Origin of the sequence: Bradyrhizobium canariense, from assembly GCF_019402665.1 — a bacterium.
In the GTDB taxonomy this organism is placed as follows: domain Bacteria; phylum Pseudomonadota; class Alphaproteobacteria; order Rhizobiales; family Xanthobacteraceae; genus Bradyrhizobium; species Bradyrhizobium canariense.
The window spans coordinates 57,672-113,940 of the sequence record NZ_VSST01000042.1 but is presented as its reverse complement, the minus strand read 5'-3'; the positions used below and the strand labels follow the sequence as shown (position 1 = coordinate 113,940).

At 63.7% G+C, this 56,269-nt stretch carries 54 protein-coding genes and 2 pseudogenes (1 of these 56 running past the window's edge); 32 read left to right on the top strand and 24 right to left on the bottom strand.

The features are described 5' to 3' along the window. Positions 1 to 290: 290 nt before the first annotated feature. From FXB41_RS22315 to FXB41_RS22285, 7 genes are all read left to right on the top strand, one after another. Entirely contained in the window at positions 291 to 1,046 is a 756-nt protein-coding gene (locus FXB41_RS22315) for an ABC transporter ATP-binding protein (RefSeq protein ID WP_219683219.1), read from the top strand. Continuing rightward, positions 1,039 to 1,785, top strand: coding sequence for an ABC transporter ATP-binding protein (locus FXB41_RS22310; protein ID WP_007592091.1), 747 nt, complete (start codon positions 1,039 to 1,041; stop codon positions 1,783 to 1,785). The genes FXB41_RS22315 and FXB41_RS22310 overlap by 8 nt, the downstream gene beginning before the upstream one ends. 33 nt (positions 1,786 to 1,818) lie before the next feature. Further along, entirely contained in the window at positions 1,819 to 3,042 is a 1,224-nt protein-coding gene (locus FXB41_RS22305; RefSeq protein WP_219683218.1) for an ABC transporter substrate-binding protein, read from the top strand. A gap of 72 nt (positions 3,043 to 3,114) precedes the next feature. Then, positions 3,115 to 3,978: a branched-chain amino acid ABC transporter permease gene (locus FXB41_RS22300; RefSeq protein ID WP_007592087.1), complete on the top strand. Its 864-nt coding sequence runs from the start codon at positions 3,115 to 3,117 to the stop codon at positions 3,976 to 3,978. Position 3,979: 1 nt separating this feature from the next. Further along, the gene (locus FXB41_RS22295; protein ID WP_219683217.1) at positions 3,980 to 4,948 is read left to right on the top strand and encodes a branched-chain amino acid ABC transporter permease; all 969 of its coding nucleotides are present in this window, start codon (positions 3,980 to 3,982) and stop codon (positions 4,946 to 4,948) included. A gap of 158 nt (positions 4,949 to 5,106) precedes the next feature. Next, complete coding sequence (locus FXB41_RS22290; protein WP_007592082.1) at positions 5,107 to 5,751, top strand: DUF47 domain-containing protein; 645 nt, start codon at positions 5,107 to 5,109, stop codon at positions 5,749 to 5,751. 15 nt (positions 5,752 to 5,766) lie between these two features. Next, the gene (locus FXB41_RS22285; protein WP_007592081.1) at positions 5,767 to 6,774 is read left to right on the top strand and encodes an inorganic phosphate transporter; all 1,008 of its coding nucleotides are present in this window, start codon (positions 5,767 to 5,769) and stop codon (positions 6,772 to 6,774) included. On the opposite strand, the gene sugE is transcribed toward FXB41_RS22285, so the two are convergent. Further along, the gene (gene sugE / locus FXB41_RS22280; RefSeq protein ID WP_007592079.1) at positions 6,767 to 7,081 is read right to left on the bottom strand and encodes a quaternary ammonium compound efflux SMR transporter SugE; all 315 of its coding nucleotides are present in this window, start codon (positions 7,079 to 7,081) and stop codon (positions 6,767 to 6,769) included. The genes FXB41_RS22285 and sugE overlap by 8 nt on opposite strands. A gap of 161 nt (positions 7,082 to 7,242) precedes the next feature. On the opposite strand from sugE, the gene FXB41_RS22275 reads away from it, so the two are divergent. The 8 genes from FXB41_RS22275 (at position 7,243) to FXB41_RS22240 (ending at position 16,121) form a co-directional block, all read left to right on the top strand. Next, positions 7,243 to 8,862, top strand: coding sequence for a peptide chain release factor 3 (locus FXB41_RS22275; RefSeq protein WP_219683216.1), 1,620 nt, complete (start codon positions 7,243 to 7,245; stop codon positions 8,860 to 8,862). 224 nt (positions 8,863 to 9,086) lie between these two features. Further along, positions 9,087 to 9,665 carry a UCP034077 family protein gene (locus FXB41_RS22270; RefSeq protein WP_219683337.1) on the top strand — a complete coding sequence of 193 codons (579 nt, stop codon included), beginning with the start codon at positions 9,087 to 9,089 and terminating at the stop codon, positions 9,663 to 9,665. Positions 9,666 to 9,736: 71 nt separating this feature from the next. After that, positions 9,737 to 10,321, top strand: a complete 585-nt coding sequence (locus FXB41_RS22265; RefSeq protein WP_219683215.1) for an NnrU family protein — start codon at positions 9,737 to 9,739, stop codon at positions 10,319 to 10,321. A 79-nt stretch (positions 10,322 to 10,400) separates the two neighbouring features. Then, positions 10,401 to 11,993: a class I adenylate-forming enzyme family protein gene (locus FXB41_RS22260; RefSeq protein WP_219683214.1), complete on the top strand. Its 1,593-nt coding sequence runs from the start codon at positions 10,401 to 10,403 to the stop codon at positions 11,991 to 11,993. A 168-nt stretch (positions 11,994 to 12,161) separates the two neighbouring features. After that, on the top strand, positions 12,162 to 12,815 hold the full coding sequence (locus FXB41_RS22255; protein ID WP_219683213.1) for a tetratricopeptide repeat protein: 654 nt from the start codon (positions 12,162 to 12,164) through the stop codon (positions 12,813 to 12,815). Between the two features lie 14 nt (positions 12,816 to 12,829). Then, complete coding sequence (locus tag FXB41_RS22250; protein WP_219683212.1) at positions 12,830 to 13,381, top strand: hypothetical protein; 552 nt, start codon at positions 12,830 to 12,832, stop codon at positions 13,379 to 13,381. A 104-nt stretch (positions 13,382 to 13,485) separates the two neighbouring features. Beyond that, positions 13,486 to 14,868: a ribosome biogenesis GTPase Der gene (der, locus tag FXB41_RS22245; RefSeq protein WP_007592067.1), complete on the top strand. Its 1,383-nt coding sequence runs from the start codon at positions 13,486 to 13,488 to the stop codon at positions 14,866 to 14,868. Further along, complete coding sequence (locus tag FXB41_RS22240) at positions 14,865 to 16,121, top strand: TCR/Tet family MFS transporter (protein ID WP_219683211.1); 1,257 nt, start codon at positions 14,865 to 14,867, stop codon at positions 16,119 to 16,121. Before der ends, FXB41_RS22240 begins: the two co-directional genes overlap by 4 nt. A 99-nt stretch (positions 16,122 to 16,220) precedes the next feature. Here FXB41_RS22240 and FXB41_RS22235 read toward each other — a convergent pair whose 3' ends face one another. From FXB41_RS22235 to FXB41_RS22205, 7 genes are all read right to left on the bottom strand, one after another. Then, on the bottom strand, positions 16,221 to 17,447 hold the full coding sequence (locus tag FXB41_RS22235; protein ID WP_219683210.1) for an ABC transporter substrate-binding protein: 1,227 nt from the start codon (positions 17,445 to 17,447) through the stop codon (positions 16,221 to 16,223). A gap of 170 nt (positions 17,448 to 17,617) precedes the next feature. Further along, positions 17,618 to 18,766: an NHL repeat-containing protein gene (locus FXB41_RS22230; protein WP_219683209.1), complete on the bottom strand. Its 1,149-nt coding sequence runs from the start codon at positions 18,764 to 18,766 to the stop codon at positions 17,618 to 17,620. A gap of 78 nt (positions 18,767 to 18,844) precedes the next feature. Beyond that, positions 18,845 to 19,585, bottom strand: a complete 741-nt coding sequence (locus FXB41_RS22225) for an SDR family NAD(P)-dependent oxidoreductase (protein WP_219683208.1) — start codon at positions 19,583 to 19,585, stop codon at positions 18,845 to 18,847. Positions 19,586 to 19,730: 145 nt separating this feature from the next. After that, positions 19,731 to 21,236, bottom strand: coding sequence for an amidophosphoribosyltransferase (gene purF, locus FXB41_RS22220; protein WP_219683207.1), 1,506 nt, complete (start codon positions 21,234 to 21,236; stop codon positions 19,731 to 19,733). 28 nt (positions 21,237 to 21,264) lie between these two features. Beyond that, complete coding sequence (locus tag FXB41_RS22215) at positions 21,265 to 21,894, bottom strand: CvpA family protein (protein ID WP_007592055.1); 630 nt, start codon at positions 21,892 to 21,894, stop codon at positions 21,265 to 21,267. 166 nt (positions 21,895 to 22,060) lie between these two features. Beyond that, positions 22,061 to 23,506, bottom strand: coding sequence for a DNA repair protein RadA (gene radA / locus FXB41_RS22210; RefSeq protein ID WP_219683206.1), 1,446 nt, complete (start codon positions 23,504 to 23,506; stop codon positions 22,061 to 22,063). Between the two features lie 195 nt (positions 23,507 to 23,701). Further along, a complete protein-coding gene (locus FXB41_RS22205; RefSeq protein ID WP_219683205.1) occupies positions 23,702 to 24,427 on the bottom strand; it encodes a sulfite exporter TauE/SafE family protein in 726 nt (241 codons plus the stop codon). Positions 24,428 to 24,620: 193 nt separating this feature from the next. Between FXB41_RS22205 and FXB41_RS22200 the strand changes: the two genes are divergently transcribed. From FXB41_RS22200 to FXB41_RS22185, 4 genes and pseudogenes are all read left to right on the top strand, one after another. Beyond that, positions 24,621 to 25,493 carry a L,D-transpeptidase gene (locus FXB41_RS22200; protein WP_219683204.1) on the top strand — a complete coding sequence of 291 codons (873 nt, stop codon included), beginning with the start codon at positions 24,621 to 24,623 and terminating at the stop codon, positions 25,491 to 25,493. 431 nt (positions 25,494 to 25,924) lie between these two features. Then, entirely contained in the window at positions 25,925 to 26,620 is a 696-nt protein-coding gene (locus tag FXB41_RS22195) for an alpha/beta fold hydrolase (RefSeq protein WP_007592043.1), read from the top strand. A 301-nt stretch (positions 26,621 to 26,921) separates the two neighbouring features. Continuing rightward, a pseudogene (locus FXB41_RS22190) lies at positions 26,922 to 27,289 on the top strand (GFA family protein). Between the two features lie 97 nt (positions 27,290 to 27,386). Further along, positions 27,387 to 28,202: an SGNH/GDSL hydrolase family protein gene (locus FXB41_RS22185; protein WP_219683203.1), complete on the top strand. Its 816-nt coding sequence runs from the start codon at positions 27,387 to 27,389 to the stop codon at positions 28,200 to 28,202. A 1-nt stretch (position 28,203) separates the two neighbouring features. Here the strand turns inward: FXB41_RS22185 and FXB41_RS22180 are convergent, their stop codons facing one another. Then, positions 28,204 to 28,974: an exodeoxyribonuclease III gene (locus tag FXB41_RS22180; protein ID WP_219683202.1), complete on the bottom strand. Its 771-nt coding sequence runs from the start codon at positions 28,972 to 28,974 to the stop codon at positions 28,204 to 28,206. A 40-nt stretch (positions 28,975 to 29,014) separates the two neighbouring features. Here FXB41_RS22180 and FXB41_RS22175 point away from each other — a divergent pair, with 40 nt between their 5' ends. After that, positions 29,015 to 29,233, top strand: a complete 219-nt coding sequence (locus FXB41_RS22175) for a hypothetical protein (RefSeq protein ID WP_007592035.1) — start codon at positions 29,015 to 29,017, stop codon at positions 29,231 to 29,233. A 12-nt stretch (positions 29,234 to 29,245) separates the two neighbouring features. Here the strand turns inward: FXB41_RS22175 and alr are convergent, their stop codons facing one another. The 3 genes from alr to FXB41_RS22160 all read right to left on the bottom strand — a co-directional run bounded on the left by alr (position 29,246) and on the right by FXB41_RS22160 (position 34,093). Beyond that, positions 29,246 to 30,526 carry an alanine racemase gene (gene alr, locus FXB41_RS22170; protein ID WP_219683336.1) on the bottom strand — a complete coding sequence of 427 codons (1,281 nt, stop codon included), beginning with the start codon at positions 30,524 to 30,526 and terminating at the stop codon, positions 29,246 to 29,248. Between the two features lie 51 nt (positions 30,527 to 30,577). Further along, positions 30,578 to 32,086, bottom strand: coding sequence for a replicative DNA helicase (locus FXB41_RS22165; protein ID WP_219683201.1), 1,509 nt, complete (start codon positions 32,084 to 32,086; stop codon positions 30,578 to 30,580). 756 nt (positions 32,087 to 32,842) lie between these two features. Beyond that, positions 32,843 to 34,093 carry a cyclopropane fatty acid synthase gene (locus FXB41_RS22160; RefSeq protein ID WP_007592027.1) on the bottom strand — a complete coding sequence of 417 codons (1,251 nt, stop codon included), beginning with the start codon at positions 34,091 to 34,093 and terminating at the stop codon, positions 32,843 to 32,845. 280 nt (positions 34,094 to 34,373) lie between these two features. Between FXB41_RS22160 and FXB41_RS22155 the strand changes: the two genes are divergently transcribed. Together FXB41_RS22155 and FXB41_RS22150 are read left to right on the top strand one after the other, a co-directional pair. Continuing rightward, positions 34,374 to 35,267, top strand: coding sequence for a hypothetical protein (locus tag FXB41_RS22155; RefSeq protein WP_219683200.1), 894 nt, complete (start codon positions 34,374 to 34,376; stop codon positions 35,265 to 35,267). Positions 35,268 to 35,309: 42 nt separating this feature from the next. Beyond that, positions 35,310 to 35,591 (top strand): annotated as a pseudogene (locus FXB41_RS22150) (hotdog family protein); the annotation flags it as partial. A gap of 41 nt (positions 35,592 to 35,632) precedes the next feature. On the opposite strand, the gene rplI reads toward FXB41_RS22150, so the two are convergent. From rplI to rpsF, 7 genes are all read right to left on the bottom strand, one after another. Next, a complete protein-coding gene (gene rplI / locus FXB41_RS22145; protein ID WP_007592024.1) occupies positions 35,633 to 36,238 on the bottom strand; it encodes a 50S ribosomal protein L9 in 606 nt (201 codons plus the stop codon). A gap of 63 nt (positions 36,239 to 36,301) precedes the next feature. Next, positions 36,302 to 37,267, bottom strand: coding sequence for a DUF2232 domain-containing protein (locus FXB41_RS22140; protein WP_007592022.1), 966 nt, complete (start codon positions 37,265 to 37,267; stop codon positions 36,302 to 36,304). Between the two features lie 408 nt (positions 37,268 to 37,675). Next, on the bottom strand, positions 37,676 to 38,635 hold the full coding sequence (locus tag FXB41_RS22135) for a hypothetical protein (protein ID WP_219683199.1): 960 nt from the start codon (positions 38,633 to 38,635) through the stop codon (positions 37,676 to 37,678). Further along, positions 38,610 to 39,113 carry a DUF6932 family protein gene (locus tag FXB41_RS22130; protein WP_219683198.1) on the bottom strand — a complete coding sequence of 168 codons (504 nt, stop codon included), beginning with the start codon at positions 39,111 to 39,113 and terminating at the stop codon, positions 38,610 to 38,612. The genes FXB41_RS22135 and FXB41_RS22130 overlap by 26 nt, the downstream gene beginning before the upstream one ends. Before the next feature lie 181 nt (positions 39,114 to 39,294). Then, entirely contained in the window at positions 39,295 to 39,957 is a 663-nt protein-coding gene (locus tag FXB41_RS22125) for a hypothetical protein (RefSeq protein WP_219683197.1), read from the bottom strand. 131 nt (positions 39,958 to 40,088) lie between these two features. Beyond that, complete coding sequence (gene rpsR / locus FXB41_RS22120; protein WP_007592020.1) at positions 40,089 to 40,328, bottom strand: 30S ribosomal protein S18; 240 nt, start codon at positions 40,326 to 40,328, stop codon at positions 40,089 to 40,091. A gap of 5 nt (positions 40,329 to 40,333) precedes the next feature. Continuing rightward, entirely contained in the window at positions 40,334 to 40,849 is a 516-nt protein-coding gene (rpsF, locus tag FXB41_RS22115) for a 30S ribosomal protein S6 (RefSeq protein WP_007592015.1), read from the bottom strand. A gap of 346 nt (positions 40,850 to 41,195) precedes the next feature. Between rpsF and FXB41_RS22110 the strand changes: the two genes are divergently transcribed. From FXB41_RS22110 to gmk, 9 genes are all read left to right on the top strand, one after another. After that, on the top strand, positions 41,196 to 41,900 hold the full coding sequence (locus FXB41_RS22110; protein WP_219683196.1) for a TetR/AcrR family transcriptional regulator C-terminal domain-containing protein: 705 nt from the start codon (positions 41,196 to 41,198) through the stop codon (positions 41,898 to 41,900). A 3-nt stretch (positions 41,901 to 41,903) separates the two neighbouring features. Continuing rightward, entirely contained in the window at positions 41,904 to 42,929 is a 1,026-nt protein-coding gene (locus FXB41_RS22105) for a fatty acid desaturase family protein (RefSeq protein WP_219683195.1), read from the top strand. 187 nt (positions 42,930 to 43,116) lie between these two features. Further along, on the top strand, positions 43,117 to 44,076 hold the full coding sequence (gene fabD / locus FXB41_RS22100; RefSeq protein ID WP_219683194.1) for an ACP S-malonyltransferase: 960 nt from the start codon (positions 43,117 to 43,119) through the stop codon (positions 44,074 to 44,076). Between the two features lie 102 nt (positions 44,077 to 44,178). Beyond that, a complete protein-coding gene (fabG, locus tag FXB41_RS22095; protein WP_007592006.1) occupies positions 44,179 to 44,916 on the top strand; it encodes a 3-oxoacyl-[acyl-carrier-protein] reductase in 738 nt (245 codons plus the stop codon). A 308-nt stretch (positions 44,917 to 45,224) separates the two neighbouring features. Next, positions 45,225 to 45,464, top strand: a complete 240-nt coding sequence (locus FXB41_RS22090) for an acyl carrier protein (protein WP_006020277.1) — start codon at positions 45,225 to 45,227, stop codon at positions 45,462 to 45,464. Positions 45,465 to 45,572: 108 nt separating this feature from the next. After that, the gene (gene fabF, locus FXB41_RS22085) at positions 45,573 to 46,838 is read left to right on the top strand and encodes a beta-ketoacyl-ACP synthase II (protein WP_219683193.1); all 1,266 of its coding nucleotides are present in this window, start codon (positions 45,573 to 45,575) and stop codon (positions 46,836 to 46,838) included. Between the two features lie 124 nt (positions 46,839 to 46,962). Beyond that, positions 46,963 to 48,237, top strand: a complete 1,275-nt coding sequence (gene mltG, locus FXB41_RS22080) for an endolytic transglycosylase MltG (RefSeq protein ID WP_007592003.1) — start codon at positions 46,963 to 46,965, stop codon at positions 48,235 to 48,237. Between the two features lie 117 nt (positions 48,238 to 48,354). Next, the gene (locus FXB41_RS22075) at positions 48,355 to 49,242 is read left to right on the top strand and encodes a YicC/YloC family endoribonuclease (RefSeq protein WP_007592002.1); all 888 of its coding nucleotides are present in this window, start codon (positions 48,355 to 48,357) and stop codon (positions 49,240 to 49,242) included. Between the two features lie 3 nt (positions 49,243 to 49,245). After that, entirely contained in the window at positions 49,246 to 49,905 is a 660-nt protein-coding gene (gmk, locus tag FXB41_RS22070) for a guanylate kinase (RefSeq protein WP_007592001.1), read from the top strand. Here gmk and FXB41_RS22065 read toward each other — a convergent pair. From FXB41_RS22065 to FXB41_RS22045, 5 genes are all read right to left on the bottom strand, one after another. Further along, positions 49,838 to 51,037 carry a hypothetical protein gene (locus FXB41_RS22065; protein WP_219683192.1) on the bottom strand — a complete coding sequence of 400 codons (1,200 nt, stop codon included), beginning with the start codon at positions 51,035 to 51,037 and terminating at the stop codon, positions 49,838 to 49,840. The genes gmk and FXB41_RS22065 overlap by 68 nt on opposite strands. A 149-nt stretch (positions 51,038 to 51,186) precedes the next feature. Next, on the bottom strand, positions 51,187 to 51,675 hold the full coding sequence (locus FXB41_RS22060) for a hypothetical protein (RefSeq protein ID WP_219683191.1): 489 nt from the start codon (positions 51,673 to 51,675) through the stop codon (positions 51,187 to 51,189). Between the two features lie 28 nt (positions 51,676 to 51,703). Continuing rightward, positions 51,704 to 53,050 carry a caspase family protein gene (locus tag FXB41_RS22055; RefSeq protein WP_219683190.1) on the bottom strand — a complete coding sequence of 449 codons (1,347 nt, stop codon included), beginning with the start codon at positions 53,048 to 53,050 and terminating at the stop codon, positions 51,704 to 51,706. An 888-nt stretch (positions 53,051 to 53,938) separates the two neighbouring features. After that, positions 53,939 to 54,550, bottom strand: a complete 612-nt coding sequence (locus tag FXB41_RS22050; protein ID WP_219683189.1) for a dioxygenase family protein — start codon at positions 54,548 to 54,550, stop codon at positions 53,939 to 53,941. Next, complete coding sequence (locus tag FXB41_RS22045) at positions 54,550 to 55,530, bottom strand: Bug family tripartite tricarboxylate transporter substrate binding protein (RefSeq protein WP_219683188.1); 981 nt, start codon at positions 55,528 to 55,530, stop codon at positions 54,550 to 54,552. The genes FXB41_RS22050 and FXB41_RS22045 overlap by 1 nt, the downstream gene beginning before the upstream one ends. 113 nt (positions 55,531 to 55,643) lie before the next feature. Here FXB41_RS22045 and FXB41_RS22040 point away from each other — a divergent pair, with 113 nt between their 5' ends. After that, positions 55,644 to 56,269, top strand: the 5' portion of a protein-coding gene (locus FXB41_RS22040; protein ID WP_219683187.1) for a LysR family transcriptional regulator. The gene runs 343 nt beyond the window's last position; only the first 626 of its 969 coding nucleotides appear in the window; its start codon is at positions 55,644 to 55,646; the stop codon falls past the right edge of the window.

The following is a 56,269-nucleotide window of genomic DNA, read 5'->3' as shown; positions in this document are numbered from 1 at the left end:
CTGGCGCATGGAACGAAAGACCGTTAACGACGGCCTGATGACCGGCGCTTTGCGAACCGGGAAGCCGGGCAGGCGCGACATCAAAACACGTCCGACTAAGGGAGCATAAGTCTCCCGGCCGGAGGCCTGACCTGCTCAGCTTTCCGCCTTGCCTAACCCCCGTCACCTCCGGCATATTCCGCGCCCGGAGGCGGCGTTCCGGGTGGGCTCCAGGGAGTGGCTCCAAGGCCTCCGGAAAGCCGAAGCAACAAGGATAGCCACGCGCGTTGTGCGGGCAGGGGGAAAACTGTTTGGCCGATGAGTTCATTCTCGAAACGGAAGGCTTGACCAAGGAGTTCGCGGGCTTCTTCGCCGTCCGCGACGTTGCGCTCAAGGTTCGCCGTGGGAGCATTCACGCGTTGATCGGCCCGAACGGTGCCGGCAAGACGACGTGTTTCAATCTTTTGACCAAGTTCCTCAAACCGTCTGCCGGAAAAATCCTGTACAAGGGGCAGGACATCACCGCGATGGCGCCCGCCGATGTGGCCCGCCTGGGGCTGGTTCGCTCGTTCCAGATCTCGGCGGTATTTCCCCATCTCACCGCGCTGGAAAACGTCCGCGTCGCGCTTCAGCGCCAGCACGGCAGCTCCTTCGATTTCTGGCGCTCAAAGTCCGTGCTCAACCAATTCAACGATCGCGCGCGCGAGCTGTTGAACGATGTCGGCCTCAGCGAGTTTTGCAATACGCCCGCGGTCGAGATGCCCTACGGGCGCAAGCGCGCACTGGAGATCGCAACCACGCTCGCACTCGACCCTGAGATGATGCTGCTGGACGAGCCGATGGCCGGCATGGGCCACGAGGACATCGACAAGATCGCGGCGCTGATCAAGCGCATTTCCGCGAAATACACCATCCTGATGGTCGAGCATAATCTGAGCGTCGTGGCCAATCTCTCCGACATCATCACCGTGTTGACGCGCGGGCAGGTGCTCGCGCAAGGCCATTACAGCGAGCTGACCAAGGACGAACGCGTCAAGGAAGCCTATCTGGGAGCCGGTCATGGCTGAGACGGCAACGGCGGACGCTCCCGCAAAGACTGCGAGCGGCGGCAACCTCCTCCAGGTCCGCAACCTGGAAGCCTGGTACGGCGAGTCCCACATCCTGCACGGGATCAACTTCGACGTGAACGCAGGCGAGGTCGTCACCCTGCTCGGGCGCAACGGCGCCGGCAAGACCACCACGCTGAAGTCGATCATGGGCATCATCGGCAAGCGCACCGGCTCGGTGAAGTTCAACAACCAGGACATCATCCGCACGACCTCGGACAAGATCGCGCGGATGGGAATCGCGTTCTGCCCGGAAGAGCGCGGAATTTTCTCCAGCCTCGATGTCCGGGAGAACCTGCTGTTGCCACCGGTGGTGCGTCCCGGCGGATTGCCGCTCGAGCAGATCTTCGATCTGTTTCCGAACCTGAAGGAACGGCTCAACAGCCAGGGAACCAAACTCTCCGGCGGCGAGCAGCAGATGCTCGCGATCGCGCGCATCCTGCGCACCGGTGCGAACTTCCTGATGCTGGACGAGCCGACCGAGGGTCTCGCGCCCGTCATCATCCAGCAGATCGGCCACACCATTGCGCGGCTCAAGAAAGAGGGTTTTACGATCCTCCTGGTCGAGCAGAACTTCCGGTTCGCATCCACCGTCGCCGACCGCTATTACGTGGTCGAGCACGGCAAGATCATTGACGGATTTTCCAATGCGGAGCTTGCCGCCAACATGGACAAGCTCCACACCTATCTCGGCGTCTAGAACTGCCAACAAAAAGATTCATAGGGAAGTAGCATGATGACAAAGTCGATTGCGTCGTTTCTGCTCGGCACGGCGCTGGCCGTGACCGCCACCGGTGCAGCCTTCGCGCAGGACAAGACCGTCAAGATCGGCGCGCTGTCCGATCAGTCCGGGCTCTATGCCGACCTCGGCGGACCGGGCTCGACGCTCGCCGCGCAGATGGCCATTGAAGATTCCGGCCTGGCTGCGAAGGGCTGGAAGATCGACATCATCTCGGGTGATCACCAGAACAAGCCCGACATCGGCACCGCGATCGCGCGGCAATGGTTTGACGTCGACAAGGTCGACGTCATCGTCGACGTGCCGAATTCCGGCGTGGCGCTTGCGGTCAACAACGTCGTCAAGGAAAAGAACGGCGTCTACATCAACTCGGGCGCGGCGACCTCGGATTTGACCAACGCGCAGTGCTCGCCCAACACGGTGCACTGGACCTACGACACCTACATGCTGGCCCACACCACCGGCCAGGCGCTGGTGAAGGCTGGCGGCGACACCTGGTTCTTTCTGACCGCGGACTACGCCTTTGGCGCGGCGCTGGAGCGCGACACCACCGCTGTCGTTACGGCCAATGGCGGCAAGGTGGTCGGCGGCGTCAAGCACCCGCTGAACACGCCGGACTTCTCGTCCTTCCTGCTCCAGGCGCAGGCCTCCAAGGCCAAGATCATCGGCCTTGCCAATGCGGGCGGCGACACCACCAACACGATCAAGCAGGCGGCCGAGTTCGGCATCGTCAAGGGCGGCCAGAAGCTCGCGGCGCTGCTGCTGTTCCTGACTGACGTCAAGGCGATCGGGCTCGAGACCGCTCAAGGCCTCAACTTCACCGAGACCTTCTACTGGGACATGAACGACCAGACCCGGGCGTTCTCCAAGCGCTTCGCCGAGAAGATGAAGAACAACGCGCCGCCCACCATGGTGCAGGCCGGCGTCTATGCGGGCGTGCGTCACTATTTCAAGGCACTGGAAGCGCTCGGCGGCAACCCGCACGACGGCGCCAAGGTCGTCGAGAAGATGAAGTCGATGCCGACGGAAGACGATCTGTTCGGCAAGGGCGAGATCCAGCCCAACGGCCGCACCATCCACAATGCCTATCTGTTCGAGGTGAAGAAGCCCTCCGAGTCCGAGGGACCGTGGGACTTCTACAAGCTGGTCGGCACGGTGCCGGGCGACCAGGCCTTCACGCCGCTGTCCGAGAGCAAGTGCGCGCTCTTGAAGAAGTAAGATAACCGCCCGCAGGCCATCAGGCCTGCGGGCGACTTTCAGGGAACGCCGAAGGGACCGGGTGCGGGATCGATGCAGGCTCTTTACGCTCAGCTACTGGTGGGACTGATCAACGGCTCGTTCTACGCGCTGCTCAGTCTCGGGCTTGCCGTGATCTTCGGCATGCTCAACATCATCAATTTCGCCCATGGCGCGCTCTACATGATGGGCGCGTTCGTCGCCTACTTCCTGCTGAACATCGGCGGCATCAACTACTGGTGGGCGTTGCTGTTGGCGCCGATCATCGTCGGCATCTTCGGCATGATCCTGGAACGGACCATGCTGCAATGGCTGACGGGGCTCGATCATCTCTACGGCCTGCTCCTGACCTTCGGCATTGCGCTGATCGTGCAGGGCGTGTTCCAGAATTATTTCGGCTCCTCCGGCATGCCTTACGCCATTCCGGACCAGCTCAAGGGCGGCATGAATCTCGGCTTCATGTTCCTGCCCATCTATCGCGGCTGGGTCGTCATCTTCTCGCTGATCGTGTGTGTTGCGACCTGGTTCCTGATCGAGAAGACGCGGCTCGGCGCCTATTTGCGTGCCGCGACTGAGAACCCGACGCTGGTGCGCGCTTTCGGCGTCAACGTGCCGCGCATGATCACGCTGACCTATGGTTTGGGTGTCGGCCTGGCCGCGCTTGCTGGCGTGCTCTCGGCGCCGATCAACCAGGTGCGGCCGCTGATGGGCGCCGACCTGATCATCGTGGTGTTCGCGGTGGTCGTGATCGGCGGCATGGGATCGATCATGGGCTCCATCATCACCGGCTTTGCGCTCGGTGTGATCGAGGGCATGACCAAATATTTCTACCCCGAGGCCTCCAACACCGTCGTGTTCGTGCTGATGGTGCTGGTGCTCTTGGTGAAGCCAACGGGATTGACGGGAAGGGCGGCCTGATATGACAGCCTTGACGGACGACACGCTGCCGGTAACCCCGCGCGCGATCCGCGACGAGATGATCGTGTTCGTGGTGATGGCGCTGCTGCTGGCTTCGGTGCCATTCACGGGAGTCTACCCGTTCTTCGTGATGCAGGCACTGTGCTTCGCGCTGCTCGCCTGCGCCTTCAACCTGCTGATCGGCTATGGCGGTTTGCTGTCCTTCGGTCATGCGATGTTCCTGGGCACGGCCGGCTATTGCAGCGCGCATGCTCTGAAGGTCTGGGCGCTGCCGCCGGAGCTCGGCATCCTCGTCGGCGTCGCCGGTGCCTTCGTGCTCTCGCTCATCACGGGCTATATCTCGATCCGGCGCCAGGGCATCTATTTCTCGATGATCACGCTGGCGCTGTCGCAGCTTCTGTACTTCATCTACCTCCAGGCGCCGTTCACCCATGGCGAAGACGGTATCCAGGGCATCCCGCAAGGACGCATGTTTGGCCTGTTCGATCTGACCAAGCCGACCGTGCTCTATTACGTGGTTCTGGTCGGCTTCCTCGCCGGCTTCTTGCTGATCTTCCGCATCATCAACTCACCGTTCGGCGAAGTCCTCAAGGCGATCCGCGAGAACGAGCCGCGCGCGATCTCGCTGGGTTACCGGACCGATCAGTACAAGTTCCTGGCTTTCGTGCTGTCGGGCACGCTGGCCGGCTTTGCCGGTGCGCTGAAAGTCTTCGTGGCGCAGAATGCCTCGCTCACCGACGTGCACTGGTCGATGTCGGGCGAAGTCGTGCTGATGACGCTGGTCGGTGGTCTAGGAACCGTGTTCGGTCCCGTGGTCGGTGCCTTCGTGATCATCGCCATGCAGCAATATCTGGCGGGGTTCGGGCAGTGGGTGACCGTGATCCAGGGCTCGATCTTCGTGATCTGCGTGCTCACCTTCCGCCGTGGCGTCATCGGCGAAATCGCGCATTACTTCCGGCGGTCGCTGTAAGTCATTGATCTAATGGAAGATGTGTTGACTCGCGAAAGCGGTGGATGATCCGGCTCCACGGGCGTGAGGTGGCACGCGCGTGGATCGAAAATGGTCTATGACAGTTTCATGACGGCCCCCTTTGGCCAAGCCATTATCCAACCGGTAGTTTCTCTCCCATGATGCGATTGTTTCGCTCTTTCCTGCCCAAGGAAGAACGGTTCTTCGACCTGTTCGACCGCCACGCCCAGACCGTGATCCAGGGCTCGATCGCGCTCCAGAGCATGCTCAACGGGGGCGAGGAGACGCCGGTCTATTGCCAGCGCGTCAACCAGTTCGAGAACGATGCGGACAATATCACCCGTGAGGTGCTGACGGCGGTGCGTCGCACCTTCATCACCCCGTTCGACCGCGGCGACATCAAGAACCTGATCACCTCGATGGACGACGCCATCGACCAGATGCAGCAGACCGCCAAGGCCGTGATGCTGTTCGAGGTCCGCAGCTTCGAGCCGCCGATGCGGGAGATCGGCGGGCTCCTGATCGAATGCGCCAATCTGGTCGGCCGTGCGCTGCCGTTGATGCAGAAGATCGGTCAGAACGTGGCTATGCTGACTGCGATCACCGAAGAGCTGGGCAAGCTGGAAGGCCGCGTCGACGATCTCCATGATATCGGGCTGAAGGAACTGTTCCTCAAGCATCGCGACGGCAACGCGATGGATTTCATCGTCGGCGCAGAGATCTACGACCATCTCGAGAAAGTCGCCGACCGCTTCGACGACGTCGCGAACGAGATCAACAGCATCGTCATCGAGCAAGTTTAGGGCAGGGGCCACGCCGTGGATGTTGCGTTGGGTCTTCCCGTCCTGGTCGGATTGATCGCCGTCGCGCTGCTGTTCGACTTCCTGAACGGCCTGCACGACGCCGCCAATTCGATTGCGACCATCGTCTCGACTCGCGTGCTGCGGCCGCAATACGCGGTGTTCTGGGCCGCGTTCTTCAATTTCGTCGCCTTCATGGTGTTCGGGCTCCACGTCGCCCAGACCATCGGCACCGGCATCATCGATCCCGCGATCGTGGATGCTCAGGTGATCTTCGCCGCGCTCGTCGGCGCCATCGTCTGGAACCTGGTGACATGGGCGCTCGGAATTCCATCGTCCTCGTCTCACGCATTGATCGGCGGCCTGTTTGGTGCGGGCGTGGCCAAAGCCGGCCTTTCGGCGGCGGTCTGGAGCGGATTGTCCAAGACGGTGATCGCCATCGTGCTGTCTCCGCTGGTCGGCTTCCTGCTCGCGATGGTGCTGGTTGCGATCGTCTCCTGGGCCTCGGTGCGCTCCACGCCCTTTGCCGTCGATCGCGCCTTCCGCATCCTGCAATTCGCCTCCGCCTCGCTCTATTCGCTCGGCCATGGCGGTAACGACGCCCAGAAGACCATGGGCATCATCGCCGTGCTGCTCTATTCGCAGGGCCAGCTCGGCGGCGAATTCTTCGTGCCCTTCTGGGTGGTGCTCTCGTGCCAGGCCGCGATGGCGATGGGGACGCTGATGGGCGGCTGGCGCATCGTTCGCACCATGGGCCTGCGCATCACCAAGCTGACCCCGATGCAGGGATTTTGCGCCGAGACCGGCGGTGCCGCGACCCTGTTCATGGCGACCTTCCTCGGCGTTCCAGTCTCGACCACCCACACCATCACCGGGGCCATCGTCGGCGTCGGCGCCGCCCGCCGCCTTTCGGCGGTGCGCTGGAACGTCGCCAGCTCGATCGTCTATGCCTGGGTGATCACGATGCCGGCCTCGGCCATCGTCGCCGCGCTCTCCTGGTGGGCGGTCAAGCTCTTCGTCAAGTAACCAGCTTCAGCCCGACAATCCCGGCGACGATCAGCCCGATGCTGGCGAGGCGGAACGCGGTGGCCGGCTCGCCGAACAGGATGATGCCGAGCGTCGCGGTACCGACCGCGCCGATGCCGGTCCAGACGGCATAAGCGGTTCCAATCGGCAGCGATTTGAGGGCGAGCCCGAGCAGGAGGATGCTGCCGGCCATGGCGCCGAGTGTGAGGACTGACGGAACGAGCTTGCTGAACCCCTCGGTATATTTGAGGCCGATCGCCCAGGAGACCTCCAGCAGACCGGCGACGAACAGGATGCTCCAGGCCATGACGACCCTCCATTCAAGGCAGGGTCGTCCCCGCGACTGGCGTGCTGTGGGAAGGGAAGGCCGTCCCTCCCAACCCTGGCCGATATGGGGCTGGCCGGAAGGCTCCGCAATCACCAGATGAGGCTTGATCAGGCTCATTTTCCCTGCCAAACGCTGCCGCAATGTCCGACATCGCCACCACAGCCGAATCGACGGCCCGTTCCTCGCTTGCCGCTGAAGTGTCGCGGCGGCGTACCTTTGCGATCATCTCGCATCCGGACGCCGGCAAGACCACGCTGACCGAAAAGCTGCTGCTGTTCGGTGGCGCCATCAATCTGGCCGGCCAGGTGAAGGCCAAGGGCGAGCGGCGCAACACGCGTTCGGACTGGATGAAGATCGAGCGCGAGCGCGGCATCTCGGTCGTGACCTCGGTCATGACCTTCGAGTTCGAGGGCCTCGTTTTCAACCTGCTGGACACGCCGGGTCACGAGGACTTTTCGGAAGATACCTATCGCACGCTCACGGCGGTCGATTCCGCCGTCATGGTGATCGACGCTGCCAAGGGCATCGAGGCGCGCACCCGAAAGCTGTTCGAGGTATGTCGTCTTCGCGACATCCCGATCATCACCTTCATCAACAAGATGGACCGCGAGAGCCGCGACGTCTTCGAGCTCCTGGACGAGATCGAGAAGACGCTGGCGCTCGATACCACGCCAATGACCTGGCCTGTCGGCCGCGGCCGCGAGTTCCTCGGCACCTATGACGTCGTCAATGGCGGCGTGCGCCTGCTCGAAGGCGGCGGTGCCAAGACCGGCGCGGCGCAGCAGATCGAGATCGCCGAGCTCGCCAAGCTCAACGCCAATCTCGACGTGTCAGCGGTCAAGGACGAGCTCGAGCTCGTCACCGCGGCTTCAAAGCCGTTCGAGCTCGAAGCGTTTCGCGAGGGCCATCTGACGCCGGTCTATTTCGGCAGCGCGCTACGCAATTTCGGCGTCGGCGACCTGCTGCAAGGGCTCGGCAAGTTCGCGCCCGAGCCGCGCGCGCAGGAGAGCGACCAGCGCAAGGTCGAAGCCACCGACCCGCGCATGAGCGCCTTCGTGTTCAAGATCCAGGCCAACATGGATCCCAACCACCGCGACCGCATCGCCTTCGCGCGGCTGTGCTCCGGCAAGCTGAGCCGCGGCATGAAGGCGAAGCTCGTGCGCACCGGCAAGAGCATGCCGCTGTCGAGCCCGCAATTCTTCTTCGCGCAGGACCGTTCGGTTGCGGACGAAGCCTATGCCGGCGATGTCGTCGGCATTCCCAATCACGGCACGCTGCGCATCGGCGATACGCTGACCGACGGTGAGGATTTCAACTTCGTCGGCGTGCCGAGCTTTGCGCCGGAAATCGTCCGCCGCGTGCGTCTCACCGATGCGATGAAAGCCAAGAAGCTGAAGGAAGCGCTTCAGCAGATGTCGGAAGAGGGCGTGGTGCAGGTGTTCCGCCCGCGCGACGGCGCGCCCGCGTTGGTCGGCGTCGTCGGCGCTCTCCAGCTCGACGTGCTCAAGGCGCGGCTGGATGCGGAATATTCCCTCCCGGTCGAATTCGAGGTCAGCGAGTTCCAGCTCGCACGTTGGGTCTCCTCGGAGGACCGCAAGAAGCTCGATACCTTCATCGCCGCCAACACCTCCAGCATCGCCGACGATGTCGACGGCGATCCCGTCTATCTGGCGCGGAACGAGTTCTATCTCGGCTACACCAGGGAACGTGCCGAGGGCATCGCATTCACCAACGTCAAGGACGTCAAGAAGAAGGGCTAGGGGCGTTCCGTCCGCTCCTCACCCTCCGCTGTCATGCCCCGCGAAAGCGGGGCATCCAGTACGCCGCAGCCTCTCGGCTCAATCACAAACGTCTCGGAGTACTGGGTCGCCCGGTCAAGCCGGGCGACGACACCGTCCTTGGACGCGCGCATGTGAACAGCCGCAGGCTTGACGCTGCCGGCGGCAATGCCACGTTCAGCCATGTGGCCTTGCGAGTTTACTTCATGTGGCGCGGCATCCTTGTTTTCCTCCTGCTGACGATCTCGACGATCGCCGCCGACGCGCGGCCCCGGCAGATCAACCCAATTCCGTTTTCGCACGAGCCGTGCAGCGTGCTCGACGGCAGGCCCTGCACGCCGTCTTATTGCAGCCCGCTCGAGCCTGGTCCCTGCATTCCCGAGATCGACTATCCCTACGGCCAGAACCTCCAGCTCACGATCCAAAGCGTACCGTCGGAGGCGGATCGCGGCAAATATCAAAAGCCTGATCACGATCTCGATACGATCGGCGATCTCTTCGCCGAGCTGCGCACTTGCTGGTCGCCGCCAACGGACAATGCCCGAGCAGGCATGCAAATCGCCGTGCGTTTCAGCTTCAACAAATCGGGCGGCCTGATCGGCCCGCCGCGCCTGACCTTTGCGACCGCAGGCGTCCCCGCCGAGACGAGAACCTCCTACCTCAATGCGATCAATTCATCGTTGAACGCCTGCCTGCCGCTGAAATTCACCGGCGGTCTTGGCGGTGCCCTCGCCGGGCGGCCAATCGCGATCCGATATGTCGACAATCGCGAGATCGGCAAGTAGCGCATCAGTTGCGACCCGCGGCCAATCGATGATACGCCATGGGCTGGGGCGCTGGTTGAGGGGAGAATCTCGTGGGTCTGCTGGTTATGATCCTGGGGCTTGCGCTGTTTTTTGCAGCGCATGTGTTCACGACGAAACGCGAGGCGCGCGCGCAGGCCATCGCGAGACTGGGCGAGGGGACCTACAAAATCCTCTATTCGCTTGCCTCGCTCGCGGGACTCGCGTTGATCATCTGGGGCTTCGCCCACTACCGCGCGACGGGCTGGATCGACGTCTGGTATCCGCCGAAGGCGCTGAAGCACATCACGCTCGCGCTGATGCTGCCCGCGGTCATCCTGGTGGTTGCGTCCTATCTGCGCGGCCGCATCTATGCGACGCTGAAGCATCCGATGCTGGCCGGCATCAAGCTGTGGGCGGCGGCGCATCTTCTGGCCAATGGCGATCTCGGCTCCATCATCCTGTTCGGCTCGTTCCTGGGCTGGGCGGTGTATGATCGCATCACGCTGAAGCGTCGCACCGATGGTGGCGGTCCGCCGATTCCGGTGGGCGGCGTCACCAACGATCTGATCGCGATCGCGGTCGGGATCGTCGCTTATCTGGCGCTGGCTTTTGCGTTCCATCCGGTCGTGATCGGCGTTCCCGTGATGGGTGGATAGCCGATCAGCACAAGACAGGACCGCATGCCCTGCGCGGAAAGTGACAAAGTAACAAGAGCAACAAGCCAAGGGCATCCCGATGGACTGGTCGCAATCTCAGATCCCGCCGATGCGGCTCGAGGCGCGCTTCGGCGATCGGGTCGTCCCGGCATTTTGCGATCGGCCATCGAGCCTGTGGGCGATGATAGCGGATGCCTGCGCCCGCAATCCCGACGGCGAAGCACTGATCTCAGGCCATGTCCGGCTGAGCTGGCGGCAGGCCGCGGAGCAGGCTGCGCGGATCGCGGCGGGATTTCGCAAGCTCGGATTGCAGCGCGGCGATCGTGTCGCGATCCTGCTCGGTAACCGCGTCGAATTCCCGCTGCTGCTGTTTGCTGCTGCGCATGAGGGGCTCGTCACGGTGCTGCTCAGCACGCGTCAGCAGAAGCCGGAAATCGCTTATGTGCTCGGCGATTGCGGCGCAAAGATATTGATCCACGAGGCGGCGCTCGCGGAGCGGCTGCCGGATGCGCTGGACGTGCCCGATGTGATCCACCGCATCGCAGTCGATGACGATCCCGCTCGGTCGCATTTCGCGGTGCTCGTCGACAACGCGCCGGCCGCGGCGCCGGTCGAGACGAGCGAGGAGGACACCGCGATGATCCTCTACACCTCGGGCACGACAGGCAAGCCGAAGGGCGCGATGCTGGCCCATTGCAACATCGTCCATTCCTCGATGATCTTCGTGTCCTGCCTGCAATTGACGGCGGCCGACCGTTCGATCGCGGCAGTGCCGCTCGGTCACGTCACCGGCGTCGTCGCCAACATCACGACGATGATCTGCTGCGGTGGCGCGCTGATCATCATGCCGGAGTTCAAAGCCGGCGAATATCTCAAGCTCGCCGCGCGCGAGCGCGTCACCTACACGGTGATGGTGCCAGCGATGTACAATCTCTGCCTGCTCCAGCCCGATTTCGAGAGCTACGATCTGTCGAGCTGGCGCATCGGCGGCTTTGGCGGCGCACCGATGCCGGTTGCTACCATCGAGAAGCTCAAGGCGATCATTCCCGGCCTCGAGCTGGCGAATTGCCACGGCGCGACCGAGACGACATCGCCGTCCACGATCATGCCGGGCGAGTTGACGGCAACCCACATCGACAGCGTTGGCCTGCCGTGTCCCGGTGCGCGCATTCTGGCAATGGGCGCGGACGGGCGTGAGCTGCCGCCTGGGGAAATCGGCGAGCTCTGGATCCAGAGTGCCTCCGTCATCAAGGGCTATTGGAACAACCCAAAGGCCACGACCGAAAGCTTCACCAGCGGGTTCTGGCATTCCGGCGATCTCGGCTCGATCGATGTGGAGGGATTTGTCCGGGTGTTCGACCGGCAGAAGGACATGATCAACCGCGGCGGCCTCAAGATCTATTCGGCCGAGGTCGAATCCGTGCTGGCCGGCCACCCGGCCGTGGTCGAGAGCGCGATCGTCGCCAAGGCGTGCCCGGTGTTGGGCGAACGCGTTCACGCGGTGGTGGTGGCGCGTGCGCCGGTGGACAGCGAGGCCTTGCGCGCCTGGTGCGCGGAGCGGCTGTCCGACTACAAGGTCCCGGAGAGCATGATGATCACAGCGGAGCCGCTGCCGCGCAATGCCAATGGCAAGGTACTGAAGCGGCAGCTGCGGGAGCTGTTGGGATCCTGACCCGGGGAGGCGGTCTCTCCGGGCTGTCCCGGGTGGTTAACGCCTTGATCGGGCTCGCTTTGCCTTGCCACCGCCATATCGTTAGGGTACCTCGCCGCCACGTGGGGACGGGATTCCTGACGCGAACGCCTTGGCGCGCGCACCCGGACGGGCATGGGATTAGCATAAGTGTCTGAATTATTTGACGAAGTCGACGAGGAAGTACGTCGCGAACAGCTCAAGAAGCTGTGGGACAAGTATTCGATCGTCTTCATCGCCCTGATGGTGCTGATCGTCGCCGCCGTGGGTGGCTGGCGCGCTTACCAGTATGTGGAGGCCAAGAAGGCCGCCGAGGCCGGCGCCGCCTTCGAAAAGGCCGCCGAGCTGTCCGAGCAGGACAAGCATGCGGAGGCCGAGGCGGCCTTCACCGAGCTCGCCGCAAAGGCTCCATCGGGCTATCGCACCCTGGCGCGGCTGCGTGCTGCGGCCGAGGCGGCGGCCCGCGACACCAAGGCGGGCGCCAAGCTGTATGACGACATCGCCGCCGACCGCAGCGTGGGCGGCGAGTGGCAGGATCTGGCGAAGATCCGCGCCGCCGGTCTCCTGCTCGACAGCGCCGGTTATGCCGACATGCAGCAGCGGCTGGACGCCTCCACCTCGCCCAAATCGACCTTCCGTCATACTGCCCGCGAGATGTTGGCGCTGTCGGCCTGGCGCAACAACGATATGACTGCCGCCCGCAAATGGCTCGACGCGATTGCCGAGGATGGCGAAACGCCGCCCGGCTTGCGCTCACGCGCCGAGGCGCTACAGGCCTTGCTGCCGCCCGTAGCGAAGAGCTGAGACGAGATACCGATATGCGCCGTACGTCACGCTTGATCGCAGCCTTCGTCCTGATCGCCTTCACGGGCGTGCTGGGCGGTTGCTCCAGCTTCGATCCGAGCGACATGCTCGACTTCCTCGATACCAAGAAGAAGCTGCCGGGCGACCGCAAGCCGGTGTTCCCGGAAGGCGTGCCGGGCCTCGAGCAGGGCGTTCCGAAGGAAATGTACAAGGGCGCGCAGCAACAGCCCGATCCGAACGGCCCCGCCGTCGCGGCTCTGCCCACCGAGCCTCCGCCCGAGCCGGCCAAGCCGGCGAAGGGTGCCAAGGCGAAAAAGACCAGGCAGCCCGCCAGCGCTGCCGTTGCGCCGGCTGAGGCGCCCGCCGGCGAAGTCGATGGCGAGGCCCAGCCCGAGGCCGCGCCGCCCGCGGCCACTCCGGCGCCCAGGCAGAAGATCGTGCGCAAGCGCACCACCGCGCCGCCGCCCGATCAGCCCGTCCAGCAGGCGCAACCGACCCAGACCACCCAGCAGCAAACGCAGGGCGCCTTCCCGGCGCCGATGCCCAGCGGCAGCTTCTCGCGCTAGAGCATGATCCGGAAAAGTGTGAAGCGGTTTTCCGAAAAGATCATGCTCAAACAATTGTCTTCATTTCATTGACAGGCGCGGCTCCGGCAGCGCACGAATGACCCATGTCCTTTAAAATTGCCATTATCGGCCGGCCCAATGTCGGCAAGTCGACGCTGTTCAACCGCCTGGTCGGGCAGAAGCTCGCGCTTGTCGATGACCTGCCCGGCGTCACCCGCGACCGCCGCGAGGGCGAGGCCAGGCTCGGCGATCTCGACTTCACGATCATCGACACCGCCGGCCTCGATGAGGGCGCCAAGGGCTCGCTGACCGCCCGCATGCAGGAGCAGACGGAGGCCGCGATCGCACAGGCCGACGCGCTGTTCTTCGTGATCGATGCCCGCATGGGCCTCACGCCCAACGATCGCGCCTTCGCCGATTTCGCCCGCAAGGCCAACAAGCCGGTGATGCTTGTCGCCAACAAGAGCGAAGGCAAGCATGGCGATGCCGGCGCGATGGAGGCCTTCGCGCTCGGCCTCGGCGATCCCATCCAGATCTCGGCCGAGCACGGCGAGGGCCTCGGTGAGCTCTATGATGCCCTTCGAGAGCTGATGCCGGAGCCCGTCGAGGAGGATGACGTCGAGGACGACGAGCCGCTGACGGAGGAAGAGGCGGCCACGCGTCCGATCCGGGTCGCGATCGTCGGCCGGCCCAACGCCGGCAAGTCGACGATGATCAATCATCTGCTCGGCGAGGAGCGTCTGCTGACGAGCCCGGAAGCCGGCACCACGCGCGATTCCATCGCGGTCGAAATCAACTGGAAGGGCCGCGAGTTTCGCGTGTTCGACACCGCGGGTCTGCGCCGGCGCTCGCGGATCGAGGAGAAGCTCGAGAAGCTCTCGGTCGCCGACGCACTGCGCGCGGTGCGCTTTGCCGAAGTCGTCGTGATGATGATGGATGCGCAGAACCGCTTCGAGGAGCAGGATCTTCGCATCGCCGACCTGATCGAGCGCGAAGGTCGCGCCGTCGTGCTCGCCGTCAACAAATGGGACCTGATGGAGAGCAAGGGTGGCGGCGCGATCTCGAACCTGCGCCGCGATGCCGATCATTTGCTGCCGCAGATCAAGGGCGTGCCGATCGTCGCCGTCTCCGGCTTGATGGGCGAGGGCATCGATCGATTGATGCAGGCGATCCAGGATGCCTATGCGCTTTGGAACAGGCGTGTGTCGACCGCGGCACTGAACCGCTGGTTCGAGGAGGCGGTCCAGGCCAATCCGCCGCCGGCCGTGTCCGGCCGACGCCTCAAGCTGAATTACATCACGCAGACCAAGGCGCGTCCGCCGAGCTTCGTGCTGTTCTGCTCGCGTGCGGACGCGGTGCCGCAGTCCTATCTGCGCTACCTCACCAACTCGCTGCGTGAGGCCTTCGAGCTGCCGGGCACGCCGGTGCGTATCACCTTGCGCGAGAAGGCCAATCCCTTCGCCCACAAGCGCAAGCGGCCGTCGTGAGCAACCAAGCCGGCGAGGCGATGGCGCAGGGCGCAGCGCCAGTCCGGCGCGGTGCGGTCGCCTTCATCTTCGTCACCATCCTGCTCGACATGCTCGCGCTCGGTGTAATCATGCCGATCCTGCCAAAACTGATCGAGAGCTTCGTCGACAACGACACGGCGCACGCGGCCCGCATCTTCGGCCTGTTCGGCACCGCCTGGGCGCTGATGCAGTTCGTGTTCTCTCCGGTGCTCGGCGCGCTGTCGGATCGCTTCGGGCGGCGGCCGGTGGTGCTGCTGTCGAATTTCGGGCTCGCGGCCGATTATGTGCTGATGGCGTTGGCGCCGTCGCTGGTCTGGCTGTTCGTCGGCCGCGTCATCTCAGGCATCACCTCGGCCAGCATCTCGACCGCCTTTGCCTATATTGCCGACATCACGCCGCCGGAGCGGCGTGCAGCGGTATTCGGCAAGATTGGCGCTGCCTTCGGCGCCGGCTTCGTGCTGGGCCCGGCGCTGGGCGGTCTGCTCGGCGATATCGATCCGCGCCTGCCGTTCTGGGCTTCGGCGGCATTAAGCTTCGCCAATGCACTCTATGGGCTCTTCGTGCTGCCGGAATCGCTGGCGCCGGACAAGCGCGCGCCGTTCCGCTGGAGGAGCGCCAATCCGCTCGGTGCGCTCCGCCTGCTGCGTTCCAACGCGGTCCTCGCTGCGTTGTCTGTCGTCAACTTCATCGCGCAGGTCGCGCATGTCGTGCTTCCCTCGACCTTCGTGCTCTACGCCACCTATCGCTACGGCTGGGATTCGAAAACCGTGGGGTTGACGCTGGCGATGGTCGGCGTCTGCGCCATGGTGGTGCAGGGGCTCGCGATCGGTCCGATCGTGCGCGTGCTCGGCGAGCGCAACGCCTTGTTGCTCGGCCTGTGCTGTGGCGCGGTCGGCTTCGTGATCTTCGGCGCAGCGCCGACCGGGCCGCTGTTCTGGATCGGCATTCCCGTGATGTCGCTGTGGGGTATCTCGGGCGCCGCCATGCAATCGCTGATGACGCGGCTTGTCGCGCCCGATCAGCAGGGCCAGTTGCAGGGCGCGACCGCGAGCGTGCAGAGCGTGTCGCAGCTCGTCGGCCCGTTCCTGTTCACGCTGACGTTTTCATACTTCATCGGCGCCAGCGCGCCGTGGCAGCTGCCCGGCGCGCCGTTCCTGCTCGCGGCGGTGTTGATGGTGGCGTGCGTGGCGATCGCGGTGCGGGCGCTGGGAGCGGCGAAGACGGTCGCGTAGGGTGGGCAAAGCGAAGCGTGCCCACCGCCTTGTTCGGTTGTCGAGAGATGGTGGGCACGGCGCTTTCGCGCCTTTGCCCACCCTACGGCACCTATGCTCTTACTTCTTCACCAGCGGGCACTCGCTGTCCTTGAGCGGCTTGGCCGCATCTTCCGCCGGGATGGTCGCGATCAGCTTGTAGTAATCCCACGGTCCCTTGGATTCTTCCGGCTTCTTCACCTCGAACAGGAAGGCGGGAATGATCCGGCGTCCGTCCTCGCGGAGCGGGCCCTTGCCGAACAGCGGATCGTCGGTCGGAAGCTCCTTCATCTTGGCGACGACCTTGGCGCCGTCATGGGGATTGCCGCCGAGCGCGTCCATGGCCTTGAGGTAATGCAGCACGGCGGCGTAGTTGCCGGCCTGGGTCATCGACGGCATCGCCTTGTTGGCCACCTTCTCCTGGAAGCGCTTCGAGAAGGCGCGCGTGCCTTCGTTGAGGTCCCAATAGAAGGATTCGGTGAAGGTCAGGCCGTGCGCGGTCTTCAGGCCGAGCGAGTGGACGTCGTTGATGAACAGCAACAGCGCCGCGAGCTTCTGGCCGCCTTCGACGATGCCGAACTCGGCCGCCTGCTTGATCGAGTTGGTGGTGTCGCCGCCGGCATTGGCGAGACCGATGATCTTCGCCTTCGAATTCTGCGCCTGCAGCAGGAAGGAGGAGAAATCCGACGTGTTGAGCGGATGCTTGACGCCGCCGAGCACCTTGCCGCCGTTCGCGGTGACGACCGCGCTGGTGTCACGCTCGAGCGCGGCACCGAAGGCGTAGTCGGCGGTCAGGAAGAACCAGCTGTCGCCGCCGGCCTTGGTCAGCGCCTTGCCGGTACCGTTGGCGAGCATGTAGGTGTCGTAAGTATAGGAAATGGTGTTGGCGTTGCAGGCCTTGCCGGTGAGGTCGGCACTGGCGCCGCCATTGTTGAGCAGGACCGCGTTCTTTTCCTTGACGACGTTGCTGACGGCCAGCGCCACGCCGGAGTTCGGGGTGTCGGCGATCACATCGACCTTCTGGGTGTCGATCCACTGCCGCGCGATGTTGACGCCGACGTCCGGCTTGTTCTGGTGGTCGCCGCTGATCACCTCGATCTTCCAGCCCTTGGCGCGGAGACCGGAATCTTCCACCGCCATGTTGACCGCCGCCACGGCGCCGGGGCCGCCGATGTCGGCATAGAGGCTGGACATGTCGTTGAGCACGCCGATCGTGACGGATTTTTCCTGGGCGAAAGCGGGTGTGGCAAAACCGAAAGCGGCACAGGCCAGAAGAGCCGCGGAGCGGCGCGCGAACGTCGTCGTCATAAAAGGTTTCCTCCATTGTCAAACATGCGGACGGCTCTCTTGAATGGGAGCCTTGTTCCGGCTGATGGCTCTACCGTGTCCGACGGCCGGCGGCAATGCGCCTAAAGCCGGATGACGCTGCGTCGCAGCGTCATCCCTCCGTTAACTTTTGGGCAAAATGCGTCGAGACGCTATTTCAGCGCGTCCGATGTCAGCTTGAATTTCTGGATGCGCTTTCCGGTGTCGACCTCGGCGGTATAGACGTTACCCTTGGCGTCGATCGCCATGGCATGCACCCAGTGGAATTGTCCGGCATTGCGACCGTTGTGCCCGAAGCTACCGACCACGCTGCCGTCGTCGCGCCTGATCACCCTGATCTCGTTGTTCTCGCCGTCGGCGCTGAGCAGCCAGGTCTGCTTCGGATCGGGCCAGATCGCGATGTCCCACACGGCGCCGTTGCCGAGCGTGTTCTTCTCGAAGAAGAACTCCTTCACGAAGGTGCCGTCCGTCTTGAAGACCTGGATGCGGTTGTTGATGCGGTCGCAGACGTAGACGAGCCCGTCATTGGCGAGCTTCACACAGTGGACGGGATTGCCGAACTGCTGGGACACCGGCGCCTTGGGATCGTACGCCGCCTGCTTGGTGTCATCAGGCTTGTTGCCGTAGGCGCCCCAGTGCCGCTTATAGGCGAGGGTCGTTGCGTCGAACACGATGACGCGGCGGTTGCCGTAGCCGTCGGCGACGTAGATTTCGTTGGCGGCCTTGTCGATCGCGGTCTCGGCGGGTTTGCCGAGCTGTGTCGTGTCGTTGCTGCCGAGGCTCGGCGCGATCTTGCCGATCTGGGCGACGAACTTGCCGTCGAGCGTGAATTTCAGGATCGCGTTGTCGTTGTCGGCATTGCCGCCGACCCAGACGAAGCCGCGCTCGTCGACCTCGATGCCGTGCTCGCGGCCGACCCATTCATAGCCTTCGCCCGCGCCGCCCCACGATCGCAGCAGATTGCCGTCGCTGTCGAATTCGAGCACCGGCGGCGCCGACACGCAGCATTTCGAACGCGGCGGAGTGAGGCTCGCGCCTTTCTCGTCGTCGGTGAGGGAGCGGGGGCGATGGATCACCCAGATGTGGCCCTGCCAGTCGACGGTGATGCCGCCGACCTGGCCGAGGATCCAGTCGTTCGGCAACGGCTTTGGCCAGGAAGCATCGACCGCGAAGGTCGGGACATCGCCGGCGGTTGCCGCGCCCGGAAGCGCAAACGCGACGGCCGCGATCAGGACAGAGAGGACGCGAGAGACATTTGCGAGCGCACGCTTAAAGCTTGCGCGATTCCGCCATGGTGCCATAGCAACCTCCCTTTATTGGCCTGCGGCTTGCTGCCGCTTGAGCGCGGGCAGTCAATCGCGGGGAGGCCGTCAAGTCAATCAGGCCGGCGAGCGGAAGCTCATCAGGCTGCGGGTCTTGTAGTCGTAGAACTTGCCGGTTTCGGTCCAGTCCGGCGCGCACATCGGCACGATGAATTCGGCGACCTGCTCGGCTGTATCGAGCGTCGCCGGATCTTCGCCCGGCATCAGCGTCGCGCGCATGCGGGTGCGGACGGGGCCCGGATTGAACAAATTGACGCGCAGTTTCGTATTCGCGGTCTCCTGTGCCCAGGCGCGCGCCAGCGTTTCCAGCGCCGCCTTGGACGCCGCGTAGGGACTGACATAGGCGGTCGCCTTGTTGGCAGCGCCGGACGTGACGAACACCGCGCGGCCGGCGTCGGACTGCTTGAGCAGCGGCTCCATGCAGCGGATCAGCTGGAAGTTCGCGGAGACGTTGACCGCCATCACGTCGGTGAAGGCCTTCAGCTCGATATGGCCGATCGGCGAGGAGGGGCCGAGCACGCCGGCATTGCCGACGAGGATGTCGAGCTTGCCGTAACGCTCATGCAGGCCGGCGCCGAGCCGCGCGATGCCGTCGGAATCGGTGAGGTTGAGCGGCACCAGCGTTGCGGTGCCGCCGTCCTTGCGGATCTCGTCGTCGAGCTCTTCGAGCCCGCCCTGCGTGCGCGCCACGGCGACGATATGCGCGCCGGCCTTGGCCAGCGCCTTGGCCGTGGCGAAGCCGATGCCGCGCGAGGCGCCGGTGACGAGAGCGATGCGGTTGGCGAGGGGTTTTGTCATCAAGAGGTTCTATCCAGCGTCGTCCTGGCGAAAGCCAGGACCCATACGCCGTGACGTTTATGGCTAGGGAAGATGATTGTCACACCTTCTTCGAACCAGAGAGGTCTGTGGTAATGGGTCCTGGCTTTCGCCAGGACGACGGCCGTCAGCTCGCCTCCGCCAGCAGCGACAATTGCCGCGGCTGCTGCTCGGTCTGGGTCTGGTCGGTGAGGTGGGTCGGATAGGCCCCGGTGAAGCAATGGTCCGAGAATTTCGGATTGGCGGGGTCGCGGCCGGGCTCGCCCATGGCGCGGTACATGCCGTCGATCGAGAGGAAGGCGAGCGAATCGGCGCCGATGATTTCGCGCATCTCCTCCAGCGAATGCGTCGCCGCAAGAAGACCACCGCGGTCCGGCAGGTCGATGCCGTAATAGTCGGGATAGAGGATCGGCGGCGAGGCGAGGCGGAAATGTACTTCCTTGGCGCCGGCATCGCGCATCATGCGAACGATCTTCTTCGAGGTGGTGCCGCGCACCAGCGAATCGTCGATCAGGATGATGCGCTTGCCTTCGATCGCGGCGCGGTTGGCCGAATGCTTCATGCGCACGCCGGACTCGCGGATCGCCTGGGTCGGCTGGATGAAGGTGCGGCCGACATAGTGGTTGCGGATGATGCCGAGCTCGAACGGCACGCCGGAATGCTGGCTGTAGCCGACCGCGGCGGGCACGCCGGAATCCGGCACCGGCACCACGACGTCGACCGGCACGTGGCTCTCCTTGGCGAGCTGCGCGCCGAAAGCCTTGCGCACCTCATAGACGGAGCGGCCGTGGACGATGGAATCCGGACGTGAGAAGTAGATGTACTCGAAGATGCAGGGCCGCGGCGCAATCGGTGGGAACGGCTTGTGAATGTCCTGGCCGCTCTCGTCGAACACGATGACTTCACCGGGTTCGATGTCGCGCACAAAGCGCGCGCCGATGATGTCGAGGGCGCAGGTCTCGGACGTCAGGATCGGGCAGCCGTCGAGATCGCCAAGCACCAGCGGACGGATGCCGCGCGGGTCGCGCGCGCCGACCAGCTTTTTGTTGGTCAGCGAGACCAGCGCATAGGCGCCCTCGATCTCGCGTAGCGCGTCGACATAGCGCTCAATGAAGCGGCTGCGCCTGGAGCGCGCGACCAAATGCAGGATCACTTCGGTGTCGGTGGTCGACTGCATCATCGCGCCGCTCTTCACGAGCTCGCGACGCAACGTCAGGCCGTTGGTGAGATTGCCGTTGTGGGCGACCGCAAGGCCGCCGGCGTTGAGCTCGGCGAACAGCGGCTGCACGTTGCGCAGGATGGTGGCGCCGGTGGTGGAATAGCGGACATGGCCGACCGCCATTGTGCCGGGCAGGCGGTCGATCACCTCGCGGCGGGAGAAGGTGTCACCGACGAGGCCGAGGCGGCGTTCGGAATGAAAGCGGCCACCGTCATAGGAGACGATGCCGGCTGCTTCCTGACCACGGTGCTGAAGGGCGTGGAGGCCGAGCGCCGTGATGGCGGCGGCATTGGGGTGGCCGTAGATGCCGAAGACGCCGCATTCCTCGCGCAGCGTATCCCCCTCCAGATCGTCTTGAAGTTCCAGCGCGGCCGGGCCGAGATCAAGTAGGGCGTCCTGGTCAGGATTTCGCATCTCGTCCGAGCCTCTCGTTAGGGCTTAATCATCGCGCCGCGGGTTTCTCGATCAGCTTTTTAAGGCTGTCACGAGCCGGTTTGCTGTATCCGTCGCCACTGCCCGAAGGCTGCTGTTCGGAATCAGTTTGCTCTTCATCTGGTTTGTTTTTCTTGAATCTCTTCAAGATGGTGTTCTCGGGGTCGTCAGGCAAGAGGGCCATCAGCCAATCCCCGGTTCCCTGGAGCACCACGCGGGATTTGGCCCCCGTGACCCAATCCGGGCGCTGCTTGTCCGGCACCAGCCAGGTGAAGAACAGGAAGGCGACCACGACGATCAAAAGCCCGCGTGCCAGCCCGAACAGGAATCCGAGGGTGCGGTCCAGCGCGCCGATGCGCGAATCCAGGATCATGTCGGAGATCCGGACCGTGATCACGGAGACCACGACCAAAGTGCCCACGAACACGCCGGCGACTACGACCACGCTCGCGACGGTATCGTTGTTGAAATAGGTCTTTGCGGTCGGCAGCAGCTTCGAGAATGAATAAAGGGTGACGATCGCCGCCGTGCCCCAGGCCGCGATCGACAGGATTTCGCGCATGAAGCCGCGAACCATGGCAAGCAGGCCCGAAATCAGCATCACACCGAGCAGGATCAGGTCGAGGATGGTTACTGGCATCGGCTGGTCTGGTCCGCTCGTACTTCAAGGTGCTCAGCGAATCGGTGTTTGGCCGCCCGCCCTAAGTGAGGGCCAGACGACGTTCCCGGCAAGGCCGCAACCACGCAATCCCATGCTGCTTTTGTGACGGCTGTATAGCGGCGAGGGCGGGGCACGTCACCACCGGCTAACCCTCTCCGCGGCGGAATCTTGCCGGTGTGGCATTTTTCTCTGCCGGTGCGCTCGAGTCGCCTCGCCGGGAGCCGCGCGCGGCGATCTCGGCGACCAGCGTCGTCAGGCTGTTGATCGCGTTCAGCGACAGGCCGGCATCGCCGGCGGCTTCACCCCGGGCCGATTCGGGCAGCACGGCACGCTGAAAGCCGAGTTTTGCCGCTTCTTTCAGCCGGGCCGGGGTCTGCGCCACGGGGCGCACCACGCCGGACAGCGAGATCTCGCCGAAATAGACCGCATCGGTGGGTAACTGCGCATTAACCAGGGAAGACACCAGCGCCGCCGCAGCGGCCAGATCAGCCGCGGGCTCGTGGATGCGCAGGCCGCCCGCGACGTTCAGATAGACGTCGTGGCCCGACAGCTTGACCCCGCAATGGGCTTCCAGCACCGCCAGCACCATCGACAAACGGCTCGGATCCCAGCCGACCACGGCCCGTCGCGGGGTGCCGAGCGAGGTTGGCGCCACCAACGCCTGCAATTCGACCAGAACGGGCCTTGTGCCCTCGATGCCCGCGAAGACTGCGGTGCCGGGCGTGCCGAGATCGCGCTCGGACAAAAACAGCTCGGAGGGGTTGGTGACTTCGCGCAGGCCGAGCCCCGTCATCTCGAACACGCCGATCTCGTCGGTCGGACCGAAACGGTTCTTCACGGCACGCAGGATGCGGAATTGCTGCGAGCCTTCGCCCTCGAACGACAGCACCGCATCGACCATGTGCTCGACCACGCGGGGGCCTGCGATCTGTCCGTCCTTGGTGACATGGCCGACCAGGATGATGGCCGCGCCGGTCCTCTTGGCAAATCGAATCAGGGCCTGCGCCGAGGCGCGCACCTGCGTCACCGTGCCGGGTGCCGATTCCACCGTGTCGGTCCACATCGTCTGGATCGAATCGATCACGATCAGCCGGGGCACCGCGCCCTCGGACAGCGTCGAGACGATGTCCTCGACCGACGTCTCGGCTGCGAGCTGAACCGGCGCGTCCGACAGCCCCAGCCGTTCGGCGCGCAGCCGAACCTGCGCGACCGCCTCTTCGCCGGAGATGTAGACGACGCGGTGCCCGGCGCGCGCGAGCAGGCTTGTGGCCTGCGTCAGCAGCGTCGACTTGCCGATGCCGGGATCGCCGCCGACCAGAAGCACCGAGCCGCGGACGAAGCCGCCGCCGGTCACGCGATCGAGCTCCGCCATGCCCGAGGACAGGCGCGGGGCGTCCTGGGTTTTTCCGGACAGGCTCTCCAGCGCGAACGTCCGCCCCTTGCGCTTGGAGCGGATCGACACCGGCACGCTGCCGGTCGTGTCCTCCTCGGCCAGCGTATTCCACTCGCCGCAAGACTCGCACTTGCCCTGCCAGCGGTTGTAGGCCGCGCCGCAGTTCTGGCAGACGAAGGAAAGTGTGTTCTTGGCCATGGGGACAGCGAGTTAGGGGGACAGCGAGTCGGGCGTTTCAGGTTTGCTGATAGCACGGAATGACGGTCGAGAGAGTGAGCCTGGGCGCACCCCGCATATCGCGGCTCGGCACGCCTGACAGCCGGCCCACCACAGCCGTGTCCTCGTGGACAGTCCGTCGATCGCACCCGAATTGGCCGTCTGAGCACAGCGCGGCTACGGCTGCGCCGCGTTCCAGAGCATGGAGAGGCCGGCGGCGATCATGATCGCGTCCATCACCACGCGGAACATCTCCGGCTTCAGGCGCAGCACGAAGCGTTTGGCAATGAAGGCGCCCGCCATCAACGAAGATCCCGCGATCAGGCCTTTGACGAACACATCGGCGGTCAGCGCGCCGAACCGTTCGAAGGTCACGGATTTCGCGGCATAGAGCCCGAGCGAAGAAGCCGCTTCGGTGGCGAGGAAAGCGCCCCGGGACAAGCCGTAGAACAGGAATAGCGGGACGCTGAGCGGGCCGGTGGAGACGACGATGCCGGTGAGATAGCCGATGGCGGCCCCGCCGATCGCCAGATGCCAGAGATTGGCCTTGAGATCGTGCCGCGCCAGCCAGTGTCGCACCGGCACCATCGCGATCAGGAAGACGCCGATGGCGAGATCGACGGCGTGCGAGGGCAGGGCCAGCAGCGTCCGCGCGCCGAGCACGGCGGCCGGAATACCTGTCACCGAATAAGCCGCGCAGGCCCGCCAGTCGACCTCGCGCCACCAAGCCAGGATCCGTGAGAAGTTGGCCATGACGGCGGCCACCGCCATGATCGGCACCGCCTCCTTTGGCCCGTAGGCATAGACCAGCACCGGCATCAGCATGATCGACGAGCCCGTGCCGACGATGCCCGAAATGGTGCCTGCGATGAGGCCGACGATGAGGACGAAGAGGAAAGCCAAAACAATCTCCACGAATCGGGAGAGTTTAGCCGCGGCCAGCAGCGCGGGCGATCCGCGAGGCGAGGGAACCCTATCTTGCCGAACGAGCCCGGCGTTAACCATCGCCGACGGTTCCAGTCTGAGCGAAATCGCTTCGAAGTTTCTTAAATCTTACTGGGTACCTCTCGTGGGCATAGTGACCTGGGGGAAGTGTATGGGTAAGCGGGCCAAACGCGGAAAGGCGCAGACGTTCGCAATCCCGATGGCCGCGAGACTTGCAATCGGCGCCGTGGCCGTTGCCGCGTTGGGGTACGGTTTGCTGTCTCGACCGACGAACGTGCAAGCGACACGAAAGCCGTCCGCGCGCGAAGCCCAAGCGTCGTCAACTCCGGTTTACGTCGCAACGCCGGTTCATGCATCATCGTCACCTCCCACTCCGGCTTCGGCTCCACCTCCGGCCCCGGCGCCTCTGGTCGAACCGCCCAAAGCTGCCGACGTTCCCGGAGCATTTGTTCGGCAGGTGGTTGACTACGCCAGCCGCCAGACCCCGGGCACCGTGATCATCGATACCAAGAACACATTCCTCTATTTCGTCCTGAACGACGCGCAAGCACTGCGCTACGGCATCGGTGTTGGCCGCGAAGGTTTCACATGGTCCGGTGAGCAGACCGTGGCTCGCAAGGCAGAATGGCCCGATTGGCATCCGCCTGCGGAGATGGTCTCGCGTCAGCCTTATCTGCCGCGGTTCATGGCAGGTGGCCCCGGCAACCCGCTCGGCGCTCGGGCGATGTATCTGGGCGACACCGAATATCGAATTCACGGCACCAACAAGCCCGATACGATCGGGAAGCGGGTCTCGTCCGGCTGCATCCGACTGACCAATGAGGACGTCGTCGATCTCTATGATCGCGTGAAAGTCGGCGCGAAAGTGATCGTGCTTCCGACAACCGTTGCCCGCCGACCACCCCAGGGAGCGCCGGGCGACGCCGCTTTCCGATTACCGGACCCGGCATCGCCGTCGAACCGGCCCTCAGCAACTCACGCGCAGATGCCGTCATCTGGACCGAGGATCGCCGAGGCTCAGTAATTCATCCTCGGTCCTCATCCTGCAACGGAGAACAAGGAGGCACTGCAAGTCGCCTACGAGGTCATCCGGTAGGCATAAGCATTACGGCTTGTAGGGCGGAGGACAGACGACCTCTCCCAGAGGACTTCTCCGGCACGGCTCAGTCACCCTGATTGCGGTATGAGTATAAGCGTAGCTCAATGCTGCGCCGGTTAGAGCCGCACCAAGGATTGCAATTTGCCATCGCAATTTCATGGCTTCGACTTCCCAAGAGGCGCGTCGACGGGCTGCCCTTTCATATCAGCGAAGCCCTGTTGACGCGAAGGAGACGTTTCGGACATCAGTCTATAGCTATTTTGGAAGGACCAAACCTTCCGTGCCATTTCAGAAGACGCGCCTTGCCTCCTTATTATCCTGCCGCTCTTCAATTGTGATCAGGAAGGCAAGTTCCCATGAACGCCAAACCAACAATCGTTTTCTGCCACGGCATTTGGGCCGACGGCTCGTGCTTCAGTAAGGTCATCCCTGCATTGCAGGCCGATGGGCATGAGGTGATTGCCGTTCAATATGGTTTGGACTCTTACGAGGAGGATCTGGCGACGGTTAAGCGCACACTCAATCGTGTCGGTAGTCCTGTCCTCCTGGTCGGTCATTCTTACGGCGGGGCCACCATTACAGGCGCAGGCACGGATGAGCGCGTGGTCGGGCTGGTGTACATTGCAGCGGTCGCTCCGGATGCCGGCGAAACCGTACAGGATCAGCTCGACAAATATCCCTCGGACATTTTCTCTCGCGTCGAGGTGGCGGATGGGCGTGCCTGGATGCTTCCGAGTGGCACCGAGTTCTTCGCAGGCGATCTCTCCGACGCAGACCAGAAGCTGGTTTGGGCGACCCATTATGCGCCCGTCTATGATCTGTTCCAGCAGCAAAAGCTCAGCGCGGACAAGGTCGCGTGGAGATCGAAGCCAAGCTGGTACGTCCTGGCCACGAAAGACCACACGGTGCATCCCGATCTGCAACGTTGGGTCTCAAAGCGAATGGGAGCGACTGTTACCGAGGTCGCGAGCAGCCATGTGCCAATGCTGTCCCAGCCTGATGTGGTGATCGACGTCATACGCAAGGCGGCGGCCGCCGTTCAAAAGGGCTGATCGCAGTCACTGCGCTGAATGCGAAGGAGAGGTCGTTTGCGGGCGACCTCTCCTGTCCGGTGGGCGACGACTGCCTCCGGAGACATCCCGCCGGTGTTTTGCCCGGTTTCGGACTATGCGTAACCCTTTGATTTGCCAGCGGTCGGCTACTGTGCATGGGGTTGTTTTTCATGTTTTTGTTGAGTTGGCGCGGCAAGTCGGTGCTCGCAGCACGTGGAGCAAGGCCGGCTGCGCGCTGCTGACAGCATGTTGGCAGCAGGGTCCGGCTACGACCATCTCCTGACAAAACGGAGAGCGGGTCATGCGGGTCGAGGGAAGCTGTCATTGCGGTGAGACGGTGTTCGAGGTGACGGAGGCGCCCGCGAGCGTGACCCGTTGCACCTGCTCGCTCTGCGCCAAGCGCGGCGCGTTGTGGGCCTATTACACGCCGGCGCAGTTTCGGCTGCTGTCGCCCGCGGAGAACGTCGCGACCTATCTCTGGGGCAGCCGCAGGTCAAACACCATTTCTGCGCAAGCTGCGGCTGCGGTACCTATTCGGAGTCGCCGGACTGGTCGACCGGCAAGCCCGATTTCGACAATCCGAGGGTCGCCGTCAACGCGCGCCTGTTCGACGAATTCGATCTGGAGGCCGTGCCGGTGACCATGATTGACGGCAAGAATTTATGGTGAGCATGCGCTCTCGCGCATGTCTGCTGCTCGTCAGTGCTCTTGAGGCACTCTTGAAAAGCTGATCTGTTTCCGCCCGACAGAAAAGGGGAGGAAGCCGATGATGCGTCTTTTCGCGCGAGTGATGCTCGCGATGTGTCTGGCCGTTGTAGTCGGCTTCCATGCCCAGGCGCAGACCAGGCCCAAGGTCACGACATCAGGACCGGATTTCCCCAAGACCGCGCTGTTCGTCGGCAACAGCTTCTTTTACTACAACAACGGCATGCCCGGGCATCTCTCCTTCATGGAGCGGGCTGCGTATCCCGAAAACAAGGCGGCCTATCGCAACACCATGGCAACGATCGGCGGCTCCGGCCTCGATTGGCACGACATGGAGAACCTGCTGCGGGCGGGCGGCCTCGGCGCCTATTCGTTCGACGAGCAGAACAACGTCGTCTTCAACAAGCCGGGCAGGCAGTACGACGCCGTCGTGATGATGGATTGCAGCCAGTGCCCGATCCATCCGCAGTTGAAGGACGCGTTCGCGACCTTCGTGAAGAAGGACGGCGAGATCGTCCGCGCCCACGGCATGCGGCCGGTCCTGTTCATGTCCTGGGCGTACGCCGACAAGCCTGAGATGACCGAAGCGTTGGCCGAAGCCTACACGATCGCAGGCAATGCCAATGATGCGCTGGTGATCCCCGCGGGTCTTGCTTTCGCGCGCGTGCGCAAGCTGCAGCCCGAGCTCAATCTGTATGCGCCGGACAAGCGGCACCCGAGCCCCGTAGGCACGTATCTGGCGACCTGCGTGACGTTCGCCGCGCTGACGGGCCGCTCGCCGGTCGGCAATTCCTACATGATGGGACTGGACGCGCCGACGGTGGAGCTGCTGCAGAAAGCAGCGTGGGACACGGTGCAGGAGTATTACGGACTTTGACCTAGCGCAGCACGACCCACGCCGGTGCGTGGTCGCTCGCACCTTCCTCGCCGCGAACCTTCTTGTCCACGCCGGCTTTTGCCAGGCGTGAGGCGAGGGCGGGGCTGAGCAGGAGATGATCGAGCCGCAGGCCCGCATCGCGCGGCCAGCGGTTTCGCTTGTAATCCCAGAAGGTGTAGATGCGCTGCTCCGGGTGCAGTTCGCGGATCGCGTCACACCAGCCTTGTGCCAGCAGCGAGGCAAAAGCCGCACGGCTCTTCGGCTGGATCAAGGCATCCTTGTCCCACGAGCGCGTCGGATAGATGTCGATCTCATCAGGCGCAACGTTGTAGTCGCCGGCGAGCACCACGGGCAGCTCCTGCTTGATCAACGTTTTGGCGTGGCGCTTGAGCCGCGCGAACCAGTCTAGCTTGTAGTCGAATTTCGGTCCCGGCTGCGGATTGCCGTTCGGCAGGTAGATGCTGGTGACGATGACACCGCGTACCGCGGCCTCGATGTAGCGGGCTTCGTGATCGGCAGGCTTTCCCGGCAAGCGATCGCGGGTGAGAACGGGCTCGGCATTGCGGGCCAGAATCGCGACGCCGTTCCAGGTCTTCTGTCCACACCACACAGCGCCGTAACCTGACTTTTCGATCGCGGCTGCCGGAAATTCGCCATCACTTGCCTTCAACTCCTGAAGTGCGACGACATCGGGCTTCGCCGTTCGCATCCATGCCAACAGATTGGGCAGGCGGCGATTGATGTTGTTGATGTTGAACGTCGCGATCTTCATGTAGAGCTACCGGCTCCTGCCTTCCGCTTCCGGAGAAACAATGTCCAAGTTGAGCTTTGCCGTTATCGCCGTCGCCGTTGCGTTCTCCGGGGTCGCCTCGGCACAATCATCCGATCCGCGCGGCGCGTGCAAGGCGGACTATGACAAGTTCTGCGCCGGCCTTGCGCCGGGCGGTGGCATCGTCGCCTGCCTCAACGGCAAGCGCGATCAGCTCAGCGCAACTTGCAAGACGGCGCTGGACAGCAGGAAGAAGAAGTAAGCGGCGCGCCGCTCAGCCCGGCAGCGGCGGCGGGCTTGCGGGCTGCTCGACCGGCGGCGGAGCGGGCGTCTGCTGCTCGACCCCCTGCGCGGGAGCCGGCTTGGCCAGCGGCTCCACCACATTCCCGCCTTTGTAGATGCGGGCGTAGCGGCGACCGAGGCTGGTCAGCACCTCGTAGCCGATCGTTCCGAAATGATGCGCGAGCTCGTCGACGGTGATGCCCTCGCCGAGCAGCGTCACCATGTGGCCGCGCCGCGCCGCATTCGGCGGCAGATCGGTGATGTCGATCGCGATCAGGTCCATCGAGACGCGGCCGGCGACCGGACAGCGCTTGCCGGCGACGATGACCTCGGCGCCGCGGGTGCCGTCATTGGAGCTTGCGGCGCGGAAATAGCCGTCGGCATAACCGACCGCGATGACCGCGAGTTTCGTCGGCCGCCGTGCGGTCCAGGTGCCGCCATAGCCGACGCTCTCGCCACGCTCGACATTGCGGATCTGCACGATGCGGGCCTTGAGATCGACCACCGGCTGCATCGGATTGTCGGCTTCCGGCGTCGGGTTGACGCCGTAGAGCGCGGCGCCCGGCCGCACCATGTCGAACTGGAAGGGCGCGCCGAGGAAGACGCCGGACGAATTGGCGAGCGCCGCCGGCACGCCGGAGAATTCGCTGGCGATGCCGCGGAAGGCCGCGAGTTGCTTGGCATTCACCGGGCTGTTGAGTTGCTCGGCCGCAACCAGATGGCTCATTACCAGCGTGATGCCGTGATCGCCGGCGTTGATGCGGGGGATGATGGCCTGCGCTTCCGCAAGCGTCAGGCCGAGCCGGTTCATGCCGGTGTCGATGTGGATGGCGGCGCCACCGGTCCAGCCGGTGCGGCGACAGAACACGTCCCATTCGGCAAGTTCGTTGAGATCGCCGATCACGGGGCGGCAATTGATCTGGGCGTAGTGCTCGCCGGTGTTCTGGAAATAGCCACCGAGCACGTAGATCGTGGGCTCTGGCACCGCCGCGCGCACCTTGCGCGCTTCCTCGATGGTGGCGACGAAGAAGGTCTTGCAGCCGGCCTTGTTCAGGGCACGCGCGACCTGCTCGGCGCCGCAGCCATAGGCGTCTGCCTTGATCACAGCCGAGCATTCGGCCGGCACCGCCGTCTTCTCGAGCTTGCGCCAATTGGCGATGATGGCATCGAGATCGACGGTGAGCACGCCACCGAAGGTCGCGAGCGCGGCAGCCTGATTGGCCTCCGCGGAGAGAAGGCCGGATTGCGGGATGATTTTCGGGTCGGACGCCATTGTCATGGCGCCGTTTTACGCAAGAGGACGGTCAGGTTCAACCCAGGGAACTCAGTAGTCGCCGCCGCTGCGGTCCGGCACCTGGCTGTCCGGCGCAAGGTCGCCGAACCGTGTGATCGACGCTTCGAAGGCCAGATCGACGGTGCCGGTCGGGCCGTGGCGCTGCTTGCCGATGATGACTTCGGCCTTGCCATGCGCAAGATCCATGTCCAGGCGCCATTTTTCGTGCTCGGGTGTGCCCGGGCGCGGCTCCTTGTTTCCGAGATAATATTCCTCGCGGTAGACGAACAGTACGACGTCGGCGTCCTGCTCGATCGAGCCGGATTCGCGCAGGTCCGACAGCTGCGGCCGCTTGTCGTCGCGCGACTCGACTTGGCGCGAGAGCTGCGAGAGCGCAATCACGGGCACGCTCAGTTCCTTGGCGAGCGCTTTCAGACTGGTCGTGATCTCGGTGATTTCCTGCACGCGGTTTTCGCTGCGCTTGCCCGAACCCGACAAGAGCTGGATGTAGTCGATGACGATGAGGTCGAGGCCCTTCTGCCGCTTCAGCCGGCGGGCGCGCGCCATGAGCTGCGCAATCGAGAGGCCGCCGGTCTCGTCGACATAGAACGGCAGCGACTGCAGCTCGATCGAGACTTCGCGGATCTTCTCGAAATCGGCCTCCGAGATGCCGCCGCGGCGGATCGACGAGGAGGGGATGCCGGTGCGCTCGGCCACGATACGCGTGGCGAGCTGGTCGGCCGACATTTCGCAGGAGAAGAAGCCGATGACGCCGCCATGGGCTGCCTTCATGGTGCCGTCGGCCTGGAGTTCACCGACATAGGCCCGGGCGACGTTGTAGGCGATATTGGTTGCAAGCGACGTCTTGCCCATGCCGGGACGGCCGGCGACGATGATGAGGTCGGAGTGCTGCAATCCGCCCATCTTGGTGTCGAGGTCGCGCAGGCCGGTCGAGATGCCCGACAGCTTTCCGTCGCGCTGGAACGCTTTTGCGGCCAGATCGACCGCAAGCGTCAGCGCCTGCGAAAATTTCTGGAAGCCTCCGTCATAGCGGCCGGATTCGGCGAGTTCGTAGAGGCGGCGCTCGGCGTCCTCGATCTGCGCCCGCGGCGCGAAGTCGACCGGGGCGTCATAGGCGACATTGACCATGTCCTCGCCGATGCCGATCAGGTCGCGCCGCAATGCCAGATCGTAGATGGTGCGCCCATAATCCTGCGCATTGATGATGGTGGTCGCTTCGGCGGCGAGACGCGCCAGATATTGCCCGATGGTCATGCCGCCGATATCGGTGTCGGCGGGCAGGAAGGTCTTCAGTGTGACGGGCGTCGCGATCTTGCCCATCCGGATCAGGCTCGAGGCAGTCTCGAAGATGGTCTGGTGCAGCGGCTCGAAGTAATGCTTCGGCTCTAGGAAATCGGAGACGCGGTAAAACGCGTCGTTGTTGACCAGGATCGCGCCCAGAAGGCTCTGTTCCGCTTCAATATTATGCGGCGCGCTTCGATAGGCGGGGGTTCCGGCTTCGGGCGCGAGTTTGAGAACGTTCGAATCAGTCAGGGCCATGGGCGAGCGATAGCAATTTTCTGGGGCGGATGCGGGGCCGGGATAAAGCGCCGCCTCAGACCAAAGCGGAAGCAAAAGCTCGCCGCTATCAACCGATCATTAAAATGGTGGATGATTGGCCGCCGCAGCACGCGCCGCGCTTGACGGATTTTGGTGGAACTAGCTCGCGGCCTGGAAGTGGCGGCTACCGTGCCGCGGAAAACGCCGGATGAAGTGAACCTGATGGGTGGGCGGGCCGACATATCGAGACGCGCGCGGATGACGCACGCTGGGCGCTTTCGGCTCGGTTCAGACCAGCAGGAGGTAGACCAGCGCAACCAGAGCCGCCCCGACGCCGGTAGCAATCAGGGCGTAATCGGTGCGGAGGTCGTCCTGCACGTCGAATGAGGTTTTGGTCTCGTCGCTCATGGCGACGGTCTAAGCCAGGGCCGACGAGACTTATGTGAAGCAGATCACATCTCCCCGGATTCTTTCGGGGGTACAGCCGGAACAGGTTAGCGGGCGGGGGGTTGTCTCCCGATCTGCCACCAGGGAACGAGGCAAGCGATGCGGCCAGAACGGCAGCCCCGGAATTGGCGAAGCGAAGCAGGCAGCCGACTTTGGCTGTCGGGGCTGATCGCGGCCATGGAGCACGCTGAGCGGCCGGAAGTCCGTCGGGAACCGGTCGCCCCCGAAATCCTGAAGGCACTGCGGATGCAATTGGCCTTAACGGCCTCTTACCGGTCCGCACCGATTTCGACCCTGCGCCACTAGGACTTATTCACCAGCCAGCTTCAGCCTCGGCGTGGCACCGGCTTCGACGGCCCGCAGCCGGGCTTCTTCACGCGCGATGTAGTTGCGTGTCGTCGGCACGACGCCTTGACGCCGTGTGAGTTGGATCTGGAAGTTCATCATATCCTGCTTGCGGAACGTCATCTCGCTGGCTGCCAGATAAAATTCCCACATCAGCGCGAAGCGCTCGTCATACAGCTGCACGGCTTCTTCGCGCCGCGCCATGAAGCGCTCGCGCCATGCCTTCAGCGTTTCGGCGTAATGCAGACGCAGAATCTCGATGTCGCAGACCAGCAGGCCTGCCCGCTCGATCGCCGGCAGCACCTCCGAGAGGGCGGGGATGTAGCCGCCGGGAAAGATGTATTTGGCGATCCAGGGATTGGTGGAATCCGGGCCCTGCGAACGGCCGATCGAGTGCAGCAGCATGACGCCGTCCTTGTCCAACAGCTCCGCGCAGCGCCGGAAGTAGGTGTCGTAGAAGCGGGCGCCGACATGCTCCAACATGCCGACCGAGACGATGCGGTCGAACGGGCCGGCGATGTCGCGATAGTCCTGAAGCAGGAATTTGGCCGATCTGGTCAGGCCCTTTTCGGCTGCGCGCGCATTGGCGATCTGCAACTGCTCGGTCGACAACGTGACGCCGGTGACGTCAGCACCTGCGATCTCGGCGAGATAGAGCCCAAGTCCGCCCCAGCCCGAGCCGATGTCGAGGACGCGCTGGCCGTCCCTGACGAGCAGCTTTGCGGCGATGTGCCGTTTCTTGGCGAGCTGCGCATCGTCGAGCGTGCTCTCCGGCGTCTCGAAATAGGCGCAGCTATATTGCTTGTCGGCGTCGAGGAAGAGCGAATAGAGCCTCGCATCGAGATCGTAATGGTGTGCGACGTTGCTGCGGGAGCGCGGGCGCGGATTGAACTGCTTCAGGTGCCGCACCAGATAGCGCAGGTGCCACCAGGGTTTTGCCCAGTGCGGCAATAGGTCGGGTTGATCGAGCAGGATCGCGAGGGCATCAGCTATGGTGCCGTGCTCGACGACGAACTCGCCGTCCATGTAGGCCTCGCCAAGCCCGAGCTCGGGATTGACGAGGATCTTCCGCTCTGCGTCCGCGGTGACGAAGCGGACTGCGACCGGTTTGCCCGAGCCATCGCCGACGGTGAACTTCGAGCCCTTCGCCGTGGTCACCGTCATCGACCCGCGGCGGATGAATTGAGACAGGAATTGACGCAACAATCGATCCATCGGCACCCATCCTCTCGAGCGAACCCGAAGAGATGCGACTAACCCGGCCTTTACACCCTACGCCCGGGCATCTCAGCGGTTCCTATGCGTTTGCATCTAGATCTAGGGAGGTGTCCGGGGCCCGCTATTGCGCTGTGCTCAAAGCGGATATTCCAAAACCGCTTAATCACATCCTTGCGCGCGGAGCCTGCTTCCATTCGCGGCTCAATCGGATAAAAGGTGACCCGCTGCGGCGCCGCCTGCCGGCTGCACCTCTCGGAATTCAATGGAGATGATGGGAATGTCGAGCCGAGCGCTCAGCCTCGCGATGGTCTTGCTTCTGATCGGCTTCGGCGCGACCGACACCGTTCTCGCGCAGGCGACGAACCTCGAGGCCGGCAAGGCCCCATCCCAGCTTTTCGCGCAGACCTGCAATGCATGTCACAAGAGCCCGCGCGGCCTGTTGAAGACGGTGGCGCCGGGCTCCTTGCCGGGCTTCCTGCGTCAGCATTACACGACCAGCCCCGACATGGCCGGCGTGCTTGCCTCTTACCTGGTCTCCAACGGAGCCACCGACACCCGCTACCAGGCCAAGGACGGCAAGGACAAGAAGGACGGCGCCAAGGACAAGGAAGCCGCTACCAATCCCGCGCAGTCCCCTGAACATCAGGGCCGCCGGCAGCGTTCCCAGGAATCCGCCAAGCCGGAAGGCGAGGGCGCCGCTCCCGCGGCCGAGGGCGCGCGTCAGAAGCGCGCTGCGCGGCCGGCCGAAGAAGGAACGAAGGACGGCGCGAAGCCCGAGGGCCAGGCTGCACCCGAAGGGCGCAAGGCGAAGCGTCTCGGCAAGCGCGGCAAGCCGGGAAGTGATGAGGCGCCGAAGGTCGATGCCGCGGCGCCGACAGCAGACGACAAGAAGAGCGAGCCGAACGTCGAGTCCAAGCCCGAGACAAAGCCCGAGACTGCGAAGGTGGATTCCGGCGAGGCTAAATCCGAAGGCAGCAAACCCGAAGGCAGCAAGCCGTCCGAGAAGCCCGCCGAGCCAGCTGCGCCCAAGGCGGCAGAAGAGGCTGCTCCCAAGCCCGCCGCGAGGTCCGAACCGCCAGCGAAGTCGCAGGAGCCGGCGCCCGCGACCGCTGCGGCGCCACCGGCGCCAGCCGAATCGTCCGGTCCGCCGACGCCGCCGATTTCGCGATAGGCGACCACATTTTTAGCCATGTGAAGGCCGCGCGCTCGGGCGGCCTTCGTCGTCTTGACCGCAACACGATTGATCGCAGCAGCGATCTCGCGCGGCCAGCCGGCGCTGACGGCCGAATACAAGCTCAATCTGTTGTCGCCCGCGGTCCGCAAGAAACTGATCTGCCGGGCGAGGGTGATCAAGCCGCGGCGTCAGGTCTCCGTGGTCGCCGCCGGCGTTTTCTACGTCAGCGACGGCGTCGAGAAGCACACGGCAATGGCGCTCACGTCGATCGCGATGCTGAGCGAGGACGTTGCTGCCACAACGAAAAGCCCGGCCGCCTGAGGCGACCGGGCTTCGAAAGCCTGCGCGAACGAGCGCGAGGCTTACTTCTCGGTCTCTTCAGCAGCCGGTGCCGGCTCGGCGTCGTCCTGCTGGGCTTCGGGGTCGAAGAACTCGCCGGCGGCTGCGATCGCTTCGGCCGCAGCATCCCGGTCTTCGTTACGGCTCGAGATGTCCTCGCCGCGGTTGATGCGCTCGGCCTCGTCCTGGCTGCGCGCCACGGTGACACTGATCTCGATCTCGACCTCGGGGTGGATGGCGACCGTGATGGTGTGCTTGCCGATGGTCTTGATCGGCGCGTCGAGCTGAACCTGCGGGCGGGACAGTGAAACGCCGTCGGCTTCGAACGCCACGACGATGTCGCGCACGTTGACCGAGCCGAACAGTTGGCCGGCTTCCGAAGCCTGACGGATCACGATGATGTTCTTGCCCTGGATCTTCTCGGCGACCTTGGACGCCTCGCCCTTGGACTCAAGGTTGCGAGCCTCGAGCTCGGCCTTCATGCCGTCGTACTTGGCACGGTTGTCGGCGGTGGCGCGCAGCGCCTTGCCGCGCTTGAGCAGGAAATTGCGGGCATAGCCGTCGCGAACCTTCACGACTTCGCCCATGTGACCGAGCTTGTTGACGCGTTCCAGCAAAATGACTTCCATATTCGTTCTCCTTTGATGTGTTGAGTGAGTTGGAATTTCGAACTTGAACTTTCGGGCTTGAACTCAAGAGGTCGGCAGCGGCGGCGGCTGGCGCGTACGAAGGAAGCGTTCGCGGAGGCCGAACACGGCATCGGCGAGGCCGAGGATCACCATCGCGATGACTGGCCATCCGAACACGACCACGACGGCGTAGGTCGAGCCGAGCCAGAAGGTGCGGCTCTTCAGCGCCAGCGTCAGCGTATGCAACACGGCAAAGCCGGTCAGTGCGTATCCCATCATTAGCGCCGCCGTCGCGATCTGCGCCACGATCGCAAGCAGTCCGCCGGTGAAGCAGAAGGCGAGCGCGATGCAGAGCGCCACGAGCGTCATCGGCGGCAGCTCCGCCGTCATCAGGTCCGGCCAGGGGCGCCGCAGCCGGCCGGACGTCGCCGTCACCTTGGTGCTGAGCCAGAGGTTGAGGGTCAGCGTCATCATCGCGACGATGGTGGCGCCGGCCGGCAAGATCCGCACCAGTGCGCCGACGAATTGGTCGGTCTCGCCGGAGCTCTGCGGGTCGGCGGCTCGGAGGAGGCGCATCAGGCCACGGCGCAGCGTGCCCGTGATGGTCTCGGCGTCTGTGCCGATCGTGAGCAGGGCGGCGATCGTGGTCAGTGTGGCGAAGCCTGCGATCCACAGCAGGATGCGGCCGACCGGATACCACTCGAGCGCTGGCTCAGTGGCGGCCTCCGGCGCGGCGGGTCCGACCTGCCGGCTGAGCAGGACGAGATGGCCGAGCCACCAGGCCGGCAATGCGACGGTGAGGGCAAAGGCGATGCAGTAGGGCAGGCCGAACAGGGCGCCGAGGCCAACCGCGGCGGCGATGCCGCCGAGGCTCGCGCAAAGCGGTCCCCAGCCGATCGAAGCGACCATCAGCGGCAGCGGTGCGAGATAGAACAGGACGAGCGAGATCAGCGCGCCCGAAGCGATCGAGGCGAACATCAGGGCCGACGCAGCGCCGGCGATCAGGGCTATCAGTCCAAAGGCCATCATCAGCTGTCCCGCTCCCTTCGAGCGGTTAGATATCACTAACGAAATTTCGCTGTAATACCAACTAGTTAGTCGTTTTTCCGTACCAGTTTCGTACCAGTTTCCCGCCTAACCAGAAGGTTAGAGGCTTCAACATTTGTCTAAGCAAATCAATTGCTTAGGTCCCGCCGAAGTTAGCGGCGGGCCAGCCAGCCGAAAATGGTACGAAAATGAGCGCGGCCCCTCTGGGAGCCGCTGCGTGCGCCTTTTAGTCGAGTGTTTTCGATCTATCAAGTGCTCGGTAAAACGGGCGCGGTATTTAGATATAGCGTAGTCTGCCAGCGGGTTAGAGGCGGTACAGCCAAAGAGGGTTAGGATCGTGCGCGTGGCGTAGAGCCGCGACCGGCCTGCTATTTGACTGACGCAAACAGATCAAGTGCGGTCACTGACTTTATCGGGTTGGGTCCCCACGGGAGTGAGGCTCACCAGCCGATACGTCCGCTTTATCTCTTGGGTGGCGTACTCGGTGATCTCTTCGACTTGTATATGAGCGATGTAGGTCTGATTGACAGCCCACTTTCGCTGAATTTCAAATTCCTCCGTGACCGGACCGGAATAGTCGAGGCCATCAGGCTCAACGAAGCGAAAACGCTTCTTGAGAGTGTCGAGGCCGACAAGAATACCCGGCCCTCTGATGTTCTGTCGCTCCACGTCTGACGTTCGACCGATTATTTCGACGATCTTACCCAGCGCTGCAACGTCAACGACAGCGCCTTTCTTCGTACCCTGAACTGTGTTCCAGGTGACATCAACGGCGTAGCCGGAGGAGTGATTAACTCTCGACCAATCGTAAGCCTTCTTTACGACAGCTGGCCCAAGCGATTTTGCCAAATCCTTTACTTCATCCTCGTTGGATACATGCATGACCTGCAAGAAAGCATCGACCGTGTCGTCGAACTTTCCGCCGAGTAAATCAGCGTGGCTGGGCACCATCAGCGCAACGCCGAGTGATCCGGGATACGAGAAGCCGAAGTCAAAAGCGGTTTCGTTCAGCATCCAACTCGAGAGTTGGCGGCTCTTCTTAACACCATTCTTCAATGCGTCATAAATCTGCGAGAACAGTTCTTGGAAATCGAGAAGAGATTTAGTGACCGCTGCAACAGTGTATCTTTCATCGTTCTCGGGCATCAGTCTGTATCGACAAACTTCGACGCGCGCTTGCCGACACTCTTCTTCCCACAAGGCTTCGAGGTCAGTTGCTTCACGCTTCAGCGAGCCTAAGTTTGCAAGCACCATGATGTCGCCGGGCATTCGCGCGGCGACCTCCTGCACCTCGCCGATGGCGGCATAGGTGCGCCGTAGGTTATCAAGCAAAGAGTTTAAGCCCGACATCCGTCTCGCCTAGTTTGAGGACTACATACCCCTTCAAGTGGTCGTCCCATCCCACTCCCCATTTCTCCGTCCAGTAGTCGGTCTTGTCCGCTGCCCGCCTCGGGTCTTCTCGCAAGAAACGAAAGCATATGAAGGTATGAAGCAGAGGGCTGTATTTGTTCCCCCCGTTCAAAGAATTGATGACGACCTGTTGCACTGCGGGATGAACCAGGTCGAAGCTCTGAGCCCATGCTGCAAATGTCAAATCGATGTCATCAGGCTCGGGCTTTTCGGTTAAGAAGCTACCATCAACCCAAAGCTCGCAGGTAAGATTTAGGGCGATCAGATCGGCGACAAGCCGTTCCAGCTCGGTGAACATCAGCGGGCGTCTGACCGAGGTCGAAAAGCGAGCGACCGCGAGTGCTTTGAATTCGTCTAATCCGATAACGTGCCGACCTGGCGGCAGAAGAGGCTGAAATGCCTGCTTGGGCCCGTTCATTGGTTGAGCTTCTTGCTGTGGGGGCGTGCGGACGACCGAGCTTTCCTGCTCGGTTCAATGATTGAAACATATGTTCGAGTATGCACAGACGTTAGGCAGCTACAATCAAAGATTGTCGATTACCAACGTTTGCTTTGGGGATCGGAGGTAAGACCATTTAGGACGCTGCGCGCGTACTCGACTATGTTTCGCGTTTCTCTTTGTTGGCCGCTGCCCGGTTGATCTTCGTAATACCAGCAGCCAATTCGTCGCGAGCTTTTTCATAACGCGGCGTGCCAGGGCCGTTACCAGTGGTAATCGCTGCCGTCATGCGAACGGCCCCCCGCAACACCGTATTGATAGGGTCATCCATCGGGTCGCCGGTTGATAAATTGACCGACGTGCCGAGCAGGGCGTCTACTTCTTCGACGTTAAGCTCAGCTTCCCGACACGCCTCCACGAAGGTCATCACGCTTGCGAACAACCCTTTGCTCGATCCGTCAGCCAGACACTCGTTCACCTGCGCAGCCATCTCGCCGAATGCGACGACGACCTCGTCTGTGGCAAGGTTCAAGACTTCGCCGCTATTGTCCGCAACCAGCCTAATGTGCGGCTTATCATCGTCCTTGTTCATTTCAAAAGAAATCCTCCGGTTGCCCCGATCAAGGGTGATCCGGGCCTTGATGATATTCCCAATGGCCGCCAGCGGAACACTGTGTTGTGGATACACTGGACGTTCTGAATTCACTTTGCGCCGGACGGGCTGTACCAGTTGCGCGGCTGTACCAGTTACGTACCAGAAACGCACCGAAAACCCCGGCACAAGCCGCGAACAGATGACATCAGATGCGTTGAATTTGCTCATAAAAAAACCGCTCGCGCAAACGAGCGGTTAGAGGCATCTCGCCCCAACCATCGGCGACCGGACGATCCGGAAGCCTTATGAGAAACTAGGTCGTACGGCCGGCGGCGATGTCGTCGCCGGCCGTATTCGTCTTAGCGAATGACGTAGGGCAGCAGGCCCAGGAACCGCGCGCGCTTGATGGCGCGGGCAAGCTCACGCTGCTTCTTCGCGGACACCGCGGTGATGCGGCTCGGCACGATCTTGCCGCGCTCGGAGACGTAGCGCATCAGCAGCTTGGAGTCCTTGTAGTCGATCTTCGGAGCATTCGCGCCCGTGAACGGGCAGCTCTTGCGGCGACGGAAAAACGGGCGGCGTGCACCAGCTTCAGCCATTGTTCTTACTCCCCATCCGTCGTGGTGGTGGTGGTGGTTTCAACGTCTTCGCGCGGACGGCGCGGACCGCGGTCACCGCGGAAGCCGCCACCTTCACGATCGCCACCACGGAAACCACCCTCGCGGTCGCCACGGAAGCCACCGCCTTCGCGATCGCCACGGAAGCCGCCGCCACGGTCGTCACGCTCGCGGTCACGATCGGCCTTGCGCATCATCGCGGACGGGCCTTCCTCGAGCTCCTCGACGCGAACGCTGAGATAGCGGATCACGTCTTCGCTGATGCGCTCCTGGCGCTCGATCTCGGCGATCGCCGCGGACGGCGCGTCGATGTTGAGCAGCACGAAATGCGCCTTGCGGTTCTTGTTCATGCGGTAGGTGAGGGAGCGTACGCCCCAATTCTCAGTCTTGGTGACCTTGCCGCCGAGACCTTCGACGATGCCGGTCATCTGCGCAGTCAGCTCTTCGACCTGCTGCGTGCTCGCGTCTTGGCGCGCGAGAAAAACATGCTCATAGAGAGCCATGGAAGTCCTTTCCTCATGTTGGCGCATCGCCCGGCGTCAAGCCCTTAAGAGGCCTTCGGAAAGGACTCTGGGATTAAGCTCAGAAGGCGGAAACACGGGACGACGGGCCGACTGGCCCTGCCACACCAAAATCACGAATGATTTGCTGAGACCGTCCGTTCAGCTCCCGGCCGGGGTCTGCGGATGGGCGCGTTATACGGATTTCGGCTGGCTTGGCAAGGTTGCAGGCGGCAGTTTCGGCGCGGATGGTCCCGATGCGGGCGGCTGGAACCACCGCGGACCACCATACCGGCTTGATTTATTTGTTTGTATGTCATACAAATAAGTCTAACGGGAGCGAACCCCAATGGCAGAAAAGCCGGCCCATGAGCCGCTCGAGGCGGCAGGCGACCCCAAGCACGCCGCCCGCGCCACGCGGTCGGCCGGCCGCAAAATGCGCTCGCTGCTGCTGGATGCCGCGAGCCCGCTGTTTCGGGAGCGGGGGCTGTCGGGTACGGCGATCACCGACATCGCAGCCGCTGCGAACGCATTCCCGAGCCAGATCACCTATTATTTCCGCACCAAAGAGGCGCTGTTCGTCGAATGCGCCTGCCGCGAACTGCTGTACCTGGCGCGGGCGACCGAGCAGGCGGCGCTGAAGGCGCGCACGCCGCAGGACTATTCGCACGCGCTGGCCGAGACCGTCACAGCTAGCGATTCGGTCGCCTTCTTCGCCGAGGCGCTGACGCTGACGCGGCGGCGCCAGGATCTCGCGCCGCTGGTCGAGCGCACCATCGAGCGCCTGCACAGTGAAGGTGCGCGGGCCTATGCGAGCCAGGTCGCGCGGCACGGCTGGCGCTCCCTGCGCGCGTCCGATGAGAGCTCGCGGCGGTTCTGGGCCGTCGCCATCGGAATCATCCTCGAAGGCTACGCCATGGGCCGTTCGCCCGAGGCGCTGTGCGCCGAGATGCTGCGCGTGCTGGGCGAGCAAGCGAAATCCAATCATGACGCTGCGCGCTTGCGCCTCGTCGACGCGCGCGACGCATCGAGCAATTCGAATGAGGAGAGTTAGGCCATGACTGCGCTTCGCATGCGTGCCCGCGATTTCCTGACCGACGATCAACTTGCCGACGTGGGCCGGCGCGTGACCTGGAAAGGCGTCGCGCTGATCGCGCACGCCTGGGCGCTCATCCTCGCCGCAATCGCCTTGGTCGCGTGGTGGCCCAATCCGATCACCTATATTGTCGCGGTCGCCATCATCGGCTCGCGCCAGCTCGGGCTCGCGATCCTCATGCATGACGGCGCGCATGGCTGCCTGTCCGCCGACGAGAAAACCAATCTGACCTTGAGCCAGTGGTTCTGTGCCTATCCTCTGTTTGCGGAGACGCGCAGCTACCGGCGCTATCACCTTCAGCATCATGCGCGCACGCAGCAGGAGAATGATCCCGATCTCGTGCTGTCGGCGCCGTTTCCGATCACGAAGCTCAGCTATCGCCGCAAGTTCATTCGCGATCTCACCGGGCAGACCGGCTACCAGCAGCGCAAGGCGCAGTTGCTCAATGCGCTGGGGCCGAAGGACTGGCCGTTGCGACAGCGCGCGGCGCATTTTTGGGAGAAGCTCGGCCCGCAATGTCTGGTCAATGGCGCGATGTTCGCCGCGCTCACGGCCGCCGGCGTGTGGTGGGCCTATCCGCTGCTATGGCTGGTGCCGCTCCTGACCTGGATGATGGTCATCACCCGCATCCGCAACATTGCCGAGCACGCGGTCGTGCCCGACAGCAGCGATCCCTTGCGCAATACCCGCACCACGTACGCCAATTTCTTCGAACGTCTGTTCATCGCGCCGTATTACGTGAACTACCACCTCGAACATCATCTCCTGTTCTACGTGCCCTGCTACAATCTGCCCAAGGTGCACCGCCTGCTGAGCGAGAGCCGGCATGCGGGCCGCATGGAGGTGCAACCGAGTTACGCAGCCGTGCTGCGGCTTGCGACCGCGAAGCCGAACCGCGATGACCGGCCGGGGCAATTGGTCAACAGCGCGCGCCGCGCGCAGGCGGGGTCCGAGGTCGACGCCAACCAGACGGCCGGCGGATTCTAGGGACCCGTCTCTCCAGTCGAAGGCTGCTAGGTGAGTGCTGATCGAAGTTCCTATCTTGGCTTGACATTCCGGCCCCGGACAGTGTCTACGGCCCCCTTTGGAGCATGATCCGGAACCATGGCCTAAGGCCGTGCGTCATCGGCTGCCGGTTCTCGCAGGGATCACGTCCGACAAGCAGGGAGCGCCGATGACGGCAGCATTCACATTTCCGGGGCAGGGTTCCCAGGCGGTCGGCATGGGCAAGGCCCTGGCGGATGCCTTTCCGGCGGCGCGCGCCGTGTTCGACGAGGTCGATGCCGCGCTGGGGGAGAAGCTGACGGCGACCATCTGGGATGGTCCGGCCGAAACCCTCCAGCTCACCCAAAACGCCCAGCCGGCCCTGATGGCGGTGTCTGTCGCCACCCTGCGCGTGCTGGAGACCGAAGCCGGGTTTTCCGTGGGGCGGGATGCGGCCTTCGTCGCCGGCCACTCGCTCGGGGAATATTCGGCGCTGGCCGCGGCCGGCAGCGTGACGATTTCCGACACCGCGCGGTTGCTTCGCATTCGCGGTCTCGCAATGCAAAAAGCCGTGCCGGTGGGCGTCGGTGCGATGGCCGCTCTGCTCGGCCTCGACTACGAGGCCGCCGTGGCGGTGGCGGACGAAGCCGCTCAGGGGCAGGTCTGCCAGGCCGCCAACGACAATGGCGGCGGGCAAGTGGTCGTCTCCGGCGACAAGGCCGCGGTCGACCGCGCCGTCGAGATCGCCAAAACCAAGGGCGCCAAGCGCGCGATGTTGCTGCCGGTGTCCGCCCCGTTCCATTGCAAGCTGATGCAGCCGGCTGCCGACGCGATGGCGGAGGCGCTGGCCAAGGTCACGATCAAGGCGCCGGCGGCCCCGTTGGTGTCGAACGTGCTGGCGGGCGCGATCACCGATCCCGACGAGATCCGCCGCCGCCTGGTCGAGCAGGTCACCGGCACCGTGCGCTGGCGCGAGTCGGTTGCCTATATGGCGGGGCAGGGCGTTACCCGTTTCTTCGAGATCGGTGCCGGCAAGGTGCTGACCGGCCTCGTCAAGCGTATTGCGGACGGCGCCGTCGGCGTTGCGGTCGGCGGTCCCAACGACATTGCTGCCGCCAAAGATGCATTGGCCGCTGCGAAGCAGGCCTGAGGCGCGATGATTCGTCGTCGCGCGCGAGTTCTTTAGTTGACGCACGATCCTTTCGGAAAATCGCTGCGCATTTTCCCGGATCGTGCCTTGGAGGAGTTATCGATGTTCGATCTGACTGGCAAAAAGGCGCTCGTCACCGGCGCAACCGGCGGCATCGGCGGCGCGATCGCACAAGCGCTTCACGCGCAGGGCGCCACCGTCGCGATATCGGGGACGCGCAAGGAAGTGCTGGATGAGCTTGCCGGCAAGCTCGGCGAGCGCACCCATGTGCTGCCCTGCAATCTCTCCAAGGCCGACGAGGTCGAGGCGCTGGTGCCCGCTGCGGAAGCGGCGATGGGACAGGTCGACATCCTCGTCGCCAATGCCGGCATCACGCGCGACAATCTCTTCGTGCAGCTCCGTGACGAGGACTGGGAGGAGGTCATCAACATCAATTTGACCTCGACCTTCCGGCTTGCCCGCGCCGCCACCAAATTGATGATGCGCAAGCGCTTCGGCCGCATCATCGCCATCACCTCGGTGGTCGGCGTCACCGGTAACCCGGGGCAGGGCAATTATACCGCATCGAAGGCGGGCCTGATCGGCATGATCAAGACGCTGGGTGCCGAATACGCCAAGCGCGGCGTCACCGCAAACTGCATCGCTCCCGGCTTCATCAAGACACCGATGACCGATGCGCTCAACGACAAGCAGCGCGAAACGATTCTAACCAAGGTTCCGGCCAATCGCCTGGGGACGCCAGAGGACATCGCGGCAGCCGCCGTCTACCTGAGTTCGAACGAAGCGGCCTATGTCACCGGCCAAACCATCCACGTCAACGGCGGCATGGCCATGATCTGACGCCTCATGCCGCACCGCCCCCTTGGGCAGCCGAATGCGGCAAACGGCCGTTTCCGGAGCGAAATGAGGCTTGTAGTCAACGCAATTGAAGTATGATAACCGGACCTTCAACGGATGGGCAAAGAACGCCATTGCAGGTTTTTGAAACCCTGTATATTGGCGATGCGGAGCCTTGGCCGTCATTCGCCGGGCCTGCATCGGTTAGGATGGGGCCAAATCAAAGTTCGTAAGCGAAGGCAGTCAACGACCACGACGGCTCGTATCGTCCCGGGGGGTCGGGTCTACAGGGAACAACACGAGGTTATGCAATGAGTGAGATTGGCGAGCGGGTTAAGAAGATCGTGGTCGAACACCTTGGTGTTGAACCCGAGAAGGTTGTCGATGCTGCGAGCTTCATCGACGACCTCGGCGCCGACAGTCTGGACACCGTCGAGCTGGTGATGGCGTTCGAAGAGGAATTCGGTTGCGAGATTCCGGACGATGCCGCGGAAACGATTCTTACCGTCGGCGATGCCACCAAGTTTCTCGAGAAGAACGCGAAGAGCTAAGGCTCTTCATTTTCGCGGGGACAACATTGAAACCGGACGGACCGCCCAACAGCGGTCAGCCGGTTTCTTGTTATTGGCCGTGAATATTTCGATGCGGAGTTTTCGGATATGAGACGGGTTGTCGTCACGGGTCTTGGCATGGTTTCGCCACTCGGCTGCGGTGTCGAGCCGACCTGGAAACGCATCCTCGACGGCCAAAGCGGCGCACGCAGGATCGAGAGCTTCGATGTCTCCGATCTTCAGACCAAGATCGGCTGCACGGTCGTGCGCGGCGACGGCACCAACGACACTTTCAATCCCGACATCTGGATGGAGCCGAAGGACCAGCGCAAGGTCGACGACTTCATCATCTTCGGCATGGCCGCGGCCGGCCAGGCACTCGACGATGCCAACTGGCACCCCGAGACCGAAGAGGACAAATGCGCGACCGGCACCATGATCGGATCCGGCATCGGCGGCCTCAACGGCATCGCCGAGACCGCGGTCCTGCTGAAGGAGCGCGGGCCACGCCGGGTCTCGCCGTTCTTCATTCCGGGGCGCCTAATCAATCTCGCCTCCGGCTATGTCTCGATCAAGCACGGACTGAAGGGGCCGAACCATTCGGTGGTCACGGCCTGCTCGACGGGTGCTCACGCGGTCGGCGATGCCGCCCGCCTGATCGCGCTCGGCGATGCCGACGTCATGGTTGCCGGCGGCGCGGAATCGCCGATCGGCCGCATCGGCATTGCCGGCTTCAACGCCGCGCGTGCGCTCTCGACAGCCTTCAACGAAACGCCTGAGAAGGCCTCGCGTCCCTACGACAAGGACCGGGACGGCTTCGTGATGGGCGAGGGCGCCGGCGTCCTCGTCCTTGAAGAGCTCGAACATGCCAAGCGCCGCGGCGCGAAGATCTATGCCGAGGTGATCGGCTACGGTCTCTCGGGCGATGCCTACCACATCACCTCGCCGTCACCCGACGGCGACGGCGGCTTCCGCAGCATGGCGGCGGCGCTCAAGCGCGCCGGCCTCACCGCGTCCGATCTCGACTACATCAACGCGCACGGCACCTCGACACCGCTCGGTGACGAGATCGAGCTCGGTGCGGTTGAACGCCTGCTCGGCAATGCCGCTTCGAAGGTCGCGATGTCTTCGACCAAGTCGTCGACCGGTCACCTCTTGGGCGCGGCCGGCGCGATCGAGGCGATCTTCGCCATTCTCGCGATTCGCGATAATGTCGTGCCGCCGACCATCAACCTGGACAATCCGTCGGTCGAAACTGCGATTGATCTCGTGCCGCATCAGGCGAAGAAGCGCGAGGTCAACGTCGCGTTGTCGAATTCTTTTGGTTTTGGCGGTACCAACGCATCGGTCATCTTCCGGCGTCTGGTCCATTAGTTTGTCGTTGCGACGAATCCACCGTTTTGCCGTATTCGGCGATAGTCATGGAAGCGGGCGCGTGCATTGGCTCGGCAAGCGATTGTCAGGTCGCGATTGAACCGGCAGGATTCAGGTTGCTTCGATGAGTGAAAGGCCGCCCATTTCGCCCCGGAGTCCGCGGGCAGCGCTCGAGCCCGAGCAGGTCCCGCCGCCGCCGAGGCGATCGGACCGCGCGCGCAATCCGTTCGTGATCGTCGGCAACGCCATCATCACCCTGCTGCTGATTGCGATGATCGGCGCGGGCGGCGTGTACTATTACGGCCGGCAGGTGCTCGAGGCGCCGGGACCGCTGAAGGAAGACAAGATCGTCAACATCCCGCAGCGCGCCGGCAAGCGCGACATCGCCGAGACGCTGAACCGGGAAGGCGTGACCGACGTCAATCCGTGGGCGTTCATTGCCAGCGTCGCTGCGCTAAAGGCGAGCTCGGACCTCAAGCCCGGTGAATACTCGTTCCAGAAGAACGCATCCTTGCGCGACGTCATTGCCACCATGGTCGAGGGCAAGGTGGTACAGCATGCCGTGACAATCCCGGAGGGCCTGACCTCCGAGCAGATCGTGGCGCGCCTGTCCGACAACGATATCTTCACCGGCAGCGTGCGTGAGCTGCCGCGCGAGGGCACGCTGCTGCCCGAGACCTACAAGTTCCCGCGTGGCACCCCGCGCGATCAGGTGATCCAGCGCATGCAGCAGGCGCACAAGCGCGTACTGACCGAGATCTGGGAGCGCCGCAGTCAGGACATTCCGGTCAAGAGTCCGGAGCAATTGGTGACGCTGGCCTCGATCGTCGAGAAAGAGACCGGCAAGCCGGACGAGCGCAGCCGCGTCGCCGCGGTGTTCGTCAATCGCCTGAAGCAGAGGATCAAGCTGCAGTCCGATCCCACGATCATCTATGGCCTCGTCGGCGGCAAGGGCACGCTCGGCCGTCCGATCAAGCGCAGCGAGATCACGCAGCCTTCGCCCTACAACACCTATGTGATCGAGGGCCTGCCGCCGGGCCCGATCTCGAACCCCGGCCGCGCTTCGCTCGAGGCTGCCGCCAACCCGGCCCGCACCCGCGACCTCTATTTCGTCGCAGACGGCACCGGCGGGCATTCCTTCACCGAGACCTACGACGCGCACCAGAAGAATGTAGCCAAGCTGCGCGCGATGGAAAAGCAGATCCAGAACGACACGGTCGAGCCGGCCGAGGACGCGCAGCCGCCGGCCGCCGCCGCGCCCGGTGCCGCCGATACGCCGACGGCGACCACGCCGGCGCGGCCCAACCAGCAGAAAAAGCCGCCGGCCGCTCGCCCCGCGGGTCCGCCGCCGGCCCGCCAAGGCGCGGTGCAGCCCTCGCCCCCGGTGGTCCAGCGCTAGGCTGCGCGCAGACCTGCCCCGCGGGACTTTGCGGATTACATTTTCCTGCAAAATAGTCTTAAGATTCGCGTGGCTTGATGGCCGCGCGAATCCCGTGCTTCTGGAGAAATTGACCTGATGGCGTTGTCGTCCATGACCGGCTTTGCCCGAAGCCACGGCGCGAGTGGGCCGTATACGTTCGAATGGGAATTAAAGTCGGTCAACGCCAAGGGCTTTGATCTCAGGGTACGGCTGCCGCAGGGGTTCGACGAGCTCGAGGCTCATGCCAAGAAGCGCGCCGCCGAGCTGCTCTCGCGAGGCACCGTCTACGCCAATCTGACCGTGAAGCGCGCCAATGCGGCCGCCAGCGTCCGCGTCAACGAGGACGTGCTCAACGCCGTCCTCAAGGCCGCCGCCGTGATCGCCGGCAAGGTCGATGCGGTCGCGCCGAGCGTCGACGGGCTTTTGGCCATCAAGGGTGTCATTGAGGTCGCCGAGCCCGAGGGCGACGAGGAAGAGGACAAGGCCGCGCGCGCCGCCGCCGCGGATGCCTTCGACAAGGCGCTCGCCGAACTCGTCGAGATGCGCAAGCGTGAGGGCACCTCGCTCGGGCAGATCCTGATCCAGCGCGTGGACGAGGTCGAGCAGCTGGCGAAGAAGGCCGAGGCTGCGCCCGGTCGCAAGCCCGAGGCGATCAAGGCCAGGCTCGCCGAGCAGATCGCAACCCTGCTCGACACCTCCGACCGTTTCGATTCTGACCGCCTGATGCAGGAAGCGATCCTGATCGCGACCAGGGCCGACATCCGCGAGGAGCTCGACCGCATCGCCTCGCACATCGCGCAGGCGCGCGAGCTGATCGGCAAGGGCGGCCCGGTCGGGCGCAAGCTCGACTTCCTGGCGCAGGAGTTTCACCGCGAGGTCAACACCTGTTGCTCGAAGTCGAACGACATCGAGCTCACCAATACGGGGCTCGCCATGAAGAACGTGGTCGAGCAGTTCCGCGAGCAGGTCCAGAATCTGGAGTGATCGATGACGATTGGCGGTCACGTAACTGATGGTGTCGAGCGGCGCGGATTGATGTTCGTGCTGTCCTCGCCGTCGGGCGCGGGCAAGACGACGCTATCGCGTATGTTGATCGACCGCATGCCCGGCCTTCGAATGTCGGTGTCGGCAACCACGCGGGCGATGCGGCCGGGCGAGGTCGACGGCAGGGATTATTCGTTCGTCGACAAGGCCACCTTCCACGCGATGGTGAAGGCCGACCAGCTGCTGGAATGGGCGACCGTGTTCGACAACAGCTACGGCACGCCGCGTGCGCCGGTTGAGGCGGCGCTGTCAGCTGGGCAGGACGTGCTGTTCGACATCGACTGGCAGGGCACGCAGCAGCTCCGAGAAAAAGCACGCGCCGACGTCGTCAGCGTGTTCATCCTGCCGCCCTCGGCTGCCGATCTCGAGAAGCGGCTGCATTCGCGCGCGCAGGATTCCGACGAGGTGATCCGCAAGCGCATGAGCCGCGCCAGCCACGAGATGAGCCACTGGGCCGAGTACGACTACATCGTCATCAACCATGACGTCGACGACGCCTTCGCCGAGGTCCAGTCGATCCTGAAGGCCGAACGCCTCAAGCGCGAGCGGCAGACCGGCCTCGTGGGCTTCGTGCGAGGTCTGCAAGACCAGCTTCAAGGCTAGGCTGCGTCAGCCTCGGCCCGTCCTTCGCGAGCCGTTCCAGCATCGTCGTGATCACGTCGATGTCGATGCCGTCCTCGACTCCCGCATCGTCATCGCGATCGGCCGGCTCTTCGTCATCGACGTCGTTGGCCGCGAGCTGCGGTGCGGCCTCGATCTGGAATTCTCCGTTGAAGACATCGGCATCGTCGAGCTCTGCGGCATCTTGGTGCGCTTGCGGGACGCGCTTGTCGATCACATCAATCTCGCGATCGATCGCGGCGAGCTGCGCGGTCTTGAGCTGGACTGTCTGCGGACGCAGGGCATCGAAATCCACCGGGCGCGGCTGCCGAGTGTGCGGCGCGTCGGCGGGCGCTGCGTTGAGCCAGGGTGCACGGCCATCGTCGTGATCGTGCGGCTCAAAATTGTCCCAGTTGACGCGGCGCTGGTCGCCGGCCAGGACGCGGATACGTCCACCGGCGAAGCGGTAGATGACGCTGGCGAGGATGCCGGCAAGCGCCAGCGCGCCTCCGATCACCAGCAGCAGCATCTGGAGCGAGCCGGTCTGCTTGTCGGTGGTGCTGTCTGCCGCAGCCAGAGCCATCGGAGCAGGGGACTTCGCCGGCTTCGCGGTCGGCTGCGCGGCGACCGCGACAGGTGCAGGCGACGGCTGCTCTGTGGGCGCGGCGGACGCCGTGGAGGCGTCGGGCCAGCGCCCGGCGACGGCGGGCTGCTGTGCGTTGGCGTCAGCGGAGGGGCTCGCAGCCTGTTGCGTTGGTCCGGGTCCCACCTGTGCAGGCGTCTTAACAGCGGCAATGCTCTGCGGCGTCAGATATTCGGCGCGCGCGTCCTGGACGGAGTGCTGCTGCGGCAGGGCTGAATCCGCTGTAGTCGTATCGGGCGCAGCCTGTGCGGTTTGAGTGGCCTTGCCGCCTTCGGCGCGCAGATACCAGCACTGCCGCTTGGTCGCGCGCTCAAGGCGATAATGCCAATGCTGGCCCTGCGGGGCGGCGCCCTTTGGCGAGCCAAGGCAGTCGTTCGCGGCATTTGCCGTGCTCGGTGGCGTCGATGCATTCTGCGACACGGCGGCCAATGGCGCACCGGCAATGATGCTGCCTACGAGGGCCGATAAGAATTTCGCGGTGCGGTTGCCCATCCTGGTCTCCCGATTACGCATGACGCAACTCGTTACCTTCCCTTTCTCGTCAAAGACTTGGGTGGCAATGAGCCGCAAATCCGGAGAGGATGTGGCCTGAATCGGGCCTGCGCGGCGTTGGTTCCCCCGCGAAATCAGACTTTTTCGCGCTACTGCTTGGTCGAAGTCCAGGTTCCGCCGCAGCCGTCGGAGCGACGGAAGGATCCGGAACCGCTGCGGGCAGCGAGGCGGCCGGAGCCGGTGAAGGTCACGCCATCGCCTTGACCGAACGTGCTGACCGCGCCGCTCGCGCTGACGGTACCCGTGACGCCTTGGCCTATGACCTTGCCCGAGGAGACCACGACCGCGCCGGACGTGGTGCCGCCGCAGCCGACGCTGACGACCATCCAGGCGCCGTCGAAACTCCCGCCACCTCCACCACCGCGTCGCGAGAAACTGCGCGGCTCCTCGGCCGGCTTGCTGCGGCGCGCCGAGGGCGCCGGCTCGGCGGAACGATCCGATCGCGAGCCGGACAGCGACTTCTCGTCATTGCCGATCGAGCCGCCGGCGCTGCCGGACTGCGCGACGGCGGACGGTGGAGCGACGGTGACGGACAGGAAGAGGGCCAGGCCAATCGCAGGGATGACGGAATTGCGCATGAGCAAAAATCCAAAATGAAAAATCGTATCAACGGCCGGAGCCGTCGGCACAGACGGAACCGATAATGCGGCAAGCTTTGCCAGCCTTGCCGCATTCGTCAAGCGCGGCGTCTTTCGCGCGCTGCACGCTGTCGCGCTGGACCAGCGACCAGGATTTGTCGGAGATCGCGAACGCGCCGCAGCGGTTGCCATAGAAGGACAGCTCGATCGGACATTTGGCGCCGGCGCAATTGCCGCGCGCATCCGCCACCGCCGCGCGCCGCGAGGCGTGGTTCCAGGATATGCCCCATTTGCTGCCGTCGGGCCCGTAGACGATCGAGCCCCATGGTTTCAGGTCCTCCATCTTGCGCATGCGCAGCAGCAGGCCTTCGGTCGCTTCGCCCGTCGGCGCCATGGAAATTCGCTGCTGGAGTTTTGTGATCGCGCGGGTCAGTCCATCAGGGCTGTCAGGATCGAAATTGAGCTCGTAGAGCCGCTCGCTGAGTTCGCTCAGCAGGGCGGCATCGCGCAAGGGGACGCGGTCGGGATCGGCGCGCAACCGATCCGCCGGTAACGGATCAGGCTGCATCGTTGCGACCTGCGGCGGCGCGGTTTGCGTCGGGGCTACGAAATAGAAGGTGCCGTCGATCGGCGAGGACGACACCCAGGGCTGCTGCGCGCCGGAGGTGGCGCGCTTCACCGCGAGGCCGACCTGGTTGAAGGTCTGGAACACGTCGAGGCCCGCGGTCCGGACCGTCGCGGCCAATGCTTTTGTGTAGGGGCTGTGGCCGTCGCTGCCGTCCTGGGCGACATTGCCGGGTTGCGTTGCGTAGGAGATCAGCGTGCCCTCGGGCGCGCGCATCTGCGCGAGACCGCCATCGGAGGCGCGCAGGCCGCGCGAGCCGAACGGGTTGTTGCGGCAGGCGTCCAGGATCACGAGGTTGAGGCGGGTGCCCGATCCCTGCATCTGGCGCAGCACGAGGTTGACATCGGTCATCTGGAAGTCGACGTCGGCTTCGCGCGTCGGGTTCGCGCCGACTGGCACGAGATAGTTGGCGCCCGAGACCTGCACGCCATGGCCGGCATAATAGAACAGCGCGACGTCGGCGCCCTGCACCTGCCGGCCAAAGCTCTGCACCGCCAGATCCATAGCGCCCTTGTCGAGATCGAGCTGGGCGCGGCCTCCGACCAGCGTGAAGCCGAGCAAGCCAAGCGTGTCCGCCATCAGGCTCGCGTCCTTGGATGGATTGTCGAGCGGCGTGATGTTCTTGTAGGCGGAGTTGCCGACCACGAGCGCGATGCGCTTCTCGGCCGATGCAGGTTGCGTGGCGACGACGAGCAGGGCTGCGACCAGCGTCGCCAGCCCCGGGACGCGATTGAAAATCCTCGCGCGCATCAAAATTCCCCAAAAATAATGACGCCAGTCTAACAGTCCGGCGCGCCGGCGAAAAGCGGCGCCACATGCGTACTGTCCGTCATGCCCGGGCTCGTCCCGGCCATCCACGTTCTTCGTGCCGCGTGGCAAGGCGTGGATGGCCGGGACAAGCCCGGCCATGACGCGGATAGGCCGCGTTGCGTATTTCGCAGGCGAGGGGCCATGGCCGCGCGTTCCCCCGGCAGGTTCTGCCCGAGCCTTGCTGCCGTTGATCGCCCAATGGAAGCCAAAGGGCGCAGGGAAGGCCGGGCGCCGGCGGCACCCGTTGGTCCGTGCGCTACAGGAATGCACACGGGGTGGACCGATTGGGTGGCCGATCGCCCGGCCTTCCCTGCGCGGATGGTTTTAACGGTGTCCTTCGTGCTCTCCCCGGGGAGCGATGCACTATTGCCCCCGTCGCCCCGCCGATCGCTGATGCGCGCGCCCGGTTGGGCCGCCACATCACCGCGAGGCTTGACGCACAGACCCCGGGCGTCAGGACCACACGACTTCTCCGTCCGCGGACGGTCCCGCCGAAATCGTCGAGGGCTTGCGTGTGCTCACCCCCGATGACCGACAAGCCCGCTCTCCAGCGCCGTGTCGTACGCGTCGCGTGAGGACTCACGGTTGCCCGCCCGGTCATCACGCCGCCCGCGCCGTCGCTGCCGCGTCCACCGCCACCCGGCCCGCATGTCGTGACGGTCGCGAACGCCCCTTTGGCAGGGCCAGGATGCGGGCTGTATGCCACAAATCCGAAATTCGGAAAAGCAAAATGTTTTTGCGCCGATGGCTTGACGGGGTGTTTTGCCCGACGCGTCTGCCCAGTGGCGAATGACCCAAATCGGGCTTGGTGCCACCTCAAACAGCTTGTCATCCGCTGGCAAGAACAATGTCAAAATTCGCGACCAACGCATGCCTCTCAAGGCGCGATGGCGAATCTTGCAGAACAATGATCAACCTTTCCGGATGCGGAGCCGCATTGAGCCAGCGGTCGGTCACATTTTCTCTTTCGCCAGCGAAATACAGCTGGGTTACCAGGCGATCGAACCGCCCCTCGACGGCGAGGTGAATGTGCGGCGGCCTGACGTCGCCTTCTGCTGTCGGATAGCGGCCGGGTTTGACCGTACGAAAGCTGTAGCGCCCAGCCGCATCCGTTGTGAGACGCGCGAAGCCTTTGAAATTGGGGTCGAGCGGCGCCGGGTTGTTGTCGCTTGGATGACGATATTTCCCCGCCGCGTTGGCTTGCCAGATGTCAATGCGTGCATGCGGCACCGGCGCTCCCGAACGCGTGAGCACGCGTCCGCTGATATGGATGAGCTGACCCAGCGCCTCAACGGTGCTGCCGCTTGGACGCGCCAGATCGGTTGCCAGATCGGGGTGCTCCGAGACCGGGTAGAACGGGCCGACAATTTGTGGGGGCGTAATCGCCAATGCTGCTGCATCGCGGCCACTCGTCTGGGCTTTGGATGTGGTCTGGCTCATCAAGGTAGCCTGATATCCGCATCCTTGACGACCTTGGCCCAGTGGGCGATGTCAGTCTGGATTCCCTCACCAAATTCTGCAGCGGTGCCACCCACGGCTACCGCTCCTATCTTATCGAGCGAAGCGTGGATCTTCGGTTCGACAAGTACCTTGTTAATTGCCTTGTTAAGCTGCGACTTTATTTCTGCAGCCGTTCCACGCTTGGCCGCAAAGCCGATCCAATCGGCTGTCACCAGATCGGGGAGGCCTGCCTCGATCACAGTGGGAACGTCCCCCAGGGCAGCAATCCTGGTGGGGGCGGTGACGGCAAGCGCTCGCAACTTGCCGGTCGCGATGAGATCAATAACCGGAAGCGTGGTGACGAACATGTATTGGACGTTGCCGCTGATCAGATCGGTGATTGCTTGGGAGAATTGCTGGTAGGGCACGTGGGTGGCGTGCACTCCGGCCTGCAATGCAAACATTTCGCCGATCAGATGCGAGGGAGTGCCGAAGCCGGCGGAAGAGAAGTTGAGCTTCCCCGGCTTGCTCTTGAGCAGCGCCACCAGATCGGACAGCGAGCCGACCGGCAAGGAAGGCGTTGTAACGAGCACAGTGTAGGACTTCGATATCTTGATCACCGGATCGAAATCCACGTCCGGCCGTACCTCCGCTTTCGGAAGCAGAGACGGAGTGACCGTCATCGGAAGGCTCATGGTCAGCAGTGTATAGCCGTCCGCCGGACGGCCGGCCACGTCGTTCATGGCAATGGTCTGCAGCGCACCCGGGCGATCTTCCACCACGAGCCGCCAGCCTTCATTGGCCGCGAGCCCGTCCGCGACCATGCGGCTGATAATGTCGGGCGGTGTGCCCGCACCGGTAGGGACGACAATCCGTATGAGATTGGTCGGATAAGGTTGCGCGACGACCTTGCCGGGCAGCAACAATCCCGCGAGGCTTCCCAGCAGGAAAGTGCGACGGGGAAGATAAATGGTCGACATGGCTGCTCCAAACCTTGGCGGTGGAGGGTAACGCGAATTGCAGCTTGTCCCGCGGACCTATATAAGAAAAGTTCTATTTCTCAATAGTTCTATTCCATTTCGGAAAGGGTCGCATGCTCGATGCATCCCAAATCAGCCGTCGGATCAAGCTGCGGCAGCTGAGCGTGTTTATCGCCGTCGTGGAATACGGGAGCATGGCGAAGGCGGCCGAGCACCTCGCCATTTCTCAGCCTGTCATATCCAAGATGCTCGCGAACCTGGAGCAAACGATCGGCCTTCCGCTTCTGGAGCGCAGCCGGCTCGGCGTTGAGCCCACGCTTTATGGCAAGGCCTTGCTCAAGCGCAGCATTGCTTTGTGCAACGATTTACGGAGCGGCGTGGACGAGTTGCAATCGCTCGCTGATCCCGCGGTGGGTGAATTGCGCATTGGCAGCACCGAGCCCGTGATGGCCGGATTACTGCCCGCCATCATCGACCGGCTATCACGGCAATATCCGAGGCTCGCGCTTCACATCATCGAGGGCGAACCGCCTGAGCTTCAGGATCGCCATCTGCGCAATCACGACATCGACCTCATGATAGGGCGCCTGCCGAGCTCGACGCCGGCTGCCGATACCGATGTTGAAGTGCTGTTGCACGAAAGCGGTGTCGTTGTTGCAGGCTTGCACAGTCCGTGGGTGCGGCGGCGCAAGATCCGCCTCGACGAGCTGGTCAACGAGCGTTGGTGCCTGCCGCCGCG

Bases quoted from the DNA above. Each gene is read 5' to 3' on its own strand.
- FXB41_RS22075 (WP_007592002.1), top strand. From the start codon at position 48,355: ATGGCGTTGTCGTCCATGACCGGCTTTGCCCGAAGCCACGGCGCGAGT.
- mltG (WP_007592003.1), top strand. From the start codon at position 46,963: ATGAGTGAAAGGCCGCCCATTTCGCCCCGGAGTCCGCGGGCAGCGCTC.
- FXB41_RS22310 (WP_007592091.1), top strand. From the start codon at position 1,039: ATGGCTGAGACGGCAACGGCGGACGCTCCCGCAAAGACTGCGAGCGGC.
- alr (WP_219683336.1), bottom strand. From the start codon at position 30,526: ATGGCGTCCGACCCGAAAATCATCCCGCAATCCGGCCTTCTCTCCGCG.
- rpsR (WP_007592020.1), bottom strand. From the start codon at position 40,328: ATGGCTGAAGCTGGTGCACGCCGCCCGTTTTTCCGTCGCCGCAAGAGC.
- FXB41_RS22130 (WP_219683198.1), bottom strand. From the start codon at position 39,113: ATGAACGGGCCCAAGCAGGCATTTCAGCCTCTTCTGCCGCCAGGTCGG.
- FXB41_RS22225 (WP_219683208.1), bottom strand. From the start codon at position 19,585: ATGACAAAACCCCTCGCCAACCGCATCGCTCTCGTCACCGGCGCCTCG.
- sugE (WP_007592079.1), bottom strand. From the start codon at position 7,081: ATGGCCTGGAGCATCCTGTTCGTCGCCGGTCTGCTGGAGGTCTCCTGG.
- FXB41_RS22295 (WP_219683217.1), top strand. From the start codon at position 3,980: ATGACAGCCTTGACGGACGACACGCTGCCGGTAACCCCGCGCGCGATC.
- der (WP_007592067.1), top strand. From the start codon at position 13,486: ATGTCCTTTAAAATTGCCATTATCGGCCGGCCCAATGTCGGCAAGTCG.
- radA (WP_219683206.1), bottom strand. From the start codon at position 23,506: ATGGCCAAGAACACACTTTCCTTCGTCTGCCAGAACTGCGGCGCGGCC.
- FXB41_RS22195 (WP_007592043.1), top strand. From the start codon at position 25,925: ATGAACGCCAAACCAACAATCGTTTTCTGCCACGGCATTTGGGCCGAC.
- purF (WP_219683207.1), bottom strand. From the start codon at position 21,236: ATGCGAAATCCTGACCAGGACGCCCTACTTGATCTCGGCCCGGCCGCG.
- FXB41_RS22235 (WP_219683210.1), bottom strand. From the start codon at position 17,447: ATGACGACGACGTTCGCGCGCCGCTCCGCGGCTCTTCTGGCCTGTGCC.
- fabG (WP_007592006.1), top strand. From the start codon at position 44,179: ATGTTCGATCTGACTGGCAAAAAGGCGCTCGTCACCGGCGCAACCGGC.
- FXB41_RS22260 (WP_219683214.1), top strand. From the start codon at position 10,401: ATGGACTGGTCGCAATCTCAGATCCCGCCGATGCGGCTCGAGGCGCGC.
- gmk (WP_007592001.1), top strand. From the start codon at position 49,246: ATGACGATTGGCGGTCACGTAACTGATGGTGTCGAGCGGCGCGGATTG.
- FXB41_RS22290 (WP_007592082.1), top strand. From the start codon at position 5,107: ATGATGCGATTGTTTCGCTCTTTCCTGCCCAAGGAAGAACGGTTCTTC.
- FXB41_RS22215 (WP_007592055.1), bottom strand. From the start codon at position 21,894: ATGCCAGTAACCATCCTCGACCTGATCCTGCTCGGTGTGATGCTGATT.
- FXB41_RS22250 (WP_219683212.1), top strand. From the start codon at position 12,830: ATGCGCCGTACGTCACGCTTGATCGCAGCCTTCGTCCTGATCGCCTTC.
- FXB41_RS22105 (WP_219683195.1), top strand. From the start codon at position 41,904: ATGACTGCGCTTCGCATGCGTGCCCGCGATTTCCTGACCGACGATCAA.
- FXB41_RS22155 (WP_219683200.1), top strand. From the start codon at position 34,374: ATGTCGAGCCGAGCGCTCAGCCTCGCGATGGTCTTGCTTCTGATCGGC.
- FXB41_RS22060 (WP_219683191.1), bottom strand. From the start codon at position 51,675: ATGCGCAATTCCGTCATCCCTGCGATTGGCCTGGCCCTCTTCCTGTCC.
- FXB41_RS22175 (WP_007592035.1), top strand. From the start codon at position 29,015: ATGTCCAAGTTGAGCTTTGCCGTTATCGCCGTCGCCGTTGCGTTCTCC.
- FXB41_RS22140 (WP_007592022.1), bottom strand. From the start codon at position 37,267: ATGATGGCCTTTGGACTGATAGCCCTGATCGCCGGCGCTGCGTCGGCC.
- fabF (WP_219683193.1), top strand. From the start codon at position 45,573: ATGAGACGGGTTGTCGTCACGGGTCTTGGCATGGTTTCGCCACTCGGC.
- FXB41_RS22045 (WP_219683188.1), bottom strand. From the start codon at position 55,530: ATGTCGACCATTTATCTTCCCCGTCGCACTTTCCTGCTGGGAAGCCTC.
- FXB41_RS22125 (WP_219683197.1), bottom strand. From the start codon at position 39,957: ATGAGCAAATTCAACGCATCTGATGTCATCTGTTCGCGGCTTGTGCCG.
- FXB41_RS22165 (WP_219683201.1), bottom strand. From the start codon at position 32,086: ATGGCCCTGACTGATTCGAACGTTCTCAAACTCGCGCCCGAAGCCGGA.
- FXB41_RS22300 (WP_007592087.1), top strand. From the start codon at position 3,115: ATGCAGGCTCTTTACGCTCAGCTACTGGTGGGACTGATCAACGGCTCG.
- FXB41_RS22180 (WP_219683202.1), bottom strand. From the start codon at position 28,974: ATGAAGATCGCGACGTTCAACATCAACAACATCAATCGCCGCCTGCCC.
- FXB41_RS22135 (WP_219683199.1), bottom strand. From the start codon at position 38,635: ATGTCGGGCTTAAACTCTTTGCTTGATAACCTACGGCGCACCTATGCC.
- FXB41_RS22160 (WP_007592027.1), bottom strand. From the start codon at position 34,093: ATGGATCGATTGTTGCGTCAATTCCTGTCTCAATTCATCCGCCGCGGG.
- FXB41_RS22090 (WP_006020277.1), top strand. From the start codon at position 45,225: ATGAGTGAGATTGGCGAGCGGGTTAAGAAGATCGTGGTCGAACACCTT.
- fabD (WP_219683194.1), top strand. From the start codon at position 43,117: ATGACGGCAGCATTCACATTTCCGGGGCAGGGTTCCCAGGCGGTCGGC.
- FXB41_RS22185 (WP_219683203.1), top strand. From the start codon at position 27,387: ATGATGCGTCTTTTCGCGCGAGTGATGCTCGCGATGTGTCTGGCCGTT.
- FXB41_RS22275 (WP_219683216.1), top strand. From the start codon at position 7,243: ATGTCCGACATCGCCACCACAGCCGAATCGACGGCCCGTTCCTCGCTT.
- FXB41_RS22065 (WP_219683192.1), bottom strand. From the start codon at position 51,037: ATGGGCAACCGCACCGCGAAATTCTTATCGGCCCTCGTAGGCAGCATC.
- FXB41_RS22305 (WP_219683218.1), top strand. From the start codon at position 1,819: ATGATGACAAAGTCGATTGCGTCGTTTCTGCTCGGCACGGCGCTGGCC.
- FXB41_RS22050 (WP_219683189.1), bottom strand. From the start codon at position 54,550: ATGAGCCAGACCACATCCAAAGCCCAGACGAGTGGCCGCGATGCAGCA.
- FXB41_RS22270 (WP_219683337.1), top strand. From the start codon at position 9,087: ATGTGGCGCGGCATCCTTGTTTTCCTCCTGCTGACGATCTCGACGATC.
- FXB41_RS22230 (WP_219683209.1), bottom strand. From the start codon at position 18,766: ATGGCACCATGGCGGAATCGCGCAAGCTTTAAGCGTGCGCTCGCAAAT.
- rplI (WP_007592024.1), bottom strand. From the start codon at position 36,238: ATGGAAGTCATTTTGCTGGAACGCGTCAACAAGCTCGGTCACATGGGC.
- FXB41_RS22200 (WP_219683204.1), top strand. From the start codon at position 24,621: ATGGGTAAGCGGGCCAAACGCGGAAAGGCGCAGACGTTCGCAATCCCG.
- FXB41_RS22110 (WP_219683196.1), top strand. From the start codon at position 41,196: ATGGCAGAAAAGCCGGCCCATGAGCCGCTCGAGGCGGCAGGCGACCCC.
- FXB41_RS22055 (WP_219683190.1), bottom strand. From the start codon at position 53,050: ATGCGCGCGAGGATTTTCAATCGCGTCCCGGGGCTGGCGACGCTGGTC.
- rpsF (WP_007592015.1), bottom strand. From the start codon at position 40,849: ATGGCTCTCTATGAGCATGTTTTTCTCGCGCGCCAAGACGCGAGCACG.